The organism is Aciditerrimonas ferrireducens, from assembly GCF_023130475.1.
Classification (GTDB): domain Bacteria; phylum Actinomycetota; class Acidimicrobiia; order Acidimicrobiales; family UBA8190; genus Aciditerrimonas; species Aciditerrimonas ferrireducens.
The window spans coordinates 1-57,040 of the sequence record NZ_JAKHEX010000001.1 but is presented as its reverse complement, the minus strand read 5'-3'; the positions used below and the strand labels follow the sequence as shown (position 1 = coordinate 57,040).

Annotated in this window: 51 protein-coding genes, 2 tRNA genes, 2 pseudogenes and 1 riboswitch; of the genes and pseudogenes, 22 read left to right on the top strand and 33 right to left on the bottom strand. The window is 75.1% G+C overall.

Annotated elements, in window-relative coordinates:
• Positions 1–853: 853 nt before the first annotated feature.
• The 4 genes and pseudogenes from Acit_RS13765 to Acit_RS00275 all read left to right on the top strand — a co-directional run.
• Positions 854–1,999, top strand: a pseudogene (locus Acit_RS13765) (RNA-binding domain-containing protein); the annotation flags it as partial.
• Between the two features lie 158 nt (positions 2,000–2,157).
• Positions 2,158–2,538 carry a hypothetical protein gene (locus Acit_RS00285; RefSeq protein WP_248104948.1) on the top strand — a complete coding sequence of 127 codons (381 nt, stop codon included), beginning with the start codon at positions 2,158–2,160 and terminating at the stop codon, positions 2,536–2,538.
• A gap of 121 nt (positions 2,539–2,659) precedes the next feature.
• Entirely contained in the window at positions 2,660–3,163 is a 504-nt protein-coding gene (locus tag Acit_RS00280; protein ID WP_248104947.1) for a universal stress protein, read from the top strand.
• 85 nt (positions 3,164–3,248) lie between these two features.
• A complete protein-coding gene (locus tag Acit_RS00275; RefSeq protein WP_248104946.1) occupies positions 3,249–4,583 on the top strand; it encodes a M23 family metallopeptidase in 1,335 nt (444 codons plus the stop codon).
• A gap of 311 nt (positions 4,584–4,894) precedes the next feature.
• Here Acit_RS00275 and Acit_RS00270 read toward each other — a convergent pair whose 3' ends face one another.
• Complete coding sequence (locus tag Acit_RS00270) at positions 4,895–5,551, bottom strand: hypothetical protein (RefSeq protein WP_248104945.1); 657 nt, start codon at positions 5,549–5,551, stop codon at positions 4,895–4,897.
• Positions 5,552–6,192: 641 nt separating this feature from the next.
• On the opposite strand from Acit_RS00270, the gene Acit_RS00265 reads away from it, so the two are divergent.
• Both Acit_RS00265 and Acit_RS00260 read left to right on the top strand, forming a co-directional pair.
• Positions 6,193–6,390: a hypothetical protein gene (locus tag Acit_RS00265; protein WP_248104944.1), complete on the top strand. Its 198-nt coding sequence runs from the start codon at positions 6,193–6,195 to the stop codon at positions 6,388–6,390.
• 128 nt (positions 6,391–6,518) lie between these two features.
• Entirely contained in the window at positions 6,519–6,773 is a 255-nt protein-coding gene (locus Acit_RS00260; RefSeq protein WP_248104943.1) for a helix-turn-helix domain-containing protein, read from the top strand.
• On the opposite strand, the gene Acit_RS00255 is transcribed toward Acit_RS00260, so the two are convergent.
• The 3 genes from Acit_RS00255 to Acit_RS00240 are packed head-to-tail and all read right to left on the bottom strand — an operon-like array spanning position 6,668 to position 10,156.
• Positions 6,668–7,609, bottom strand: a complete 942-nt coding sequence (locus Acit_RS00255; RefSeq protein WP_248104942.1) for a formate dehydrogenase accessory sulfurtransferase FdhD — start codon at positions 7,607–7,609, stop codon at positions 6,668–6,670. The two genes, Acit_RS00260 and Acit_RS00255, sit on opposite strands and share 106 nt — an antisense overlap.
• Before the next feature lie 10 nt (positions 7,610–7,619).
• Complete coding sequence (locus Acit_RS12615; protein WP_282435889.1) at positions 7,620–8,666, bottom strand: alpha/beta hydrolase fold domain-containing protein; 1,047 nt, start codon at positions 8,664–8,666, stop codon at positions 7,620–7,622.
• Complete coding sequence (locus Acit_RS00240) at positions 8,663–10,156, bottom strand: flavin-containing monooxygenase (protein WP_248104941.1); 1,494 nt, start codon at positions 10,154–10,156, stop codon at positions 8,663–8,665. Before Acit_RS00240 ends, Acit_RS12615 begins: the two co-directional genes overlap by 4 nt.
• A gap of 114 nt (positions 10,157–10,270) precedes the next feature.
• Between Acit_RS00240 and Acit_RS12610 the strand changes: the two genes are divergently transcribed.
• From Acit_RS12610 to Acit_RS00225, 3 genes are read left to right on the top strand one after another with little or no spacing between them, the layout of a single operon-like run.
• Complete coding sequence (locus tag Acit_RS12610; RefSeq protein WP_282435888.1) at positions 10,271–12,271, top strand: hypothetical protein; 2,001 nt, start codon at positions 10,271–10,273, stop codon at positions 12,269–12,271.
• A gap of 10 nt (positions 12,272–12,281) precedes the next feature.
• Positions 12,282–12,794, top strand: a complete 513-nt coding sequence (locus tag Acit_RS00230) for a GNAT family N-acetyltransferase (protein ID WP_248105293.1) — start codon at positions 12,282–12,284, stop codon at positions 12,792–12,794.
• 8 nt (positions 12,795–12,802) lie between these two features.
• A complete protein-coding gene (locus Acit_RS00225; protein WP_248104940.1) occupies positions 12,803–14,158 on the top strand; it encodes an FAD-dependent oxidoreductase in 1,356 nt (451 codons plus the stop codon).
• Here Acit_RS00225 and larC read toward each other — a convergent pair.
• Positions 14,155–15,486, bottom strand: a complete 1,332-nt coding sequence (gene larC / locus Acit_RS00220; RefSeq protein WP_248104939.1) for a nickel pincer cofactor biosynthesis protein LarC — start codon at positions 15,484–15,486, stop codon at positions 14,155–14,157. The genes Acit_RS00225 and larC overlap by 4 nt on opposite strands.
• Positions 15,483–16,232, bottom strand: a complete 750-nt coding sequence (gene larB, locus Acit_RS00215; protein WP_248104938.1) for a nickel pincer cofactor biosynthesis protein LarB — start codon at positions 16,230–16,232, stop codon at positions 15,483–15,485. Before larB ends, larC begins: the two co-directional genes overlap by 4 nt.
• Positions 16,233–16,256: 24 nt before the next feature.
• Here larB and pheA point away from each other — a divergent pair, with 24 nt between their 5' ends.
• Positions 16,257–17,246: a prephenate dehydratase gene (pheA, locus tag Acit_RS00210; protein ID WP_248104937.1), complete on the top strand. Its 990-nt coding sequence runs from the start codon at positions 16,257–16,259 to the stop codon at positions 17,244–17,246.
• A gap of 79 nt (positions 17,247–17,325) precedes the next feature.
• Positions 17,326–17,410, top strand: a tRNA-Ser gene (locus Acit_RS00205).
• Positions 17,411–17,418: 8 nt separating this feature from the next.
• On the opposite strand, the gene Acit_RS00200 is transcribed toward Acit_RS00205, so the two are convergent.
• The 4 genes from Acit_RS00200 to Acit_RS00185 are packed head-to-tail and all read right to left on the bottom strand — an operon-like array spanning position 17,419 to position 21,134.
• Positions 17,419–19,044, bottom strand: a complete 1,626-nt coding sequence (locus tag Acit_RS00200) for a hypothetical protein (protein WP_248104936.1) — start codon at positions 19,042–19,044, stop codon at positions 17,419–17,421.
• 12 nt (positions 19,045–19,056) lie between these two features.
• On the bottom strand, positions 19,057–19,314 hold the full coding sequence (locus tag Acit_RS00195) for a hypothetical protein (protein ID WP_248104935.1): 258 nt from the start codon (positions 19,312–19,314) through the stop codon (positions 19,057–19,059).
• A 27-nt stretch (positions 19,315–19,341) separates the two neighbouring features.
• Positions 19,342–20,280, bottom strand: a complete 939-nt coding sequence (locus Acit_RS00190; protein WP_248104934.1) for a hypothetical protein — start codon at positions 20,278–20,280, stop codon at positions 19,342–19,344.
• Positions 20,262–21,134: a hypothetical protein gene (locus Acit_RS00185; protein WP_248105315.1), complete on the bottom strand. Its 873-nt coding sequence runs from the start codon at positions 21,132–21,134 to the stop codon at positions 20,262–20,264. The genes Acit_RS00190 and Acit_RS00185 overlap by 19 nt, the downstream gene beginning before the upstream one ends.
• A gap of 65 nt (positions 21,135–21,199) precedes the next feature.
• On the opposite strand from Acit_RS00185, the gene Acit_RS00180 reads away from it, so the two are divergent.
• The 3 genes from Acit_RS00180 to Acit_RS00170 all read left to right on the top strand — a co-directional run bounded on the left by Acit_RS00180 (position 21,200) and on the right by Acit_RS00170 (position 23,702).
• A complete protein-coding gene (locus tag Acit_RS00180; protein ID WP_248105314.1) occupies positions 21,200–21,649 on the top strand; it encodes a hypothetical protein in 450 nt (149 codons plus the stop codon).
• Between the two features lie 10 nt (positions 21,650–21,659).
• Positions 21,660–22,739, top strand: coding sequence for a patatin-like phospholipase family protein (locus Acit_RS00175; protein ID WP_248104933.1), 1,080 nt, complete (start codon positions 21,660–21,662; stop codon positions 22,737–22,739).
• Positions 22,740–22,886: 147 nt separating this feature from the next.
• The gene (locus Acit_RS00170) at positions 22,887–23,702 is read left to right on the top strand and encodes an NUDIX hydrolase N-terminal domain-containing protein (RefSeq protein WP_248104932.1); all 816 of its coding nucleotides are present in this window, start codon (positions 22,887–22,889) and stop codon (positions 23,700–23,702) included.
• Here the strand turns inward: Acit_RS00170 and Acit_RS00165 are convergent.
• The 6 genes from Acit_RS00165 to Acit_RS00140 all read right to left on the bottom strand — a co-directional run bounded on the left by Acit_RS00165 (position 23,699) and on the right by Acit_RS00140 (position 29,022).
• Positions 23,699–23,938, bottom strand: a complete 240-nt coding sequence (locus Acit_RS00165) for an NIL domain-containing protein (protein ID WP_248104931.1) — start codon at positions 23,936–23,938, stop codon at positions 23,699–23,701. The genes Acit_RS00170 and Acit_RS00165 overlap by 4 nt on opposite strands.
• On the bottom strand, positions 23,935–24,834 hold the full coding sequence (larE, locus tag Acit_RS00160; protein ID WP_248104930.1) for an ATP-dependent sacrificial sulfur transferase LarE: 900 nt from the start codon (positions 24,832–24,834) through the stop codon (positions 23,935–23,937). The genes Acit_RS00165 and larE overlap by 4 nt, the downstream gene beginning before the upstream one ends.
• Positions 24,831–25,625, bottom strand: a complete 795-nt coding sequence (locus Acit_RS00155; RefSeq protein ID WP_248104929.1) for a chlorite dismutase family protein — start codon at positions 25,623–25,625, stop codon at positions 24,831–24,833. Before Acit_RS00155 ends, larE begins: the two co-directional genes overlap by 4 nt.
• A gap of 96 nt (positions 25,626–25,721) precedes the next feature.
• A complete protein-coding gene (groL, locus tag Acit_RS00150) occupies positions 25,722–27,347 on the bottom strand; it encodes a chaperonin GroEL (protein ID WP_248104928.1) in 1,626 nt (541 codons plus the stop codon).
• Positions 27,348–27,493: 146 nt separating this feature from the next.
• On the bottom strand, positions 27,494–27,769 hold the full coding sequence (locus tag Acit_RS00145) for a ubiquitin-like small modifier protein 1 (RefSeq protein ID WP_248104927.1): 276 nt from the start codon (positions 27,767–27,769) through the stop codon (positions 27,494–27,496).
• The gene (locus Acit_RS00140; RefSeq protein ID WP_248104926.1) at positions 27,766–29,022 is read right to left on the bottom strand and encodes a threonine synthase; all 1,257 of its coding nucleotides are present in this window, start codon (positions 29,020–29,022) and stop codon (positions 27,766–27,768) included. Before Acit_RS00140 ends, Acit_RS00145 begins: the two co-directional genes overlap by 4 nt.
• A gap of 1 nt (position 29,023) precedes the next feature.
• Positions 29,024–29,134: riboswitch (SAM riboswitch) on the bottom strand.
• A gap of 109 nt (positions 29,135–29,243) precedes the next feature.
• Between Acit_RS00140 and Acit_RS00135 the strand changes: the two genes are divergently transcribed.
• Entirely contained in the window at positions 29,244–30,077 is an 834-nt protein-coding gene (locus Acit_RS00135) for a glucosyl-3-phosphoglycerate synthase (RefSeq protein ID WP_248104925.1), read from the top strand.
• 3 nt (positions 30,078–30,080) lie between these two features.
• Here Acit_RS00135 and Acit_RS00130 read toward each other — a convergent pair whose 3' ends face one another.
• A complete protein-coding gene (locus Acit_RS00130) occupies positions 30,081–31,184 on the bottom strand; it encodes a glycerate kinase (protein WP_248104924.1) in 1,104 nt (367 codons plus the stop codon).
• 35 nt (positions 31,185–31,219) lie between these two features.
• On the opposite strand from Acit_RS00130, the gene Acit_RS00125 reads away from it, so the two are divergent.
• The gene (locus Acit_RS00125) at positions 31,220–32,596 is read left to right on the top strand and encodes an alpha,alpha-trehalose-phosphate synthase (UDP-forming) (protein WP_248104923.1); all 1,377 of its coding nucleotides are present in this window, start codon (positions 31,220–31,222) and stop codon (positions 32,594–32,596) included.
• On the opposite strand, the gene otsB is transcribed toward Acit_RS00125, so the two are convergent.
• Both otsB and Acit_RS13325 read right to left on the bottom strand, forming a co-directional pair.
• Complete coding sequence (gene otsB, locus Acit_RS00120; protein ID WP_248104922.1) at positions 32,597–33,421, bottom strand: trehalose-phosphatase; 825 nt, start codon at positions 33,419–33,421, stop codon at positions 32,597–32,599.
• The gene (locus tag Acit_RS13325; RefSeq protein WP_248104921.1) at positions 33,418–34,110 is read right to left on the bottom strand and encodes a LytR C-terminal domain-containing protein; all 693 of its coding nucleotides are present in this window, start codon (positions 34,108–34,110) and stop codon (positions 33,418–33,420) included. The genes otsB and Acit_RS13325 overlap by 4 nt, the downstream gene beginning before the upstream one ends.
• A gap of 210 nt (positions 34,111–34,320) precedes the next feature.
• On the opposite strand from Acit_RS13325, the gene Acit_RS00110 reads away from it, so the two are divergent.
• A tRNA-Thr gene (locus Acit_RS00110) sits at positions 34,321–34,393 on the top strand.
• Positions 34,394–34,502: 109 nt separating this feature from the next.
• Here Acit_RS00110 and Acit_RS00105 read toward each other — a convergent pair.
• From Acit_RS00105 to Acit_RS00095, 3 genes are all read right to left on the bottom strand, one after another.
• The gene (locus Acit_RS00105) at positions 34,503–34,835 is read right to left on the bottom strand and encodes a HepT-like ribonuclease domain-containing protein (protein WP_248104920.1); all 333 of its coding nucleotides are present in this window, start codon (positions 34,833–34,835) and stop codon (positions 34,503–34,505) included.
• Positions 34,832–35,338 (bottom strand): helix-turn-helix domain-containing protein, encoded by a 507-nt coding sequence (locus Acit_RS00100; RefSeq protein ID WP_248104919.1) that lies wholly within the window; start codon positions 35,336–35,338, stop codon positions 34,832–34,834. The genes Acit_RS00105 and Acit_RS00100 overlap by 4 nt, the downstream gene beginning before the upstream one ends.
• Positions 35,339–35,597: 259 nt before the next feature.
• Positions 35,598–36,134 carry a hypothetical protein gene (locus Acit_RS00095; RefSeq protein WP_248104918.1) on the bottom strand — a complete coding sequence of 179 codons (537 nt, stop codon included), beginning with the start codon at positions 36,132–36,134 and terminating at the stop codon, positions 35,598–35,600.
• 496 nt (positions 36,135–36,630) lie between these two features.
• On the opposite strand from Acit_RS00095, the gene Acit_RS00090 reads away from it, so the two are divergent.
• Positions 36,631–37,020 carry a hypothetical protein gene (locus tag Acit_RS00090; RefSeq protein ID WP_248104917.1) on the top strand — a complete coding sequence of 130 codons (390 nt, stop codon included), beginning with the start codon at positions 36,631–36,633 and terminating at the stop codon, positions 37,018–37,020.
• Between the two features lie 23 nt (positions 37,021–37,043).
• On the opposite strand, the gene Acit_RS00085 is transcribed toward Acit_RS00090, so the two are convergent.
• A complete protein-coding gene (locus Acit_RS00085; RefSeq protein WP_248104916.1) occupies positions 37,044–37,937 on the bottom strand; it encodes an LLM class F420-dependent oxidoreductase in 894 nt (297 codons plus the stop codon).
• A 79-nt stretch (positions 37,938–38,016) separates the two neighbouring features.
• On the opposite strand from Acit_RS00085, the gene Acit_RS12600 reads away from it, so the two are divergent.
• Both Acit_RS12600 and Acit_RS00070 read left to right on the top strand, forming a co-directional pair.
• Positions 38,017–40,248, top strand: a complete 2,232-nt coding sequence (locus tag Acit_RS12600; RefSeq protein ID WP_312708788.1) for a chloride channel protein — start codon at positions 38,017–38,019, stop codon at positions 40,246–40,248.
• Between the two features lie 11 nt (positions 40,249–40,259).
• Entirely contained in the window at positions 40,260–41,885 is a 1,626-nt protein-coding gene (locus tag Acit_RS00070) for an LCP family protein (protein ID WP_248104915.1), read from the top strand.
• A gap of 21 nt (positions 41,886–41,906) precedes the next feature.
• Here the strand turns inward: Acit_RS00070 and Acit_RS00065 are convergent, their stop codons facing one another.
• The 6 genes and pseudogenes from Acit_RS00065 to Acit_RS13760 form a co-directional block, all read right to left on the bottom strand.
• Positions 41,907–42,647 (bottom strand): TrmH family RNA methyltransferase, encoded by a 741-nt coding sequence (locus Acit_RS00065; protein WP_248104914.1) that lies wholly within the window; start codon positions 42,645–42,647, stop codon positions 41,907–41,909.
• Positions 42,648–42,937: 290 nt separating this feature from the next.
• Complete coding sequence (ispF, locus tag Acit_RS00060; protein WP_248104913.1) at positions 42,938–44,095, bottom strand: 2-C-methyl-D-erythritol 2,4-cyclodiphosphate synthase; 1,158 nt, start codon at positions 44,093–44,095, stop codon at positions 42,938–42,940.
• Positions 44,096–44,172: 77 nt separating this feature from the next.
• Positions 44,173–44,649 (bottom strand): CarD family transcriptional regulator, encoded by a 477-nt coding sequence (locus Acit_RS00055; RefSeq protein WP_248104912.1) that lies wholly within the window; start codon positions 44,647–44,649, stop codon positions 44,173–44,175.
• A 95-nt stretch (positions 44,650–44,744) separates the two neighbouring features.
• Entirely contained in the window at positions 44,745–45,959 is a 1,215-nt protein-coding gene (gene disA / locus Acit_RS00050; protein ID WP_248104911.1) for a DNA integrity scanning diadenylate cyclase DisA, read from the bottom strand.
• A 72-nt stretch (positions 45,960–46,031) separates the two neighbouring features.
• The gene (gene radA / locus Acit_RS00045; protein WP_248104910.1) at positions 46,032–47,483 is read right to left on the bottom strand and encodes a DNA repair protein RadA; all 1,452 of its coding nucleotides are present in this window, start codon (positions 47,481–47,483) and stop codon (positions 46,032–46,034) included.
• Between the two features lie 368 nt (positions 47,484–47,851).
• A pseudogene (locus tag Acit_RS13760) lies at positions 47,852–50,303 on the bottom strand (ATP-dependent Clp protease ATP-binding subunit).
• Between the two features lie 303 nt (positions 50,304–50,606).
• On the opposite strand from Acit_RS13760, the gene Acit_RS00035 reads away from it, so the two are divergent.
• Together Acit_RS00035 and Acit_RS00030 are read left to right on the top strand one after the other, a co-directional pair.
• The gene (locus tag Acit_RS00035) at positions 50,607–51,632 is read left to right on the top strand and encodes a polyprenyl synthetase family protein (protein WP_248104909.1); all 1,026 of its coding nucleotides are present in this window, start codon (positions 50,607–50,609) and stop codon (positions 51,630–51,632) included.
• A gap of 136 nt (positions 51,633–51,768) precedes the next feature.
• A complete protein-coding gene (locus tag Acit_RS00030) occupies positions 51,769–53,094 on the top strand; it encodes a VTT domain-containing protein (RefSeq protein WP_248104908.1) in 1,326 nt (441 codons plus the stop codon).
• On the opposite strand, the gene Acit_RS00025 is transcribed toward Acit_RS00030, so the two are convergent.
• The 4 genes from Acit_RS00025 to Acit_RS00005 form a co-directional block, all read right to left on the bottom strand.
• Positions 53,091–53,693 (bottom strand): hypothetical protein, encoded by a 603-nt coding sequence (locus Acit_RS00025; protein ID WP_248104907.1) that lies wholly within the window; start codon positions 53,691–53,693, stop codon positions 53,091–53,093. The genes Acit_RS00030 and Acit_RS00025 overlap by 4 nt on opposite strands.
• Entirely contained in the window at positions 53,690–54,430 is a 741-nt protein-coding gene (locus Acit_RS00020) for a type III pantothenate kinase (protein WP_376745986.1), read from the bottom strand. The genes Acit_RS00025 and Acit_RS00020 overlap by 4 nt, the downstream gene beginning before the upstream one ends.
• A 291-nt stretch (positions 54,431–54,721) precedes the next feature.
• On the bottom strand, positions 54,722–55,624 hold the full coding sequence (gene nadC, locus Acit_RS00015; RefSeq protein WP_282435885.1) for a carboxylating nicotinate-nucleotide diphosphorylase: 903 nt from the start codon (positions 55,622–55,624) through the stop codon (positions 54,722–54,724).
• A partial coding sequence (locus Acit_RS00005; protein ID WP_282435884.1) for an L-aspartate oxidase occupies positions 55,621–57,040 on the bottom strand: 1,420 nt, incomplete at its 5' end. The genes nadC and Acit_RS00005, both read right to left, overlap by 4 nt.

The window sequence follows — 57,040 nt, the reverse complement described above, 5'->3', positions numbered from 1 at the left end:
CCACTGCGCCCGCCACCGAGCCGCCCGGTCCGACTGTTGACGAGGTCCAGCTCCTGGTGGAGGCGAAAGCGCCGCACGACCGACGCCTGGCAACCTTTGGCTCCGCGGCCGCCACCCCAGGCTTTCGTCGGGCGAGCCCTGCGGACGTCAGCAGTCCAACGTCGACTCCGACGCCGGGCAGCTCACGACCCCACGCTCGGTGGCCGACGTCCCGGTCCGGTTGGAGGTGCGGACGACCAAGACCATTCGCATGCGGCGTGTGGCCCTGGACAAGGGCACCCCCGGCATCCTGTGCCTGAGGTGTGCTCGTGCTCGTGCTCGGGCGACGCGCGGGGCGGCTTGCACCGTGCTCGGTGTCGACACCGATGTCTGTGCACACCAGACGGACCATGGCAGCTCCCGCGTCCAGCTCGGGGGACCGCCTCGATTCACGTTTGCCTATCGAGCCGACTCCCATATCCTCGACGCGAGCAAGCGGCTCGGCATGGAGAACAACGAGTCGAATGACCAGAAGAGCTCCAGGTGACGAGATCGGTGGTGGGCCAGCACCCTCCACCCAACGGCTCGCCCTGCCGGTGACGCCCCAACCGGTTTGTTCCGCCGGTGTTCCTGCGGCCTTGCCGCGCCGATCTCCTCCACCGAGGAGGTCGCTCCGTGACATCGACGTGGCGATGCTCGATCGTCTCGTCAGGCGCCTCGACCACGTCCGTCACCCGTCGCTCCTGCATGAACCGAGTCGGTCAACGGCAGGCTGGACGAGGGGTTCTTGAAGGCGGAGTCGTCGAGGTCTTCACGAGGCACAGCCACTCCTGCTGGCCCGACTCCGCCGGCGGGCACCCCCACCCGCCTTTTTATGCCAAACGTGTTCTTGCTGGTTCAGATGAAGACAAGTTTGTCATGTCCGCTGTTCCACCCCGAGCGCGTCGGGGACCTCCCTCGACAGCTCACCGAGCAAGCCTTCGCGAAAGCGTTCCCGGGCGAGGGGACCTACGTCGAGTTCAAGCAGAGCGTCTCGACGGAGAAGGTCCAGGAGGCCGCCGTGGCTTTCTCGAATGCCCAGGGGGGCGTGATCCTCGTTGGCGTGGACCCGTCGGGCGCTCCCAAGGGCCTGTCACAGCCCGGGGAGCAAGAGCGCAAGCAGCACCATGCGCTCCAGGGCGTGAGGAACTGCGGTCGCTACGAGACCCGACAGCTCACGGTCGGCACCGACACGATCCTCGTCGTCAGGATCGAACGCCGACACGAGGGGTTCGCCCAGACCTCTGACGGGAGAGTGCTCCTCCGTAGAGGAGCCGGCAACCAAGCACTCGTTGGTGCCGACCTGTCGCGCTTCGTCGCTGCCAACGCTTTCCAGGCCTTCGAGAGCACCCCGACCGCCATCCCTCTCCACGCCGTCGAAGCCGGTCCGCTCGATCGCCTGTGCCACGCCCGGAGTTGGCCAGCAGACGACCAGCTGTCGACCCGCCTCCGCGAAGAAGGCTTTGTCGCGGTGGTCGATGGGGCCGAGCGGTTGGCAGTCGCCAGCGCCCTCCTCCTCCTGAAGGATCCGGCAACCATCGGCTGCCGAGCGTATGTGGACATTCGACGCTTCGGGGCCGATCTACCCGAGCCGGACAAGACCTGGGAGGTCAGGGGCACGGTCCCGGATCAGATCGAGCAGGCCACCAAAGCCATCCTGGCCGAGCTGGGATCGACAACCGCGGTGCTCGGCCCTCGGCGGGTGGACATGCCCAGGCTTCCTCCCCTGGTCGTGCGTGAAGGTGTCGCCAACGCCATCGCCCACCGTTCGTACCAGCATGCCGGCTCAGCCGTCCGGGTCGAGATCCACCCTGACCACGTCCGGATCACTTCGCCAGGTGGACTCCCAGAACCAGTCACGGTGGAGAACATCCCCTTTCAACAGGCAGCCCGCAACAGCACCTTGCTGGGCGCTCTCCGCCGCATGGGACTGGCCGAAGACCTCGGCCTCGGTATCGACCGCATCGAAGAGCAAATGGCCTCGAACCTCTCGGAAGCACCCACGTTCGAGGACGACGGATCGTTCTTCAGCATCACCCTTCGCTTCAGCGGAACCGTGACCCAGCTGGAACGGGCCTCGATCCTCCAGCTGATCGACCAGCAGCACCTCGACCCCCGCTCCGGCCCGTGGTGGTTCAGGTGGCACGCCACGGGTCGATCACCAACGCCCAGGTCCGCAAGATCCTCGGTGTCGACAGCGTCGATGCACGCACCATCCTCCAACGCCTCGTCCGCGCCGGCATCCTCGAGCAGCGCGGCCAGCGCGGCGGCGCGCAGTACGTCCTCGCGCCGCGGGCAGCGGCGCCCGTCCGGGTCCGCCCCGCCCACGAGGAGCTCGAGAAGATCGTTCTCGACCTCGCACGTCGAGGGCCGGTCACCAACAGGCTCGTCCGAGAGCACGCCCACCTCGACCGCACCGAGGCACTCAACCTCCTCCGCAGTCTGGTCGCCAAGGGACGGCTGGTGCGAGAGGGCAGCCGCCGGGGCGCTCGCTACCGTCTGCCTCGCCGCCCCCGGTGACCGACCCCGACCAGCGACGCCGCCGCCGTCACCCTCGCACCGGTACGGGGGACGATGGCTCTGGTCTGGCCCGAGGCCCGGCTGACCTGGGTCGCCGACCCGGCGAGCTAGCCTGCGGCTCGTGACGGATCCCCTCGGGCCCGTCCCGGCGTCCTTGGTCGCCGGCGACCGTCGCCGGCCCTGGGTGGTCGTCGGCGTCGATCCTTCGCCCTCGGCCCACCTGGCCCTGCAGTGGGCCTGGCGCTACGTCCAGGCCCTCCAAGGCACCCTCCTCGCCTGCACCGCCGTCCCCGGGACCGCGCCCAGCTTCGACGAGCGCCCCGAGCGCCTCGCTGCCCTTGAGCAGAAGGCCAAGGAGGAGCTGGCCCAGGCCACCGCCCGGACCCGCCAGGTGCTCCAGGACGCCCTCGGGGAGGCCGAGGCCGCCCAGGTCGTCCTCGTGGTCCGCCTGGGCGGGGTGGCCGACGTCCTCGTCGGCGCAGCCAAGGACGCCGACCTCCTCGTCGTCGGCACGACCCCCCGCGGACGCCTCGGCCGCGCCCTGCTCGGCACCATCCGACCGGGTCTCCTCGGGGCCACCCGCTGCCCCGTCGTCCTTGTCCCCGCGCTCGACCAGGCCACCTGACGCCCCCTGAGCCCCGCGCCACTGAGCTGGGCAAACACCCGAAGCGCTTGCCTGGTCCCCCAGGCTTCGTTAGGGTGCCCGCCCCGTGGACCTCGCCCGGCGCTCCCGGGGGCCCCTCCGGGCCCTCCCGGCCCGCCCCGGATCGTCTGCCCCAGCCGGCAGCGCGACTGGCCCGGTCGGCAACCAGCGTCCCGCCCGCCATCGCCGGGCTCTCGGCCTCCTCCTGGCCTTCTGGGTGCTGCTGGCCGCCACCCTTGGCGTCGGCGCCGCCTTCGCCGCCGGCCCGGCCTTCGCAGGCCTGGCCGCCGAGCGAGCCCAGGCCAGCCAGCTCGCCCAGGAGATCGCCCAGCAAGGCCAGGTGGTCCAGGCCCTCGTCGCCCGATCCGACGCCGCCCAGGCGCACCTCGACGCCGTCACCGCCCAGCTCCAGGCGGCCCGTCAGCGCCTGGCCCTCGCCCAGATGGCGGCGGCCCAGGCCACCCAGCACCTCCGAGCCGTGGCCATCGCCGCCTACATGACCGGGGCCGGCACCCAGACCAACCTCAGCCTCTTCGAAACCGGCTCGGCCAGCGCCCTGCTCGCCCAGCAGGAGTACACGGCCATCGCCGGCAACAGCCTCCAGACCGCCATCGAGCACTACCAGCTCGCCCGCCACCAGGCCGCAGCCGACGCCAGCCAGCTCGCCCAGGCCCAGCAAGCCGCCCAGCAGGCCGCCACGACCCTCGCCCAGGAACGCCAGGCCGCCCAAAGCGCCCTCGCCCAGGAGACCGCCCTCCTCCAGCAGGTCAAGGGGCGGATCGCCCAGCAGGTCGCCGCCCAGGTCGCCCAGCAGCTGGCCGCCGAGCAGCAGGCCCGCGAAGCCGCCCTGGCCGCCGCCGCCCAGGCGGCCGCCGCCCAGGGCCCACCTCCCACCGTCGCCGTCAACGCAGCGCCCGGTGCCTACGCCAACCCCCTCCGGGCCATCGCTGCCCTGAACCCCGAGCGGATCGACCAAGGGGTCGACTACAGCGGCTATGGGCCCATCTACGCCATCGGCGACGGCGTCGTCCTCAACACCGTGAACAGCGGCTGGCCCGGCGGCACCTTCATCGCCTACCGCCTCACCGACGGCCCGGCCGCAGGCCTCGTGGTCTACGCGGCCGAGGACATCCAGCCCGAGGTCAGCGTCGGCCAGACCGTGACCCCCAACACCGTCCTCGGCACCATGTACGAGGGACCCGACGGCATCGAGACCGGCTGGGCCGACCCCTCCGCCCTCGGCGAGACCATGGCCATGGCCTACGGCCAGTTCTCCGGGGCCAACTCCACCGCTTTCGGCGCCAACTTCTCCCAGCTCCTCGCGTCCCTCGGGGCGCCCCCCGGAATCCTCCAGAACAGCCCCCCGACCGGCTCCCTGCCCCCCGGCTGGCCGAGCTGGTAGGGGTGTCACTCACTCGTCTGCTCCCCTCACCGGTCCTCGTGCCGCCGCCTGCCGGGTGGGGATTCCTCGGCTCGTCTGGGGCTCGTCTGGCGAAGCGAGGGTCGTGCTCCCCGACCGGCGTTGATGTTCCGTTGATCGGTGTTGTTGATGTTCCGTTGATCAGTGGAGCGTGAGGGGCGGGACAACCAGCACAACCAGCGGGGCGTGGGGATCGAGCCAGACCGACCCGAGCCGGGCACCCGACCGTCCCACGCGACAAAGGGGCCGGGACCAACGGCCCCGGCCCCTCCCCACTCCAGGCAGGTCGTCGCTCAGGCGGTGGGCACTTCTTGGCGAGCCTGCTCCCGCCGACGTCGCCAGGTCACGATCCCGAGCCCACCAGCAGCCAGCGCCGTGACCCCGACGGCTCCAACGGCCCCGACCGGGATCGTGCTCTGGTGGAACTGGAACGGCGCGTCGCCGCTCCCGCTCCCGAACTGGTCCGTGACACCAATGGCCACATCTCCCCCGGTGGCGGTGCATGGTGCAGGGAAGGCGATCTCGACCCCGTCGTAGGTCTGCCCCGTCCCTGCCGCCAACGTCGTCCCGCTCTTGAACGCCGGGTTCCCCGAGCTCACGAACGTCACCTCGACGGGAGCACTTCCACGGGTCGGGTCGTACTTGGAGTACTCCGTGCTGTTGTTGATGGTGACGTCGGCGTAGACCTGCTGAAACGTCTCCGTCGTCTTCGACATGTTGTAGACGAAGACGTCCGCGGTCAGGGTAGCGTTGCAGTAGCCTGGCATACCCTTGATCGGCTGCTTGATGTACAGCGTGGCGTTCGTGACGTTCACGTTCATCGCCGCATCACTGCCCGCGAACGCCGGACCGGCGAGGCCAGCGACCAGTGCCCCGCCGAGGCCCCCGGCCGCCGCCACCATGCCGATCCGTCGGACCCGCCGTCGGGATGGGTGCCTCACCTTGCTCATGCGGTTCCTCCTCACCGCTCTGGCCAGCCCCCCGGGGGGACGCCGACCGCCTGTCCGCCGGCCCCGACCTCCTGCCGAGCCCTCCGGCGCTTTCCTTGCTGGCCTCACTGCACGGTGAGGGTGGGTTCGTGCTCGCTCCCCCCCGGCTCCACGACCACCTACCGCCGGGGCTTCCTCGCGTCGCTCACCGCTGGTGCCCTGTCCCCCGTCGGCCCGCTGAACCCGAGCCGACGGGGAGATCAAACAGAGCATAAACGGTCGCTACCCTTCGTGGCAAGCGTTGGGACGAATTTCGCACCGGCCTGCCCGTCCCGCGGCCGTCGCACCCCCTCGCTACGGTGCCCACGCAGCCCAGCCGCTGCCCTCGACGACCCGACCACCGCCACCTCCCGGCGGTGCCCTTCGGTACTCGTCCCCCTTCCCAGACCGCCGCGCCCGGTCGCGGCGAGCCCCATCCCCCGAGGTGCCCGGCCGTGCCCGACCTCCCCCGCCACCACGAGCCCGAGAGGACGCCTGCTCACCTGGTGCTCAGGGATCGCCATGGCGGCGCCTGCCTCGTCGCTCGGGCCACCGAACACCTCGTCGAGCTGCGCCTCGCTGCGCCGGTCGCCGGCCCTGTGTCTGGGAACCAGGTGGGCCCCTTGGGACCCACGAATCCGGACGCCCCGCGGGACGGGACTCCCGAGCTGGTGCTCGTCGCTGGCCGGGACCCCCAGCTCGGTGGCCTCCTGGCCCTGCAGGTCTGGGCCGGCGGATCCTGCCTCGGGGGCCTCGAGGCCACCGAGGACCCCGAGGGCCACTGGACCCTCCGGCTCCACGGTTTCGGCGCACCCAGCTGACGTCACCCCCCCGTACGCCATCCCTCCCCTACTGACTGGAAACAACACGGAACGTGACCATCGTCGGCCAGAATCTGCTACTGATCGATCTGTCGACAGAGCCGTAGCGAGACAGCAGCCTGGGGGCCGTGGAAGGCGAGCTGCAGCGGCGGCTGGGGCGTTCCCTGCGGGCCATTCGGGAAGCGGCCGGGCTGAGCCAGGAGGCCTTCGCCGAGCGGCTCGGGGTGCACCGGACCTACGTGGGGGGCCTCGAGCGAGGCGAGCGGAACCTGACCCTTCAGACCGTCGAACGCTTCGCCGCTACGCTCGGCGTCGATCCTCTCACGCTGCTCAGCGGGGATCTCGCTGAGGTTGCGACACGGACCCGGTCGGCACCGCAGTAGAGCGTGGCCTGACCCTGGCGGACGAAGCCGGCGATCGTCATCCCGGCCCGCGTTGCCAGGTCGACCGCGGCAGTGGTCGCCCCCGAGACGGCCGCCACCACCGGCACGCCGGCCCGCCAGGCCTTCTGGACGATCTCGAAGGAGACCCGGCCGCTCACCACCAGGGCGTGGCCACCCAGGGGCAGCCGGTCCTCGAGAAAGGCCCAGCCGACCACCTTGTCGACGGCGTTGTGCCGGCCCACGTCCTCCCGCACCGCGACCAGCTCCCCGCCCAGGGGGGCCAGCCCAGCGGCGTGGACCGCCCCGGTGGCAGCGAAGGCCTGCTGGTGGGCGCCCAGCGCGTCGGGCAGCCCGAGCAGCCAGTCGGCGCCGACCACCGCGGTGCCGGCCGGGGGCAGCGCCGGCGCGTCCGCCAAGAGGTCGGCCACCGGATCCCCCTTTGTGCCGCAGACCCCACACGCGCTCGAGACCGCCAGGGACCGGGGCCGCAACCGGCCCCAGACCGGGCACAGGAGATCGACCACCGCCGTCTCCCCGGCCTGGCCGCAGGCGTAGCCGATCCGGCGGAGCTCCCAGCGTTCGTGCACCAGACCCTCGGCCACCAGCAGGCCGGCGACCAGCTCCACGTCGTGCCCCGGGGTCCGCATGGTCACCCCGAGCTGGTCCGTCCCGTCCGGGGCCCGCAGCACTACCCGCAGGGGGGCCTCGACGGCCAACTGGTCCGGTCCTCGCCCCCGTCCCTCGGGCCCGAGCCGCTCCACCAGCACCGACCGGCCCTTCGGCGGTCGGCCGCCGACCACCGCGGACGCCCCCGGGTCGGCACGCCGCTCGGCCACGGGGGCCAGCCTAGGAGGTGCCCGGTGCCATCAGCGCGCCCGAAAGGAAGGCGGCAGCCTGCTTCGCCGCCCGGGTGCCGGCGGCCAGCAGGCCGGCCTGCATGCCGAAGTCGTGCCAGAGCCCCACGGCCACGCTCAGCTGGCACGGCACCCCGGCCTGCTCCGCGGCGACCGCCAGCCGCCGCCCGTCGGGGTGAAGCAGGTCGTCCCCCGCGACCTGCACCAGCAGGGGCGGCAGACCTCGCAGGTCGGCGTGGAGGGGCGAGACAGCGGGGTCGAGGGGGGAGCGGCCCCCGCAGTAGGCCTCGGCGCAGGTCGCCAGCCAGGCCGGGGACAGCACGACGTCCCGGGCCACCAGGGCCGGGTCCTCGTCCCGGCGCCCCCCGCCGGCCACCCCCAGGTCGGCGCCCAGGTCCAGCCACGGGCAGTGCAGGACCACCGCAGCCGGCAACGAGGCCCCGGCGTCCCGCCGGGCCAGGGTCGCGGCCAGGGCCAGCCCGGCCCCCGCCGAGTCTCCGCTCACCACCACCGGCCCCTGCTCCGCCACGGCGTCCAGGACCGCCAGGGCATCCTCCAGGGCAGCTGGGAAAGGCGCCTCGGGGGCCAGCCGGTAGGCGGGCAGCAGGGCCTCGACGGGCCGGCTCGCACCAAGCAGGACGTGTCCGACGAAGGCCCGGGCCACGAACGGCCCGCCCACGCAGTAGCCCCCGCCGTGGAAGTGCACCAAGGTGACCGCCGGGTCGGCCGCCCGGCGCCTGGTCAGCCAGAGGCGCTCGGTCGGCACCCCCCCGACGACCTCCCCCACCACGCCCAGGCCCCGGGGTCGAGGCAGGCTGCGGCCCGCCAGGGCCAGCCGGCGGCGCTGCGCCTCGAAGGGCACGGCCGGGTCGAAGGCCCAGCGCCCCACCAGGCCCATGAAGCCTCGCAGCAGCCCCCGGGGCACCCCCAGACCGAGACCCGGCGGGGCCAGCAGGCCCGGGCGACCCCTGGCCCCGGCCCGGGCCTCCTCGGCGAGGGCCAGCGGAGCGCTCGGCAGGCTGGTCGGATCCGCGCTCATGCCACCGGGGCCGGCACCCGGGGCAGCACCGCCCGGTAGGCCAGGGGGTCGAAGCGGTCGGCCTGGAGCCGATACAGGAAGGTGAACGACGGCCAGTTGTGCGTGTTGCGCCCCTCGGCCGTCGTGTACCAGCTCCGGCAGCCCGAGGTCCACGCCGTCCGCCGGCTCTGGGCCTCCACCCAGGCCATGAACTCGGCCTCGACCTCGGGCCGGACCTCCAGGGCCGGCAGCCCGGCCGCCTCCATGGTCGCCAGGGCCCCCAGCACGTGGGCGATCTGGCCCTCGAGCATGAAGAGGATCGAGTTCGACCCGAGGTTCGTGTTCGGCCCGTAGAGGAAGAAGAGGTTCGGGAACCCGCTGCTGGCCAGGCCCAGGTGGGTCCGGGGACCCGCCGCCCAGTGCTCGGCCAACCTCCGGCCTCCCCGGCCGCTCACCTCGATGGTCGACAGGAAGTCGGTCGTCTCGAACCCGGTGCCGAAGATCAGCGCGTCCAGGGCCACCTCCCGGCCGCTCGTGGTCCGGACCCCGCCGGGCAGCACCTCGGCCACCGCCTCGGTCACCAGCACCACGTCCTCCCGCCGCAGGGTCCGGTACCAGTCGTTCGAGAACAGGATCCGCTTGCAGCCCATGACGGAGTCCGGGGTGCACGCGTCCCGCAGGGCCGGGTCAGGCACCTGGGACCACATCCAGCGCCGCCACAGCCACGTCAGGACGGCCAGCCAGGCCCGGGAGCGGACCAGACCGAGACCCAGGCTCTCCCCGTAGAGGTAGACCCGGGCCCGGTCCAGCTGCCGCAGCACCGGCACCCGGCGCACCAGGGCCAGTTCGGCCGGCCGGTAGGCCCGGTCGACCTTCGGCACCACGTACGGGGCGCTCCGCTGGAACACCACCGTCTGGGCCGCCACCTTCGCCACCTCCGGCACGAACTGGATGGCGCTGGCGCCCGTGCCCACCACCCCGACCCGCAGGCCCCGCAGATCCACGTCGTGGCGCCAGCGGGCCGAGTGCCACGAAGGGCCGCTGAAGGACTCGAGGCCCGGGAGGGCGGGGACCCGGGGCCGCTGCAGCTGGCCGACCGCGCTCACCACCACCTTGGCCCGCAGCGTCTCCCCGCTCGCCAGGCCCACCTGCCACGTGCAGCTCGTCTCGTCGAAATCCAGCCGGACGACGTCCGCCCCGAGCCGGATCCGGGGCCAGAGGCCGTAGGCGTCGGCCAGGCGCCGCAGGTAGGCCAGGATCTCGGGCTGCCCGGCGAACCGCCTCGGCCACGTAGCCGGGAAGAACGAGTAGCTGTAGAGGTGGGAGGGCACGTCACAGGCCGCCCCCGGGTACGTGTTGTCCCGCCAGGTCCCCCCGATGTCCTGGCCGGCCTCCAGCACCACGAACCGTTCCCGACCGGCGTCCAGCAACCGGGCCGCCAGGCCCAGGCCCCCGAACCCCGCCCCGATGATGGCCACGTCCCACTCGGCCGACCCCAGTCCTTCGACCATGCCACCTCCCTGGGTCCCCGGGCCCGGGCCGGAACCCCGGGCCCACCTGGGTCCGGCTGCCCCCCAGCCGGCTCGGACCCTAGCCAGGACGCAGGGCTGTGCGACACTCCTGCCGTGGCCCTCCAGGCCCCCGCCCCCCCTCGTCCGTCGGTCGTGGCCCCCCGGTCGGCCGGCCGCGACCGCTGGTGGCTCGTGGCCCTCGGGGTGGCGACCCTCGGGATCTCCCTCCTGTGGTGGCGGGGCGTCTGGGGCGCCGACCCGGCCAGCACCGCCCTCTGCGCCTGCGGGGACCCGGGCCTCTACCTCTGGTTCTTCGCCGCCCCGGCCCACGCCCTGGCCGCCGGCCACCTCCCCTTCCTCGTCCACAGCGCCTGGGCCCCCGCAGGCATCAACCTGCTGGACAACGCCAGCACCCTGGCCCTGGCCGTCCTCTTCGCTCCCCTCACCCTCACCGCCGGCCCGGTGGCGGCCGTCAACACCTGCCTGCTCCTCACCCCCCCGGCGACGGCCCTCTGCACCTATCCGTTCCTCCGCCGCGTCGTCCGGCCCCTCCCCGCCGCCCTCGGCAGCCTCTTCTACGGCTGCTCCCCCCTGGTCTTCTCGGGCTCCAAGTACGTCCACCTCGACGTGGTCTTCCTCGCCTTGCCCCCCCTCGTCGGCCTCCTGCTCCTCCAGCTCCTCGCCGACCGGCACCGTTCCCCCTGGCGGGTCGGGGCCTGGCTCGGCCTGGTCCTCGTCGTCCAGTTCTTCGTCTCCACCGAGCAGCTCGCCCTCACCGTCCTCGCCGCGGCCCTCGGCCTCGGCCTGGCCGCCCTCGGGGCCTGGCGCCGCGCCCCGGCGCTCCTCGGGCCGGCCTGGCAGCGGGCCTGGCGGGGGTTTTGTGCCGCCGGCCTGCTTTCCGGCGCCCTCCTCGCCTACCCCCTCTGGTTCACCGTCGCCGGGCCCCGCCACGTGGTCGGCAAGCCCTGGTCCTTCATCGCCACCACCGGCAACCCCCTCCTCAGCCTCGTCGACCTCGGGCCCTCGGCCGGGCGGGTGGCCCTCGCCCCCGGCATCTTCGGCTACCTCGGCCCTGCCGGCCCCCCCAAGGCCTACCTCGGCCCGGTCCTCGTCCTGGCCCTCGTCCTCGTCGTCGTCTGGCTCCGCCGCGACCCCCTGGTCCAGTGGGCCGGGGCGCTCCTCCTCGCCCTCCTCGTCCTCTCCCTCGGCGGCCACCTCCTCCTCGCCCCCGGTCCCCCCCAAGGCTTCGCCACCAGCCGACCGGTCCCCCTCCAGCCCTTCTTGCCCTGGACCTGGCTCGCCCGCCTGCCGCTCCTCGGGGAGGCCAGCCCCGGCCGCCTGGTGGAGCTCTCCGACCTCCTCGTCGCCCTCCTCGGCGCGCTCGGCCTCGACCGCCTCGCCGCCCACCTGACCCTGCGCCCCTGGCACCTCGCCGGTCGGGCCCTCCGGCCCGGCCTGGTGCTCGGGGCCTGCGCCCTCTGCGCCCTCGGGCCCCTCGCCGCGGTCACCCCCAGCGCCTTCACCGTCGACCCGGTCAGCCCCCCGCCCTGGTTCCGCCTCCAAGCACCCCGGCTCCCAGCCCGGACCGTCGCCCTCGTCTTCCCCGTCGGCCTCAGCCAACCCGGCGCCTGGCAGGCCATGAGCGGCATGCCCATCCGCCTCGCCGTCGGCGCCGGGTTCGTCCCGGGCCCCGACGGCCGAGCTGACACCAACCCCCCGCCCGACTCGGCCCTCGGGTTCCTGGAGGCCATCTCCTTGGACCGCCGACCGCCCTGGCCGACCCCGGCCCTGGCCGAGCGGGTCCGGGCCGACCTGGCCCGCCACCGGGTCGGGGTCATCGTGGCCGACGGCGAGTTCCCCGACCAGCTGGCCGTCACCCTCGGGACCATGACCGCCGTCCTCGGCACCCCCCCAGAGCTCCAGGACTACGCCTACGTCTGGACACCCGCCCAGCTCCGGCACCTGCCCCGCCCCTGGGACCTCCCGGCGCAGGTCTTCGAACGCTGCCTACCCCCGAGCGACCCGGCGCTCAGCCCGGGTCCGGCCCTCGCCTGCCTCGGCGCCGCCCACCAGGCCAGCGCCGACCACCCGGGGCGGCCCGGAGGGGCTGGCTAGGGTGACGGCGATGGCCCAGCCGAGCGGAACCCAGCCGAGCGAACCCCGTCGAGCCCCCGAGGACCAACCGGTGCAGGTCGAGGAGGCCACCGAGGCCACCCCCGAGCTCCTCGGGGCCCTCCGGCGCCTCCTGCCCCAGCTCTCGGCCAGCGCCCCGCCCCTCACCGAGGACCGCCTGCGCGCCGTGCTCGCCCATCCCGGCGTCCACCTCTTCGTCGCCCGGGTCGGCGACCAGGTCCGCGGCACCTTGACCCTCACCGCTCTCCCCCTGGCCAGCGGCCTGCGGGCCACCATCGAGGACGTCGTGGTCGACGAGGTGGCTCGGGGCCAGGGCCTCGGCCGGGCCCTCACCGAGGCCGCCCTCACCAAGGCCGCCACCCTGGGCGCCCGGACCGTGGACCTGACCTCCCGGCCCTCCCGGGAGGCCGCCAACCGCCTCTACCAGCGCCTGGGCTTCCAGCAGCGCCAGACCAACGTCTACCGCTTCGACCTGGCCGTCCAGGCGGCCCGGGCCGAGGGCTGAGGGCAGCCGTGCACTTCGTCATCATCGGGGCCGGGCCGGCCGGCAGCCAGGCGGCGACCGACGCCGCTCGCCTCGGGGTCGAGGTGACCCTGATCGAGCGGGAGGTGGTCGGCGGGGCCGCCAACCTCTGGGACTGCGTGCCCTCCAAGACCATGATCGCCACCGGCGGGGCCATGACCGACGTGGGCCGTCTCGAGCAGATGGGCCTCGGGCGCCTCGAGCCCTCCTTGGACCTCCCGGCCCTCAAGCGCCGCATCACCGGCATCGCCGAGCACCTCGAGCGGGCCACCACCGAGGTCCTGCGCCGCCAAGGGGTCCGTCTCCTGCGGGGCACCGGCCGGCTCACCGGGCCGAGGACGGTCCTCGTCGAGGGCCCCGAGGGGACCGAGACCCTCGAGGCCGACGCCATCCTGCTCGCCACCGGCAGCCGGCCCCGGGTGCCGGCCTGGGCCGAACCCGACGGCCAGCGGGTCCTCGTCACCCGCGACGCCTACCCCCCGCCGGAGCTGCCCGAGCACCTCGTGGTGGTCGGCTCGGGGGTCACCGGGGTCGAGTTCGTCCACATGTTCACCTCCCTCGGCGCCCAGGTGAGCCTCGTGGTCAGCCGCCAGCAGGTCCTGCCCGGCAAGGACCCCGAGGTGGCCGCGGCCCTGGAGGAGGAGTTCCTCCGCCGGGGGGTCCAGCTCTTGAAGGGGGCCCGGGCGGTCGGCCTGGACCGTCACGAGGACGGGGTCACGGTGCACTGCCACGACGGCCGGGCGGTCCGGGGCAGCCACGTCCTGCTCGCCGTCGGTTCCATCCCCAACAGCGCGGGCCTCGGCCTCGAGGCCGCCGGGGTCGAGGTCAGCGAGTCCGGCCACGTGCCCATCAACCACCACTGCCAGACCAACGTCCCCCACATCTACGCCGCCGGGGACCTCTCCGGGAAGCTGCCGCTCTCCTCGGTGGCCACCATGCAGGGCCGCAAGATCGCCGAGCACGTCGTCATGGGCCACACCGCCGCCCACCGCCACCTGAACTACGACAAGGCCCCCTCGGCCATCTTCACCGATCCCGAGATCGCCGACGTCGGCCTGGCCGAGGCCGAGGCCTTCGCCTCGGGCCGCAAGATCCGGGTCACCAAGGTGCCCTTCTCGGCCTCCCCCCGGGCCCTGATCTCGGGCGACACCCGGGGGTTCGTGAAGATCGTCTCCGACCCGGCCACCGGAGTGGTCCTCGGCGGCTCCATCGTGGGCCGCAACGCCTCCGAGCTCATCGCCGTCCTCGCCGTCGCGGTCACCGCCGGCCTCCGGGTCCAGGACATCGTGGACTCCATGCCCGTCCACCCGGCCCTCGCCGAGGCCCTGGCCGAAGCCGCCGACTAGTCCCCGCCCGGGCCGACCGGGGCTGGGGACCCCGGGCCGCCCGCCTGGGCCCGCCAGGCGTCCTCGGCCATGGCCGCCACCGTGTGCAGCGGCAACCCGAGCTCCTTCGCCACCCGGGCCACGTCCCGGTGCTCGGCCTTCACCCGAAAGGGCCCCACCTTCACCCGCACCGGCTGCCCGGCCACGATCACCTGGGCCTCGGCCCGGGCCAAGGCCAGGCGCTCGACCGGCCAGCTCCGGGCCCCCAGGCTGCCGGTCTCCGCCAGCAGGCGGGCCCGCAGCGCCCCGAGGTCGGCGGCCCGGCACAGGCAGGTCAGGACCTGGCCGGGCCGGCCCGCCTTGCCGACCATCGGCACCGCCCAACAGTCCAGCGCCCCGGCCGCCCGCAGCTCCTCGAGCAGCCAGCCGAGGACCTCGCCGGTCACGTCGTCCAGGGTGGTCTCGAGCAGCCAGAGCTGCTCCACGCCCGCCCCGGCTCCGGCCCCAGGCCCGCTCGGCTGGTCGTTGCCAGCAGGCGGTGCCGGGGAGGTGAGCGGCTCGCCGAGGAGGACCTGGAGGCAGTTCGGGGCGGGCTCCTCGGCCCGGCCGGCGCCGTAGCCGGCGGCGAGGAGCCGCATGGGGGGCGGGGGCCCGTGATCGGCCACCCAGGCGGCGATCACGGCCGCGCCGGTCGGGGTGGTCAGCTCCCGGGGGGTGTCCCGCCCGGTGACCGGCCGTCCGGCCAGCAGGGCCAGCGTGGCCGGCGCCGGGTTCGGCAGCGGCCCGTGCCGGCTCTCGAGCAGCCCGGTCCCGAGGGCCACCGGGGAGGCGGAGAGCCGGCTGACCCCCAAGGCGGCGAGGGCGGCGGCGGAGCCGACCAGGTCCACGAGGGTGTCGTGGCCCCCCAGCTCGTGCAGGTGGACCTCGGCGGGGGGGCAGCCGTGGCGCCGACCCTCGGCCTCGGCCAGGGCCCAGAGGGCCGCCTGGGCCCGCTCGGCCACCGGCGGGGGCAGGTCGGCCCCCTCGAGCAGGTCCCGGAGCTCCCCGGCCCGCCGGACCTGGTCCGGGGGGTCCTCGACGAGGACCTCCACGGCGGTGGCTGCCAGCCCGCCCCGCTCGACCCGCCGGACCACCAGCTGCCAGCCCCGCAGGGGCAGCTGGCCGAGGACCGCCTCCACCTCGTCTTGGGGCGCGCCGGCGTCGAGCAGCGCGGCGAGGAGCATGTCCCCGGCGATCCCCGAGAAGCAGTGCAGCCAGGCCACCCGGCCCCCGGCGGCGCTCGGGACGCCCGTCCCGGTGGTGGCCGGGGCGCCCGGAGCGGCTGGGCCCGCTGGGGCCCTCGGGCTCACCGCAGCAGCCGGCCGACGGCGCAGGCCGCGCCGAAGCCGTTGTCGATGCCGACCACGCTCACCCCGGCGGCACAGGAGGACAGCATGGCCAAGAGCGCGGTCAGGCCGGCGAAGGAGGAGCCGTAGCCGACGGAGGTCGGCACCGCGATGACCGGGGCGGGCGTCAGGCCCCCGACGACGCTGGCCAGGGCGCCTTCCATGCCGGCGACCACCACGCAGCAGTCCGCCTCGAGGACCTCGTCGAGGTCGGCCAGCAGCCGGTGCAGGCCGGCCACCCCGCAGTCCACCAGCCGCCGGGGCGCGAAGCCCAGGGCCCTGAGGACGGCCAGGCACTCGTCGGCCACCGGCAGGTCGGCCGTGCCGGCCGTCACCACCAGCACCCGGCCGGCCCGGGGCGGGGCGGGGCGCCAGACCACCGTGGCCAGCTCGCCGCTCGCCGTCACCTGGCCGCCGGGGTTCGCGGCCAGGGCCGCCTCCACCTGGTCGGCCCGGGCCCGGGTCAGGACCACCGGCAGGCCCGCCGGCTCGGCCAGCAGCTCCGCGACGATCCGCCGGCACTGGTCGGGGGTCTTGCCCGGGCCGTAGACCGCCTCGGCCTGGCGCTGGCGGAGGGCCCGGTGGTGGTCGACCCGGGCGTCCCCCAGGTCCGCGAAGGGCAGCCGCCGGAGCCGCTCGACGGCCTCGTCGACCTCGAGCAGGCCCCCGCGGAGGTCCTCGAGGAGCTGGCGCAGGGCGGGCTGGTCCATGGCGAGCCACTATCCTGCCCGGCCGTGCCGGCCGATGCGACCCCAGGTGGCGCCGCGCCCGGGGGCGACGGCCCCCTCATCGCCTACCTCGGCCCCCCCGGGACCTTCACCGAGGAGGCCCTGGCCAGCGACCCGGACCTCGGCCCCCTCCCGGCCCTGCCCCTGGCAACCATCGGCGAGGTGCTCGAGGCGGTGGTCGAGGGCCGGGTGCCCCTCGGGTTCGTGCCCATCGAGAACGCCATCGAGGGTTCTGTCCACCAGACCGTGGACCGCCTGGTCTTCGACGTCGACCTGCTGGTCCAGCGGGAGGTGGTCCTCGACGTCCACCTCCACCTCATGGCCCGGCCCGGCACCCGCCTGGAGGACCTCGAGGAGATCGTCTCCTTCCCGGTGGCCATCGCCCAGTGCCAGGGGTTCTTGGCCTCCCGGCTGCCCCGGGCCCGGGTGGTGCCGGCCAGCTCGACCGCCGAGGCGGCCCGCCGGGTCGGGGCCAGCCGGCGGGGCTCGGTCGGGGCCATCGCCCCGAAGGTCGCCGCCCGGCTCTACGGCCTGGAGATCCTGGCCTCGGCCATCGAGGACCACCCCGACAACCAGACCCGCTTCGTCTGCGTGGCCCGCCAGGGGGTCCCGGCCCCGACCGGCCACGACAAGACCAGCCTGGTCTGCTTCCAGCGCACCGACCGCCCCGGCAGCCTCCACGCCATCCTCTCCGAGTTCGCCGCCCGGGACCTCAACCTCACGAAGCTCGAGTCCCGCCCCACCAAGCGCCAGCTGGGCCGCTACTGCTTCCTCATCGACCTGGAGGGCCACATCGCCGACGAGGTCGTCGCCGACTGCCTCCGGGTCCTGCACGCCGAGCTGGCCGAGGTGAAGTTCCTCGGCTCCTACCCCCAGGCGGGGGCCGACGCTGGCCAGCGCCGGGCCCGGGCCCGCACCGCCTGGCGCCGGGCCGAGCGCTGGATGGCCGAGATCCGGGCCCAGGTCCGCGCCCCGGGGTCGCCCCTCTGGGGCTGAGGCCCCCGCCGTCGACTACCGTCCAGGACCGGCGTCCGGCACTCGACCCCGGGGCGGGTCGGGTCGGGCACGCCACCTGGGAGGGATGGCAGAGCGGACGAATGCGCGGCTCTTGAAAAGCCGTGAGGCTCCGGCCTCCGTGGGTTCGAATCCCACTCCCTCCGCGGCCCGTTCAGCGACCCGAGAGGATCCACACCTCGAGGCCGCCCTCCGTCCGGGGCCGCCCCAGGGCCGCCGTCAGGAGGGCCTGGGCCGCCCCGGAGTTCTGCCCGAAACCGACTTGCAGGAGCACGGCGTCCACGTGGTAGGTGCGGACGAACCGCCGGACGGCTGACGGGGTGGCCGGCTGGCCCCCGGCCAGGAACTGGCTGACCGGCTGGCCGAGGGCATCGGCCAGCAAGGTGGCGGGCACGGCCCGCTGGGTGGGGGGAAGCGGGTTCAAGCTGGCCTGCCCGTTTTGCCCTCGGGTCAGAGCGTAGGCACCCATGAGCCGGTAGCGCATGCCGGCGGCCGCCTGCCAGAGCATGGGCTGGGGACTGAGGTCGGAGGGGTACGGGTAGGTGAGGACCACGCCGCCCCGGGGGATCTGGCGGACCGCCGACGAGGTGGCGTAGGGCGGCACGGTGACCGGGTAGATCGGGTTCGGCCAGGCGGGCACGAGGAGGACCAGGCAGGCCCCGAACCCCGCCAGCAGCAGGGCCCCCGAGCCCCAGCGCCGCCTGCGCGACACCTTGGAATCCAGGCGGCGGGATCGCCGGGTCCGCCACCAGCTGTGGGCCTGGTCGACCGCCAGGGCCAGGAGCCAGGCCGCGGCGAGGTCGGCGTAGAGGGCGAAGCGGTCGTAGACGAAGTCCTGGAACAGCGGAAGATGAAAGACCAGGTCGACGGGGAGGGGGATGCCGGTGGCGTGCCCCGCCACCTCGAGGTGGGGGCCCCAGGACACCACCGTGGCCGCCACGAACAGGGCGGCTGCCAGGCGCACCTCGCCTCGCCGCCAGTGCGTCAGGACGAAGCCAGCCAGGACGAAGAGCAGGGGCAGCCCGAGGTAGCTGCCGACCTCGGAGGGGTCGCCGCCGGCGAAGCGGGCACTCAACCGGGTCAACGCAGCAGGGGCCAGGAGCTGGAGCTTCGTGGGCACCACCGTCCCGAGCAGGTCGGCAGTGAAGACGAGCTGCTGGGGCGGGCCGTGGAAGGCGTGCGGCCCGGCGAACTCCACCCAGGCCGGGTAGACGATGAGCACGCCGGTCAGCAGGCCACAGGCCAGCAGGCCCGGCCAGGCTCGCCGCAGCCGGTCCCGCACCTGGCGGAGCCGGACCAGAACGAGCAGGAGCAGGCCGACCAGGGCCATGAGGATCGTGCTGGCGAAGAGCTCCGGGGAGACCAGGAACTCGGCGGCCAGCACGACGCCCAGCAGCAGACCCCGGGCGAGGGGTCGGCCGCGGCGCCGCACCAGCAGGTCGTCGAGGAGCAGCAGGACCAGGGGCGGGAAGGGAACGACGAGCAGGTTCAGGTGGCCGAGCCCCTGGGCCACCATGAAGGGAGAGAAGCCGTAGAGCAGCCCGCCCACGAAGGCGGCGACCGGCCAGCGCACCCAGCGCCGCAGCAGCACGAAGCAGGCCAGGGCCGAGACCGGGTAGGCCAGCCACATGAAGAGGTTGAACGTCACGATGGGACCGAACGCCCAGGTGACCGGGAGGCCCAGGAGCCCGAGGAGGGGCATCGAGGTGTTCTCGGCCAGGTTCACCCCCTGGGGGTAGTGCAGATAGGTCGTCAGCCAGGGGTTGTGACCGTGGAGCACGGCGAAGGCCGTTCAGGCCAAGAACCACACCTGCTGCTCGGGGTCGCCCCCGTACCCGGCCACGAAGCGGCTGTCCCCCAGCAGGATCGGCCAGTAGGCGGCCAGGGCGACGCCGCAGTAGACGAGGAAGACCCCGAGGGTCAGCCAGGGCACTGACCAGCCAGGCCCCGCGGCTCGCCGGTGGGCGCCGCGTCGTCTGGTAGACAATGGCACCGGCACCGGCCCGACCGGCTCGTGCCCACCCACCAGGCGGGAGCCGGTCTCGAGCACGGCGGCGGAGCGTAGCAAACCGTGTCCTCAGCACCCGGGGGCGCCTCCCCGAGCCCCTCGACCCACCCGGCGGTGCCCGCTCGTCGCCCGGTCCGTCTCGGTCAGCAGCCGAGCCACCCCCTGGCCCACGGCGCGGGCGCAGGCCACCAGCTGCGCCTCGTCCACCGTCACCACCCGGAGCTGCCCGGCCTCCGGCCACCAGCCCACGACCCAAGCCGGGACGTCCCCTGGCTCGCCGGCCAAGGCCGCCACCAGCGCCGGGGCCCCCAGCCGTGTCGCCCAGGCCTCGGGGGCTGCCCCGGGCTGGGCCACGAGCAGGCCCACGCCCCCCTCGCCCTGCACCCGCAGGTCGGCACGGGCCCGCAGGGTCAGGCTCACCGGCCCCTGCCCCCGCCAGCGCTGCCCCCGGGTCACGACGCGGACCCGCCCGGCCAGTTCGTCCCACCGGATCCCCTCCCACAGGGTGCTGGTCCAGGTCGTGGCCGCCGCCAGGGCCGCTGCCGCCTCACCCGGGGCGGCTCGACGCAGCCAGCCCGCCCACCACGGGCTGCCCTCGGGGTCCTCGCCCGCCTGAGCCGCGGCCCGCGCCGCCACCACCCGGACCGCCTCGAGCGGGCTGGCCCACGTGCCCTCGACCAACGCCGCCAGGGCCTCCCGAGCGATCGGCTGGCGAAGACCACGACCCCCGGGGGACCCCTGGCGCCCGCCCGACGCGCCCCCGGCGAGCCAGCTGGCGTCGCCCTGGAGCGCGGGGCCCGAGCCGCTGCCCCCGGGGTGGCGCCAGGTGGCGGACCGGCCGGCGAGGACCGGGTCGATCGCCTCCCACAGGGCTGCCTCGACCGCGACCCGGGTGCTCGGGCCCAGGTCGGCTCGCCCGTAGGGGCCGAGCAGCAGCCGGGTCAGGCGGCTCGGCCCGTCCGCCTCCACCGGCACCCTCGGCAGGACCGTCAGGCGGCCCGCGTCCATGCCACCTCCCCCACCGCCGCTGGGCCCCCGAGCCGGGCCAGCCGGCGCCGTCGGGCCCTGAGCTCCGCGACGAGCTCGGCGAGGGCCCGCCCGAGCAGGACCCGGTCGACCGGCCACGCCCACGCCTCCCGGCTCGCCAGGGCGATCCCCACGACCTGGAACGGTGCCGCCCCGCTCCGCAGCGCCTCGAGGAGCGCAGCGCGCCGGAGCGACCGAGCCGCCTGGGCCGTCGGCCCAAAGGCCCCGACCGTCACCAGGCAGCGGCTCGCCCGGGTCCGCGCCGGCCGGCCCAGCCCGAGGTCGATCTCGCTCACCACCAGCACCCGCCCACCGCCCAGTGCCCCCACCAGCCGCTCCCCCGGATGGGGGTCCCACCGGGGATCCACGGTGCCGAGCCGGGCCAGCGTCGCCGCCGAGGCCGCCACCGCGGCTCGCGCCCGGGCCGCTGCCCCGCCCCGCAGCGCCCGGAGCGTCTCGGCCGCCCGCCCCTCGCCGCTGGCGACCAGCCCCGCCAGGCCCTCCTCCCAGGGATCGGCCGGCGGGCCGGCCACGACCCACTGCCGCCAGAGCACCCCCAGCAGGGCATCGAGCGGGGCGCGTTCCCCGGCCAGCACCCATGGCCCCCTCGGGTCGCCGACCCCTGGGAAAGCCTCGGTCGCCACCACGTCCTCCAGCCGCTCCCGGAGCCCGAGGGTCCAGGACCGGTCGACCAGCGGCCGGCGACCCGACCCACCCCTCAGGAGGCGAGCCAGGTCCTCGGGACCGTGCCCCAGGTCGGACCAGCGGGTCCCCGCCGGCTCGCCAGGGGTCCGAGCGTCGTGCCGTCGGCGTGGATGGCTCTCGGGGTGCGCCATGGACCGCATGGTGCCCGGCGGCTGTGACAGCAGCTCGCTCCAAGGCCAGCCGCAGGGTCGGCCCCTTGGGCCAGCCCCAAGGGTCGGCCCTGGGGGCCGCAGTACCCTGGCGGGGTGGGTTCGTCGAGCGGACGCTGGCCGGGACCGCCGAGGCGGCGGGCGGCGACCCGGCGGGCGCCAGGGTGGGGTCCGGGCCGGTGAGCGCCCTGTTCGACGCGGTCTTCGGCGTCTTCGTGGTGGCCATCGTGCTGGCCAGCGTCCTGATCGTCCGGGGCGCGGTCCGCCGGGACCGGGCGGCCCGAGCCCGGTTCGTCGAGGAGACGCGACAGCAGGACCGGGCGGAGGCTCGCCCAGAGGCCCAGGAGCTCGCCCGCCCCCGCCCGCAGCGGGCCGTGGCGGCGCACCGACCGAGCGGCAGCTCGCCATCCCGAGGGTCCCGGCCGAGCGGGTCCCGGAGCCAAGGGGGACGGCGCCGTGGTGGTGGCGGTGGTTCGGGATCGAAGCGCCGACGCTGAAGGGCACGGCGTGCCGGCCCGGCGAGACGAGCCCGAGGGGGGGGCGGCCGCCGGGACCCGGCGTCCGGGGCTCCTGGCCGCCACCCAGCGACCAGGCCTGGTCCTGCCGAGCCGGCGGCGCTTCAGTGGCCTGCGGCCCGGGCGGGCCTCGACGGCCTTCGTGCTGGCCGGCGGCGGGGCCCGGGGGGCGGTGCAGGTGGGCATGCTCCAGGCCCTCGTGGCCCGGGGGATCCGGGCCGACCGCGTCTACGGGGCCTCGGTCGGGGCCATCAACGGCGCCGGCTACGCCGGGCTGCCGACCGCCACGGGGATGGCCCAGCTGGAGGCGGTCTGGCGGGAGCTGCGGGGGGAGGACGTCTTCCCGCCCGGCCGGGTGCCGGCCCCCCTGCGGTTCTTCCAGGCCCGGGCGGCGGTGCACGGCAACGAGGGGCTGCGGCGGGTGATCGACAGCGCCCTGGTCTTCCGGCGCCTGGAGGACGCCACGGTCCCGCTGGCCGTGGTGGCCACCTCGCTGCGAGACGGCCAGGCCCGCTGGCTGGAGCGGGGCCCGGCCGTGGAGGCCTTGCTGGCCTCGGCGGCCATCCCGGCCCTGCTGCCCCCGGTGACCATCGACGGCGAGCCCCTGGTGGACGGGGGCGTGGTGGACAACGTCCCGATCGGCCGGGCGGTGGCCGACGGCTGCCGGCGGATCGTCGTGCTGCTCTGTGGCCCCATGGAGTTCGGCCCGCCGTCGCTGCGCCGGCCGGTCGACGCCGTGCTCACCGGGTTCTTCATCGCCGTCCACGCCCGGTTCCTGCGGGAGCTGGAGCTGGTCCCGCCCGAGGTCGAGCTGCTGCTCTGCACCGTCGACCTCCAGCCGCCGGCTCGCTACGACGACTTCTCCCACACCGAGGAGCTCCTGGCCGTCGGCCGGCGGAACGCAGAGGCCCTGCTGGACTTCTGGGAGGCCGGCGGGGTGGGGCCGGCGCCACCGCTCTCGCCCCCGGCGCTGCTCAGTCCTGCCCCGGATCCTCCGGTTGGGGAGCCACGTGCCAGCCGGCCTGGGAGACCCGACGGGGCTCGTAGAAGAGGCAGCCCTCCGGGCAGCTGAACGGCAGCTGCCCGTTGGCCTCCACCCGGCACCGCTCCAGCTTCTCGCCCCGCCCGGTGGTCTGCATGACGTAGTGCCGACAGTCGGCGAGCACGGCCATCGTCCCATTCTGGCTCAGCGGACCGATCGGTACGGTAGCGTCGGGTCGTGGACCAGCCAGGTGGCCTGCCGGCTGGGGCGGCCGAGCCGGAGGAGGGCCGGCCAGCCCGGGTGCCCGCCGAGCCCGACGGGCGGCCCCCGGTCAGCACCCGCCAGCTCTTGCGCTGGAGCCAGACCCTCGCCGGGATCGCCCGCACCGGGCTGGGGTTCACCCGGAGCCTCTACGAGCGGGAACGCTTCGAGGAGGTCCTGCGGGTCGCCGCCGACATCCGGGTGGCGGCCGAGACCGGGGCCGCGGGGGCCGAGGACGCCGAGGGCGTGGTCGAGGAGTGGCTGGACTCGGTCGGCGAGGGCATCCCGGGCTACGTCACCCCGAAGGTGGCCGTGGGGGCCGCGGTGGGCAACGAGCGGGGCGAGCTGCTGCTCATCAAGCGGGCCGACTCGGGTGTCTGGCTCTACCCGACCGGCTGGTGCGACGTGGGCTACTCCCCTGCCGAGGTGGTCGTGAAGGAGGTCCTGGAGGAGACCGGCATCGAGGTCGAGCCACTCCGCCTCATCGCCCTGCTCGACGGGCTCCGGCTGGGGTTCACCCGCATGGCCTTCTACTCCCTGGTCTTCCACTGCCGGGCCGTCGGGGGCGAGCTGCGGCCCCACCCCCTGGAGGTCGCCGACCTGGGCTGGTTCAGCCCCGACCGGCTGCCCTCGCCCCTGGCCGGGGCCGAACGCTGGGGGCCCCACGTCTTCCGGGCCCTGCGGGGGGAACCGGTCGAGGTCCTCTTCGACCGGCCCCGACGGCCGATCTGGCGGGGCGACCCCGAGGCGGAGGCGGGCTCGGGGCCCGGGCGGCCAGGTTCCCCCGGCTAGCTCTCGACCAGGTCGCCGAGCGGGTCGACCCGCACCCCCTGGTCCTTCAGCCAGGCCACGGCGGCCTCCAGGTCGGCCGGCTCGCCGGAGAGCTCGCAGACGATCCAGCCCTCGTGCTCGTCGACGTTGGCTCGCCGGATGTTGGCCAGGACCCCGTGGTCCCGGGCCAAGAGGGCCACGATGGGCTGGCGGACCAGCTCCTCGGGGAAGGTGAGGCGAAGGCGGAGCACGATCACCGGCCGCCCCTCCCCTCGAGGCGGAGGGCCGCGTTCAGGTTGCCCGACCGCAGGCCCTGGAGGTCCAAGGTGACGTCCCGGAACCCGGCGGCCTGCACCGCGGCCACCACCGCGGCCCGCTCGGCCAGGGCCCGGGGCAGGTCGGCCTCGGGGAGCTCGAGGCGGGCCAGGGTCCCGTGGTGGCGGACCCGGACCTCCCGGAAGCCGAGGTGCCGCAGGCCCCGCTCGGCGTCCTCGACGGCCCGCAGGCGCCCCAGGGTGACCGGGGTGCCGTAGGGCAGGCGGGAGGCCAGGCAGGGAGCGGCCGGCTTGTCCCAGACCTCCAGGTCAAGGGCACGGGCCAGGGCCCGGACCTCAGCCTTGTGGAACCCGGCCTCCAAGAGGGGGAAGCGCGCACCCCGCTCGGCCGCCGCCTGTTGGCCGGGCCGGTAGTCGCCGAGGTCGTCCCGAGTGACCCCGAGGGCCACCGTGGCCCCCCGGGCCCGGGCCAGGGGTGCGAGGCCCCGCAGCAGGGCGGTCTTGCAGCGGTAGCAACGGTCGGCCTGGTTCTCCTGGTAGCGGGGGTCCTCGAGCTCGAAGGTCGCCACCTGGCACCAGGCCAGGTCGTGGCGGGCGGCCAGGCGGGCGGCGGCGAGGAGCTCCTCGAAGGCCAGGGACGGGGAGACCGCGGTGGCGGCCAGCACCGCGTCCCGGCCCAGGACCTGCCGGGCAGCCACCGCCAACAGCGCCGAGTCCACCCCGCCGCTCAGGGCCACCACCAAGGGGCCCGTGGCCCGGAGCACTTCCTCGAGGTTCGCCCAGGCTCGCCCGAGCGGCGCCGGGACCTCCGGGGCGCCGGGGCCGTGCCGCGGGGACTGCCCGGTCGCGAGCAGGCCGGGACCGGCCAGGGGGTTCACGAGCCCTGCGGGGAGCCGACGGGGAGGTCGGTCAGCGTGGCGTCCCCGGCCGCCCCGGCCTCGGCCGCCGGCAGGTCCAGGGGCACGCTGCCCTCGCCGGCGCAGAGGGCCAGCACCTCGGGCAGGCTGCCCACCATGCCGGTCCAGAAGGGACCGAACTCGGCGTAGTGGGCCGAGGCCGGGTCGAAGCGCATCTCGTAGACACAGGCCTTCAGGTCGTCGGGCCGCTCGGCAAACAGGGTCACCCCCCACTCCCAGTCGTCCAGGCCGGTCGAACCGGTGATGAGCTGGAGGACCCGGCCGTGGAACCGGCGGCCGACCCGGCCGTGGCCGTACATGAGGGCCCGGCGCTCCTCGTACTCCAGGGCGTACCAGTTCCGGGACTCCCCCCGGCGCTTCGACATGGGGTAGAAGCAGAACGCCGGCTTGCCGGCCGGGGGCAGCTGGGGATAGAGCCGGGCCTGCCGCATCGCCGCGGGGATCCCGGCCGCGTACTCGCTGACCTCGGTCAACGAGACGTAGGAGCCCTGGACGTCGAAGCCGGCCCGCTCGACCCGGCCCTGGAGCCAGCGGAGCCGCCGGAGGTCCCGGCTGATGGCCATGAGGCCCAGGTCGGCCTTGTGGCCGAGGAGGGCCACGGGCACCACCTGGTCGCCGGCCTCCTCCAGGGCCGCCGTGGCCTGCTGGAGGGCGTCGGGGTCGGCCGCGGCACCGAGCCGACAGAACAGGTGCAGGACCCCCAGGCCCTCGGCCGGGGTCAGCGGGCCGATCGCAGCCGTCTCGTCTGCCATGCCCGGCAGTCTACGGACGCGCCGGAGGGGCGCCCTCGCGGACGCCCCTCCAGTCGAACCAGCCAGCCCGGAGACCCGGGCCGCCCGATGGTCGGCTCAGAAGTCCTCCATGCCGCCGCCGGGCATCGCCGGGGCCTGCTCCTTCTCGGGCTTGTCCACGATGACCGCCTCGGTGGTCAGGAACAGCGCCGCGATGGAGGCCGCGTTCTGCAGCGCCGAGCGGGTGACCTTCGCCGCGTCGATGACCCCGGCGGCGAAGAGGTCCTCGTACTGCCCGGTGGCCGCGTTCAGGCCCTCGGCCGGGTTGCTCAGCGAGCGCACCCGCTCGACCACCACGCCGCCCTCCAGGCCGGCGTTCACGGCGATCTGCTTCAGCGGCTCCTCCACCGCCCGGGCGACCATCCGGCAGCCGGTGGCCTCGTCGCCCTCGAGCTTCTCGGCCCGCTCCAAGATGGCCTGCTGGGCCCGCAGCAGGGCCACCCCGCCGCCGGGCACCACGCCCTCCTCGATGGCCGCCTTCGTGGTCGACACGGCGTCCTCGATGCGGTGCTTCTTCTCCTTCAGCTCCACCTCGGTGGCCGCACCGACCTTGATGACCGCCACGCCACCGGAGAGCTTGGCCAGCCGCTCCTGGAGCTTCTCCCGGTCGTAGTCCGAGTCGGTGTTCTCGATCTCGGCCTTGATCTGGTTGATCCGGCCCTTGATGTCCGCCTCGGAGCCCGCACCCTCCACGATGGTGGTCTCGTCCTTCGTCACCACCACCTTCCGGGCCCGGCCCAGCAGGTCCAGCCCGACGTTCTCGAGCTTGAGGCCGACCTCCTCGGTGACCACCTGGCCGCCGGTCAGGATGGCCATGTCCTGGAGCATGGCCTTGCGCCGCTCCCCGAAGCCCGGGGCCTTCACGGCCACGCTCTTGAAGGTGCCCCGGATCTTGTTCACCACCAGGGTGGCCAGGGCCTCGCCCTCGACGTCCTCGGCGATGATGGCCAGGGGCTTGCCGGTCTGCATGACCTTCTCCAGGACCGGGACCAGGTCCCGGACCGCCGAGATCTTCGAGCCCACCAACAGGATGTAGGGGTCCTCGAGGACGGCCTCCATCCGCTCGGGGTCGGTCACGAAGTACGGCGAGATGTAGCCCTTGTCGAAGCGCATGCCCTCGACCAGCTCCATCTCCATCCCGAAGGTCTGGGACTCCTCGACCGTGATGACCCCGTCCTTGCCCACCTTGTCGATGGCCTCGGCGATCATCTGGCCGATCTCGGTGTCCGCGGCCGAGATGGCCGCCACCTGGGCGATCTGCTCCTTGGCCTCGGTCTCCTTGGCCTGGGAGCGCAGCGACTCGATGGCCGCCTCGACCGCCGCCTCGATGCCCCGCTTCAGGGACATCGGGTTGGCCCCGGCCGCCACGTTCCGCAGGCCCTCCCGGACCATGGCCCAGGCCAGGACGGTGGCGGTCGTCGTGCCGTCACCGGCGACGTCGTCGGTCTTCTTCGCCACCTCCTTCACGAGCTCGGCCCCGACCTTCTCCCAGGGGTCCTCCAGCTCGATCTCCTTGGCAATGGAGACGCCGTCGTTCGTGATGGTCGGCGCGCCCCACTTCTTCTCCAGCACGACGTTGCGTCCCTTGGGCCCGAGGGTCACCCGGACGGCGTCGGCCAGCTTGTTCATGCCGCTCTCGAGGGCCCGACGGGCCTCCTCGTCGAAGGCGATCAGCTTCGGCATTCCCAGCTCCTCCGTCGCTCCCGAAGTCCGACGGCCGCCGGCAGCGCCGCCTCTCGACGGTGCTCCCGCACGGCGTTTAGCACTCTACCTACCTGAGTGCTAACAGCAAACCACCTTCGGGGCGCGAGCGCAACACCCTGGGACGATCAGCCCCCGGCGACCGCCGGCACCACCGAGAGGACCTGCCCGTCGGCCACGGGGGTCTGGAGGCCCTGGAGGAACCGGACGTCCTCCTCGGCCAGGAACACGTTCACGAAGCGCCGCAGCTCCCCGGCCTCGTCGAAGAGGCGCTCGCCGATCCCCGGGTGGGCGGCGTCCAGGGCCTTCAAGGCCTCGCCGACCGTGCTGCCCTCGACGGTGACCTCGCCGGCACCGCCGGTCAGGCTGCGCAGCTGGGTGGGGATGCGGACGGTCACGCTCATCGGGTCCTCCGGTCGGCGTCGAGCTCGGCCCCGACGGCCTCCTCGAAGGCCTCCAGGGTCGGGGCGATGGTAGCGGTCGGCCCGACCACCCCGGTCAGGGCCTCCACGGTCTTCAGGCCGTGGCCCGTCACGAAGCAGACCACCCGCTCGTCAGGGCGCACGACTCCCTGCTGGACCAGCCGGACCAGGCTGGCGATGGTCACCCCCCCGGCGGTCTCGGCGAAGATCCCCTCGGTCCGGGCCAGCAGGCGGATGCCCTCGAGGACCTCCTCGTCGCTCACCGCGGCCAGGGCCCCCCCGGTCTCCCGGACGGCCCGCAGCGCGTACCAGCCGTCCGCCGGGTTGCCGATGGCCAGGGACTTGGCGATGGTCTGGGGCCGCACCGGCCGGATGGCGTCGGTGCCGTCGGCGAAGGCCTGGGCCACCGGGCTGCAGCCTGCCGCCTGGGCCCCCGAGACCCGCACGGCGGGCGGCTCGGGCAGCAGGCCGACCTGGTGGAGCTCGGCGAATCCCTTGCGGACCTTCGTGAGCTGGCTGCCCGAGGCCACCGGCACCACGACGTGGTCCGGGGCCTGCCAGCCGAGCTGCTCGGCCACCTCGAAGGCCAGGGTCTTGGACCCCTCGGCGTAGTAGGTCCGGACGTTCACGTTCACGAACGCCCAGTCGGGCCGCTCGCTGGTCAGCTCGGCGCAGAGCCGGTTCACGTCGTCGTAGGTGCCCCGGACGGCCACCACCGTGCCGCCGTAGACCGCGGTGGTCACCACCTTGGCCCGCTCGAGGTCCTCGGGGATGAACACCACCGACGCCATGCCCGCCCGGGCGGCATGCGCCGCCACCGAGTTGGCCAGGTTGCCGGTCGAGGCGCAGGCCGCCACCTTGAAGCCCAGCTGGCGGGCCTTGGTCAGGGCCACCGAGACCACCCGGTCCTTGAACGAGCCCGTCGGGTTGGCCGTGTCGTTCTTGATCCACAGCTCCCGCAGGCCCAGCTCGGCGGCCAGCCGGTCGGCCCGCACCAGGGGCGTCCAGCCGGCCCCCAGGTCGATGGGGTTCGGGTCGTCGACCGGGAGGAGGGGCCGGTAGCGCCACATGGAGGCCGGCCCGGCGGCGATGGCCTCCTTGCTCACCGCCGCGGCGAGGCGCTCGTAGTCGTAGGCCACCTCCAGGGGCCCGAAGCAGAAGTCGCAGACGTGCAGGGCCTCTGCGGGGTAGCTCCGGCCGCACTCCCGGCAGCGGAGCCCGGTGACGAAGTCCACGGGATCCTCCTCATCGATCGGGCATTGGCACCTGGTGGGACCGCCCGTGGGCGGTTGGCCACTGGTTGCCGCGGCGTCGTCGGGCCCGTCCCTCGGCCGCTCTGGATGATCCCCACCATCCTGGACGCGCCGGCGCCCGCGAGCAAACCGGGGCTCGACCGGCGGGCTGGCCGGGGCGGCGAGCTTGCGGTCGGGACCGACCGGCGGGGGAAGATCGTGCGGTGACCGCCCTGCCCGAGCGGCCCGAGGTCGCCCCCTCGCCCCCCGGACCCCGGCGCTACCCCCCGCCCCGCCACCCCCTGGAGCTCGAGCGCCTGGCCCTCGCCAAGGCCGGCCGGCGGGTCTCGGTGGTCGTCCCGGCCCGGGACGAGGCCCCGACGGTCGGCCAGGTGGTCCGGGCCCTCGAGGGTCTCCGGCGGGGGAGCCGCTCGGTGCCGGCCCTGGTCGACGAGGTCCTGGTGGTCGACGACGGCTCCCAGGACGCCACCGCCCGGGCGGCCGAGGAGGCCGGGGCCCAGGTGGTCCGCAGCCCCCGCCCCCAGGGCAAGGGCGGCGCCATGCGCCTCGGGGTGGCCGCCTCGAGCGGGGACCTCTGCGTCTTCCTCGACGCGGATCTCCGCGAGTTCGACCCCCTCGTCGTCGCCGGCCTCCTCCGGCCCCTCCTCGAGGACCGGGGGGTCTGGCTGGTCAAGCCCCGCTACGACCGCACCCTGGGGGGCCGCTCCGGGGAGGGCGGCCGGGTCACCGAGCTCACCGCCAAGCCCCTCTTCGCGCTCCTGTTCCCCGAGCTCCTCGCCGTCGACCAGCCCCTCGCCGGGGAGACCGCGGCCCCTCGGGCGGTCCTCGAGACCCTGGGCCTCGCCGAGGGCTACGCCGTCGAGGTGGCCCTGCTCATCGACGTGGCCAGCCGGGCCGGCCTCGGGGCCCTGGCCGAGGTCGACCTGGGACGCCGGGTCCACCGCAACCGGCCACTCGCCGAGCTGCGCCCCCAGGCCGAGGAGGTGGCCCGGACCATCCTCCAGCGGGCCGCCCTGGCCGGCCGCCCCCTGGGCTGAGGGTCAGGGCCGAGCCAGGAGGTCGGCCAGGAGCCCAGGGAGCACCTGGGCGAGGGAACCGGTCGGGTCGGCCAGGGCTGCCTCCTCGCCGACCAGGTCGCTCAGGGCCCAGCAGGCCCGAACGGTGCCCCGGAGCCCCGGGGGCACGAGCTCCTCGGCCGGGCCGGCCAGGGAACCGGCGAGGACGGCGAGGGGCACGGCCCGGCGAGCGGCCAGGCGGGCCAGCTCCCCCACCACCTTGCCGAGCCAGCTCGTGCCGTCCAGGCGGCCCTCGCCGCTCAGGACCAGCCGGGCGCGGCGCAGCCGGCCGGGCAGGCCGAGAAGGCGGCCCACGAGGGGGGCCCCGGGGACCAGCCGGGCCCCGAGGGCCGCGAGGCCCCCGGCGAGACCGCCCCCGGCCCCGCTGCCGGGCAGCTGGTCGATCGGCCGACCGGCTCGCGTCGCGTAGCCGGCGGCCAGCTGGTCCAGGCGGGCGGCCAGGGCCGCAAGCTCGGTGGGGCCAGCGCCCTTCTGCGGCCCGAAGCGCCAGGCGGCGTCCCGGAAGGGGACCCGGACGTCGCAGGCCACCCAGACCCGCCCGGCGACCTGGTCGGCGAGGCCGGCTGCGTCCAAAGCGGCCACGGCCCCCTGGCCCCCGTCGGTCGACGCCGTGCCCCCGACCCCCACGAGCACCCGGGGAGCCCCGGCCGCCAAGGCGGCGGCCAGCAGCTCGCCCACCCCGGCGCTCGTCGCCCCGAGGGGGTCGTTCCCCTCGGGTCCACCGGCCAGGGGCAGGCCGACCGCCCGGGCCGACTCCACCAGGGCCAGGCGGGGCCCGCTCGCCCAGGGTGCGCGGACCGGCTGGCCGAGGGGCCCGCTGACCTCGAGCCAGTGCCAGGTCGGGGCGCAGGGGGCCAGGGCCTCCAGGAAGCCCTCGCCGCCGTCGGACAGCGGGCAGGGATCCGCCCGGAGGCCGAAGCCCCCGAGCAGCTCGGCCGTGGAGTGTTCGGCTGCGGCGACCAGCTGGCTGGCCCCGGCAGAGCCCTTGAAGCTGTCGAAGGCCAGCACCACCCGGTCCCGAACCCCCTGGTCCTCAGCGTCCGGGGCGCTTCGCGCGAGCTCTTTCACCGTGGGTCCTCGAGGGGAGCCGGTAGGGTCCTGGCATGGTGGACCTGGCTGACGTGGTGGTGGCGTCCAACCGGGGCCCCCTGGCCTTTCGCCGCGACGAGGCCGGGGCGCTCGAACCGGCCCCGCCGGGCGGCGGCCTGGCCGGCAGCCTCCGGGACCTGCTGGAGGGCAGCGGGGCCACCTGGGTCTCCTGCGCCCTCTCCGAGGCCGACCGGGCCGCCCAAGCGGCGGGCCTGCTCAGCCTGCCGGACCTCCGCCTGCGCACGGTGGCGCCCGACGAGACGACCTACGAGCTGGCCTACGACCTGGTCTCCAACGCCACCCTCTGGTTCTGCCACCATCACCTCTTCGATCTCACCCGCCGGCCCCGCTTCGACCAGCGCTGGCCCGAGGCCTGGGCCGCCTACCGTCGGCTCAACCAGCTGATCGCCGACGAGGTGGCGGCCAGCGCCCCGGGGGACGGCGTCGTCCTCGTCCAGGACTACCACCTGGCCCTCGCGCCCCGCCTGGTCCGCCAGGCCCGACCGGACCTCCGGGTCGTCCACTTCTCCCACACCCCCTTCGCCGACCCCGGGGTCCTGCGGGTCCTGCCGGCCGACTGCCGAGGAGAGCTGCTCGCCGGCATGGCCGGGGGGACCTGCGGCTTCCACACCCGTCGCTGGGCCCAGGCCTTCGAGGCCTGCTGCCGCGACCAGGGCCTGGACCCGCCCCGGACCTTCGCCTCGCCGCTCGCCCCCGATCCGGAGAAGCTCCTGGCCCGGGCCCGCTCGGCCGCCTGCCAGGAGGCCGGGGAACGCCTGCTGGCCCGCACCGGGGAGCGGGCCCTCGTGGTCCGCACCGACCGGGTCGAGCTCTCGAAGAACGTGATCCGCGGGTTCTGGGCCGTCGACCTGCTCCTCGAGCTCCACCCCGAGCTCCGGGACCGCTTCGTGCACTTGGCCTTCGTCTACCCCTCCCGCCAGCGCCTCCCCGAGTACCTCGCCTACCGGGCCGAGCTCGAGCAGACCGCGGCCGCGGTGAACGAGCGCTGGGCGACGGGGGACTGGCAGCCCATCGTGGTGGACGTCCGGGACGACCCCGACCGGTCCCTCGCCGCCTTGCGCCTGGCCGACGTGGTCCTCGTGAACCCGGTCCGCGACGGCCTGAACCTGGTGGCGAAAGAGGCGCCCCTGGTGAGCGAGCGCCACGCCAGCCTGGTCCTCTCGGCGGAGGCCGGGGCGGCCGAGGAGCTGGCCGAGGCCGCCTTCGTGGTCAACCCCTTCGACGTCCTCCAGACCGCGACCGCCCTGGCCGACGCCCTCACCCTGTCCCCGGCCGAGCGCCAGCGGCGGGCCGAGCAGCTCCGGGCGCTGGTCCTCGCCCACCCGCCCCGGGCCTGGCTGGACGCCCAGCTGGCGGCCGCCGAGGGCTGATCAGCCGGGCGGCTCGCCCAGGGCCCGGGCCAGGTGGCGCAGGCAGGCCAGCCAGGCCGGGGGGCCGGGCAGGGCGAGGTCGGCCCGCTCGAGCAGGGCCGGGGGGGTCTCCTGGTCCACCACCGCCACCCGCAGCACCCGGCGGCCTGCCTGGGCCAGCTCGCCGAGGGCCTCGAAGGCGGCCAGGTCGCCGAGGTCGTCCCCGGCGTAGGCCACGGCGGGCAGGTCCCCGGCCAGGCTCCGCACCACGCTGCCCTTGTCGACCGCCAGGGGGGGTCGGAGCTCGACCGCCTGGCGGCCCTCCTGGAGGACCAGGCCCCGAGTCCCGGCCAGCTCCTCGGCCAACCGGCGGGCGGCCCCCTCCTGGTCGGGGGCCCGCCGCCAGTGGAGGGTCAGGCTCGCGCCCTTGGGCTCCACCAGCACCCCGGCCGGTGCCCGGCGGGTCGCCTCGAGGGTGGCCTGGCGGACCGGGCCGAGCCAGGGTTGGCAGGCCGGGGCCAGCCGGACCACGCCCCCCCGGGCCTCCTCCAGGCCGTAGAGCCCGACCAGCCGCACCCGGGGTCCGACACCCCCGAGGCGTTCCAGCAGGAAGCCGGCCGGCCGGCCAGAGATCACGGCCACCAGGCCGAGCCGCTTCGCCAGGGCCCCGAGGGTGGCCACCACCCCCGGCAGGGCCTGGGCCTCGGCCGGGTCGGCCACGATGCTGGCCAGGGTCCCGTCGAAGTCCGTCAGGAGCCCGGCCCGGGCCGGTTCGGCCCCGAGCAGCCCGACCAGCGCCTCCTCGGCCGCCCCGACGGCCGGCTCGGGCCCCGGCGACCCGCTCACGTGGACCCCGGGCTGGCCGGCAGGGCGAGACCCGGACCGCAGACCACCACGAGGTCGGCGCCGGTGGCGCTCTGGACCGGCGGGGGCCCGTCGGCAGCCGTCCGCACCGCCCCCTGGCCAAGCCCCAGGGCCGCCAGCACCTCCCCGAGGGCCGCCTGGCCCGTGGGGTCCAGGGGGTAGACCAGGGTCGAGGGGACGGTGGTCAAGGCGGTGACCGGCGTGAGCACCCCGTAGCCCTTGGCCTGCAGGTAGGAGCCGACCTGGGCCGCCAGCCCGTTCTGGTTGCTGCCGTTGGCCACCAGCAGGTGCACGCTGGCCGGGGCCGGACCGCCGGTGGTGGCGGTCGAGCCCGACGAGGCGCTGCTCGCCGACGTCGTGCCGCTCCTGCTGCTCGACGAGGCCCCCGAGGAGCGACGCTCGGGCGCGTGGGAGCGCCGGGTCGTGGACCGCCGGTGGGCGGTGATCGCCTGGAACGCCGTCGTCAGCCGGGGGCCGTGCAGCGAACCCTGGGGGCCCCGGCTGGCGCTCGGCAGCAGGAGGGCCACGAGGAGGACCCCGAAGGCCAGGAGGACCAGGCCCCGCAGGCTGACCAGGGGGGTCGGTGCCTGAGGATCACCTGCTGCGCCATGGGGGACGGCTGGCTGCCGCGCCGGTGTCGCCCGCCTCGACCCGGTCCGACCCCCGCTCACGATCCCTCGCCGGCCGACCGGCGAGGGGTCTCGGCCCCACGGGGAGGATCCGGCCTGCGAGGGACCCGGCGGGCCTGTTCGGCTCCCCGGTCCACGTCCGTCAGCCTGCCAAGGGGCCCGGTCCGAGGCAAGCGTCCGAGCCCAGGGCGGCGGCGGGGGACGGCACGGCGCCGAGCCGGCCGGCGGTTCGGCGCTAACGTCCGGCTGACGGCCGGTGTGGCGCAGCTGGTAGCGCAGGCGACTTGTAATCGTCAGGTCGTGGGTTCGAGTCCCACCACCGGCTCGGAAACTCGCGAGTCCGAGGGCCGGGCTATCCCTGAGGCGTCCACTCGGGTCGTCGTGAGCCTGGAACCGCAGTCCGCTGGTCCTGTGTCCCGGCTGACCCGGTTCTGTCAGTCGTCCACGATCCGGAGGAGCCGGCGCACCGCCGCCTCGAGCTCGGGGAGATCCTCGTCCACCGTGGCGGCAACGATGGCGTGCGAGGCGTCGAAGTAGCGGTGAGCGAGACGGTCCCGCATCCCGGCGATCTGCGCCCAGGGGAGAGTGGGCTCATGGGCGAGCAGCTCCTGGGAGAGGGCCTTGACCGCTTCGCCGACCTCAATGAGCCGGACGCGCACCGCGTCGAAGACGAGCCCGTCGTGCAGGTCGCCGCGCTCGAGATGGGAGCGGATGGCGTCGATGGCGACCACGATGTCCTCGAGGCGTTGACGGTCCCGGCGGCTCAAAGCGGCACGGCCTCGCCGAGCACCTCAGCAGCCACCGCCGCCTTGAGGTCGCCAGCGGGCACCAGGTCGACCCGGGCACCGAGCAGCTGCTCGAGCTCCGCCTGGCAGCGTGCGAGGGTCACCAGGCCTACCCCTTCGGGCACCTCGACGAGAAGATCCACGTCGCTCCCCGGGCCCTCCTCACCGCGGGCCACGCTCCCGAACAGACGGGGGTTGCCCAGCCCATAGCGGGCCAGGATCCCCTGCAGCTCGACGCGCCGATCCCGGACCCGCTCCGCAAGCTCGCCGAGGGGCGCTCGGGCCGTTGCCGCTTCGGACAGCCCCAGGTCCAGCTCGAAGCCGGCGGCGGCAACCAGACGAGCCAGCATCGGCACCGACGGCTGGCGCGCGCCGGACTCGTACGCGCTGACCACGCTCTGGGCCACCCCGGCACGACGGCCCAGCTCCGCCTGGGACAACCCGGCACGCCGGCGGGCCTCCCTCACCAACCCCCCAGCACGCACCACACCAAGACGATAGCGGATCGTCGATGCCTCTGCGGTCGTGGACCAGCCGACCCGAGCATGCAACACGAGGCGAGGCGCGCTCCGCCCGCACCGCAATGGGTGTCGGATGCGACCTTGCCCGAAACTGGACCCGGTCTGCCACCCCCGTTCAAGGGGCGAGCGTGCCGGTGGAGCGAAGACGGGCCCGGGCCGCCGGTGCGACCCGCTCTTCGATGTCGTTTTCCCACCATCCGAGGGACGCCCGCCGTGGCCGGTCTCAGCCCCACACGCTCAGCACCCGCACGGCCGAGAACGGGCTGCCCTCCTGCTCCTGGGCCTGGCAGTCGGCCTGCCACCAGGGGATGCCACCTTCCGGCGGGTGGCAGTCGGCGACGGTCGTGCCGCTCCCACCCGAGGCGGCCGATGGTGGGGGCGAACAGCTGAAGGGGCCGAGGCCGCCCCAGGCGGCGTTCACGAAGACGCAGGCCTGCTGGTCGGCCAGCTCCATCGCCCACACCCGGGCGGGCTCCGCCGTCGGTGGCGGCAGGGTCGACGCCTCGAGCTCGATCGCCGTGTCCCGCACGGGGTTCGTCGGGCACAGGAGCACCCGCGGGGAGCCCGGGCCGGGGGCGGCGAAGCAGGGATCGAACACGAAGGACGGCCCTCCGGGACTGACCCGGCCGGTGAAGCACCGGTAGGAGTCTCCGCCGGCCACCCCGTCGGTCAGGCACTCCTGCGCCACCGCATGGTTCGTCACGGTGACGCCCGGCGCCACCTGCCCACCGGTGGTGAAGAGGGTCAGAACCGAGTGCACCACGGTGCCCGACGCGCTCGCGCTGCTCGCCGGTGCTGGACTCGTACTCCCCGGCGGCTCCGGGCTCGCGCTCTGCGGGCCGGTACTCGCCGGCATGCTGCTCGTCGCGCCAGCCGACGAGCTCGCGGCAGCACTTCCCGCACCGACCGATCGGCTGCGGGCCGCCGTCGAGGTCGTGCCGGCGGACGACGTCGTCACGCAGGCAGCGAGGAGGAGGGCCACGCCCCCGAGGCCCACCCAGAGGAAGCCAGTTCGTCGGCGCATACCCCTCCCTCCCCGAGAAGCCCCGCCAGCAGGGACCCTCCGGGGCCGCTCCCCGGCATGGTGCCTCCAGCCTGTCCCTCGGACAAGGGCGGCCGCAGGCCCCCAGCCCGTCGCCGCAGGGGTGACCGGACCTGGACCCCGGCCGGGGCCTAGGGTGCTCATCGGGCGGGACCGGCCACGCGCCACCCCGCGCACCGCGGGGGTGGCCCGCGGCTCAGGGAAGGAGAGCCTCATGGTGGGCGAGAAGGTGCTGCACTTCCAAGGCAAGGGCACCGACCTGGGCAACCTGCAGTCCCAGATCGAGTCCTACTTGAAGAACGACGGGTTCACCGTCCAGAGCTCGAAGCCCAGCGACCACGGGGTGGTCATCCAGGCCAAGAAGGGCGGCTTCCTCCGGGGGGTGGTGGACGCCGACCGAGCCATGACCACCATGCTGAGCGGCAGCCCGGCCGACTTCACCGTGCGGATCGGCGTGGGCAAGTGGCTCGAGCACCTGGCGGTGGCCGCGGTGGAGACCCTCTTGATCTCCAACCTCTTCCTCGTGGTCGACGTGGCCGAGAGCGCCTGGAACCTCGAGGTCGAGGACAAGCTCGTCAAGGCCATCGACTCCTTCGTCGGCTGAGCCGACCCGAGGTCCCCTCGGCGTCAGCCGGCCCGGTCGGCGAAGGGCCGGGCCACCTCCTCGAAGAACTCGGCCAGGGCGTCCCGCCGGCGACTACCCCGACCGAGGTTCCAGTCGGGCAGGACGAACTCCCCCACCCCCGCCGCCTGGTACCCGGCCAGGAGGTCCTGGAGCTCGCTCGCCGAGCCCGTCACCGTCGGCATGCGGCCGTCGCTCGGGGAGCGGCCCCCGAGGTCCACGAGCACCTGGGCGCTGCGCCGGATGCTCGCCGGGTCCCGCCCGACGGCCTCGCAGTGGGCGTCCAGCACCGCCCCCTTCGCAGCCAGGACCTCGGGGGTGCCCCAGGTGTTCCACTCGTCGGCCCATCGGGCCACGATGCGAAGCGTCCGGCGTTCCCCGCCGCCCCCGACCAGCAGCGGCAGGTGGGCCTGGCGGGGCTTGGGTTCCGACGGGGCGTCCACCAGCCGGTAGTGCCGACCGCGGAAGTCGGCCCGGGGTTGGTCCGCGAGGAGCCGCAGCACCTGGCAGGCCTCCTCCAGACGGTCCAGGCGCTCTCGGGCGTCGGGGAAGTCGATCCCGTAGGCCCGGTGCTCGTTCTCCTGCCAGCCGGCCCCGATCCCCAGCACCAGCCGGCCGCCGCTCAGCTGGTCCACGCTGGCTGCCTGGTTGGCCAGCACAGCCGGGTGCCGGTAGGTGACCGAGCAGACCAGCGACCCCAGCCGGACTCGGGGCACGGCCACGGCCAGGCCGGCCAGGACCGCCCAGCACTCCAGGGTCGGGCGCGCCAGGTCCCCGCCCGCCGGCATGAAGTGGTCCGCCACCCAGACCCCCTGGTAGCCGAGCTCCTCGGCGTCCTGGGCGCAGGCCAGCAGGTCCTCCCAGGACTGGCCCGTCGTGGGCCACACGCTGAACCGCACAGGCCGACCCTAGCCAACAGCGGGCCCCTCGCCCTGAACGGCGGAGCAGGAGCCGGAAAGCGGGGACCATACTGCGTGGGTGACCACGCCGGCCGGAGCTCCGAAGGACCGCCTCGGGGCCGGCCGGTCCAGCGGGTCCGGATCGGCCCTCTCGGAGCTCGGGCCCCGGGGTCGGGCTCTTGCGGCCTCCCTGGGCGCCGCCCTGAAGGACGCCCCCTACGTGGTCCGCTGGCTGGTCCTCGGGGCCATCGTCGGGGCCTCGGCCGGCCTCGTCGTGGTGGCCTTCGTCCGAACCATCGGGGTGGCCGACCAGCACCTCCTGGCGCCCCTGGCCGGCTACCACGCCCCGAGCACCTACGCGAACGGGGGCCAGCCCGGTTCGCTCCACCTGGTGCGCCCCTGGGCCCTGCCCCTCGTGGTCGGCCTCGGCGGCCTCTTGGGCGGGGTCATCGGCCTGGTCGTCCCCGAGGTCCGCGGCTCGGGCACCGACGAGGCCCTCCGGGCGGTCCACGAGAACCCCCGGGCCCTTCGCCTGCGGAGCATCCCTGCCAAGATCCTCGCCTCGGCCTGCACCATCGGCTCGGGCGGCTCCGGTGGCCCCGAGGGCCCAAGCGCCCAGGTGGCCGCCGCCGTGGGCTCCTGGCTGACCCGCCTGCTGGACCTGGCCCAGACCGACGGCCGGGTGGCGGTGGCCATCGGCCTCGGCTCGGGCATCGGCTGCGTCTTCCGGGCGCCCCTCGGCGGCGCCCTGCTCTCCGCCGAGATCCTCTACCGCCAGGACGCCGAGATGGAGCTCGTCGTGCCCTCGGCCATCGCCTCCATCGTCGGCTACACCGTCTTCGGGGCCTTCCAGGGCTTCGGGCCCCTCCTGGGCTTTCCCGGCCAGTCCTACGTCTTCCGCCACCCCCTCAACCTGCTCTGGTTCGCCGTCATCGGGGTCCTGGCCGCCGCGCTCGGCACGGCCTACATCGCCTCGTTGTCCCTGGTCCGCCGCCTCGCCGCCCGTCTCGGCCCGAGCCGCGTCGCCCGGGTCCTCGGCCCGACCCTCGGGGCGGCGGCCACCGGGGCCCTGGCGGTCGGCATGCCGGGGGTCCTCGGGGCGGGCGACGGCTGGGCCCAGCGGGCCCTCGGCATCGGGGTCCTGGCCCTGCCCCTCTGGTTCGTCCTCCTCATGCCCCTCGCCAAGGTGGCCGCCACCGCCTTGACCGTCGGCTCGGGCGGCTCCGGCGGCCTGTTCAGCCCCGGCATGGTCATCGGGGCCTTCACCGGGGCGGCCACCTGGCGCCTCCTGCGCCACCTGGCCCCCGGCCTGGCCCACGACCCGGCCCCCTTCGTCATCGTCGGCATGATGTGCTGCCTCGGGGCCGCCGCCCGGGTGCCCCTGGCCATCACCGTCATGGTCGCCGAGATGACCTCCTCGGTCGGGGTCGTGGCCCCAGCCCTCTTGGCCGTCGGCCTCGCCACCTTGCTCATCCGCCAGCTCGACCTCAGCCTCATCGACGCCCAGCTCGGCTCCCGCGACGACCTCCCGGCCCGCCGGCTGGCCACCGCGCTGCCCCTGCTCGAGACCCAGCGGGTCGACGACTGCCTCCAGCCCCCCAGCCTGGTCCTCCCCGGCAGCACCACCGCCACCCAGGCACGGGCGGCCCTCGCCGACCAGCACCTCCCCGGCGCCCCGGTCGTCGACGAGCAGGGCCGCTTCGTCGGCGTCCTCGACCTCGCCCAGCTCGAGGAGGCCGAGCCCGAGACCCCCGTCGGCCGGCTCTGCGACCGCCAAGCCGTCACCACCGCCCCCGAGACCCGGGCTGCCCTGGCCGCCGCCTCCTTGGTCAACGCCGGCCGGGGCTGGCTGCCCGTCCTCGACCGCCACCGCCGGGTCCAGGGCATCCTGACCGCCGGCGACCTCGTCCGGGCCTCCCGCCACGTCGTCCTCCAGAGCCTCCGCCGCGCTGCCAGCGCCGGGCCGGCCGCCGCCACCCTGGATGCCGAGATCCACCCCCACTCGCCCCTCTGCGACCGTCGGCTCGCCGACGCCGGCCTGCCCCCCGGCGTGGTCCTCGTGGCCGTCAGCCGCGGCCCCGAAGTCGTCGTCCCCGACGGCCAGACCGTCCTGCGAGCCGGCGACCTGGTCAGCCTGCTGGTCCCCCAGGCGGCCCGCCAGCAGGTCCAGGCCCTCCTCGACCCGCCCGAGCCCGAGGAGCCGGCGGGGCCGTCCGAGGACGGCCGGGGTCCTGGCCCCGAGCCGGCCGCGTCGGCCGAGGGCGCCAGCGCCCCGGGGCCCTGCCACGGCAACGGCCGCCCCGGGGGGTAGCCTGGCCGGCCGTGCCGGATCCCGACGCACCTTTCTCCGCGCCCAACGCCAACCAGTCCACCCGTCCCGCCCGGGGCCGCGCCATGCCGGGCCGCGCCGCTCCGGGCCGCCCCGGGCAGCCCCCCTCCCGGACCGCCCGCCGCCGCTCGGCCCGCCGTCGCCGGCGCCTCCGGCGGACCATCGTGGCGGCCACCGTCCTCGTCGGCATCGTCGTGCTGCTCGCCGGCGGCGGCTACCTCTACGCCCTCTACCGCTACCACCAGATCCACAAGGACAAGGTCGGCAACCTCGTCTCCGAGGCCGACACCAAGGGCGTCAACATCCTGCTCATCGGCGAGAACTGCCGCGCCTGCCTGAACGGCAAGCAGGCCAACGCCTTCGGCACCGGCTCCGAGGTCGGCGGCAACCGCTCGGACGTCACCATGCTCCTGCACCTCGACCCGGCCACCCACACCGCCTCGGTCGTCTCCATCCCCCGGGACTCCTTCGTGCCCATCCCCGGCACCGACAAGGCCAACCGGGTCGACGACGCCTTGAACACCGGGCCGAGCGAGCTGGTGAAGACCATCGAGGACGACTACGGCATCCCCATCAACCACTTCGTGGGCCTCAACTTCGACACCTTCCAGGGGGTGGTCAACAGCCTGGGGGGCATCAAGATGTACTTCCCCGACCCCGTGAAGGACGCCTACTCGGGGCTCAACATCCCGAACCCCGGCTGCCATCTCCTCAACGGCTTCCAGGCCCTCGCCGTCGTCCGGGCCCGCCACATGTACTACGAGGTCAACGGCCAGTGGTACTACGACCCCACCGGCGACATCTCCCGGATCCACCGGGACCACGAGTTCTTGAAGGTCCTCGCCGCCGAGGTCAAGCCCCGCCTCCACAACCCCTTGACGGTCAACTCCCTCCTCGGCTCCATCGCCCCTGACCTCCAGGTCGACTCGGGCTTCGGCCTGAACGAGATGATCTCGCTGGTTCTGGCCTTCCGGAACGTCGACCCCGCCACCGTCCCGACCGCCACCGAGCCGGTCTTCGAGGTGCCCGGCGACTTCACCTACGACGGCGTCCCCGGCTACGGCTCGGTGGTCTTCCCGGTCAGCCCCACCGACTACACCCTCCTCTGGCAGCGTTTCGACATCAAGACCCCGGCCATCGCCCCCGGCACCACCGTCAGCGTCCTCAACGGCTCGGGCATCGCCGGGCAGGCCGCCGCCGTCGGCCAGGCCCTCACCAGCCTCGGCGAGCACGTCGTCAACGTCGGCAACGCCACCGCCTCCTCCGACCCCGCCGAAACCATCGTCTACTACCGCCCGGGGTACGAGAAGCAGGCCATGGCCCTCCTGCCCCACCTGAGCGGCAACGCCGTCATGGGCGAGCGGAACCTCCCGAGCGGCCTCGACCTGCAGGTCGTCACCGGCACCTACCTCTCGGTCACCGGCACCCCCGCCAGCACCAGCGCCACCGGCAGCTCGGCGGCCAGCAGCTCGGCCAGCGGGACCGGGACCAGCAGCGCCACGAGCGGGGTCCAGGGGCAGCCGGTGCCCTCGGTCGACGTCACCCCGGCCACCGAGCCCCTCCCGTCCTACGACCCCCGGGCCTGCCCCGCCGGCATGCCCGTCACGCCCGTCAGCTGACCCGGCGAGCCGCCCGGCGGTTCAGGCCACCGGGCGGCGCCCCGTCCCTCGCCGGCGGGCCACCTCGGCCAGGGCCACCGCCCCGGCCACCGCCACGTTCAGGGCCGGCAGCCTCCCGGCGAGGGGGATCCGGACGAGCTCGTGGCAGCGGGCCGCCGAGAGCCGCCGCAGGCCGCTGCCCTCGGCCCCGAGCACCAGGGCTACCGGCCCCTGGAGCACCTCGTCCTCGAGGTCGTAGAGGGACCGGTCGGCCCGCTCCGAGAGCCCCAGCGTGCGGCACCCCAGCTGCTCCAGCCGGGCCAGGGCGGCCGGCACCCCCGGCACCCGGCACACCGCCAGGTGCTCCAGCCCCCCGGCCGCCACCTTCATCACGCTCGGGGTCAGCTCGCCGCTCCGGTGCCGGGGCAGGACCAGCCCGCTCGCCCCCAGGCACGCGGCGCTCCGGGCCAGGGAGCCCACGTTCTGCGGGTCGGTGACCCCGTCGAGCACCACCAGCAGGGCCCGCTCGTCGGCCACCAGCTCGTCCAGGTCCACCTCGGGGACCGCCTCGGCGTAGGCCAGGACCCCCTGGGGCTGCTGGGTGCTGGCCAGCTGGGCCAGCCGGCCGGCCGAGACCAGCTCCACCGGCACCCGCCGCTGCCGGCACCACCGCTCGATCTCGTCCAGGATCGGGGCCGGCTCTTGCTGCTCGGCCAGCAGGACCCGCTGCACCCGCCGCCGACCCGCCTGCAGCAGCGCCAAGACCGCCTGCCGGCCCTCCACCTGCCGGCCCCGCTCCGTCCGGCCCGATGCCGAGCGGCCCGATATCGGCCGGCCCGGTGCCGACCGGATCGGCGTTGGCCGACCCTCGACAGCCCGGGCCCCTCGCCGGAGGTTCGCCGGGCTCTGGTGCCGCCCACCCGTCCCTCGGCCCGGGGCGTCCCGCCGGCTGTGGGCGGCCTTCGGGGGCCGAGGAGGCGTGCCCCCTGCTGTCCGCCCTGCCCGGGGGCCGCCCGCCCGATCGACCCCGGGCCGAGACGGCCGACCCCCCGCTCGCCTCGGGGGTCGGGGGCTCACCCGAGCCCCCCGCCGGGGCCCTCGGCCAGGAGCAAGCAGACGGCGAAGCAGGCCATCCCCTCCCGGCGGCCCAAGGAGCCGAGCCCCTCGGCCCGCTTGGCCGTCACCTGCACCGGGGCACCCAGCACCCCGCCGAGGCGCTCGCCCATGGCGCCCAGGTAGCCGGCCAGGGCTGGCCGCTCGGCCACCACCGTGCAGTGCCCGTTCCCGACCCGCCAGCCCGCCGCCTTCGCCATGGCCACGCTCCGGGCCAGCAGGTCCAACGAGTCCGCCCCCGCCCACGCCGGCTCGCTCGCCGGGAAGTGCTGCCCGATGTCGCCCAGGCCGGCCGCCCCCAGGACCGCGTCGGCCAGGGCGTGAGCCACCACGTCCGCGTCCGAGTGCCCCGCCAGGCCCGGCGCCCCCGGCACCTCCACCCCGCCCAGGACCAGCCGCCGGCCGTCGCTCGGCTCGGCGAAGGGGTGCACGTCGAACCCCTGGCCGACCCGGAACCCCCCGACCGGCCCCCCCAGGGTCGCCGCCATCAGCGCCAGGTCCTCCTTCGTCGTCACCTTCCGGTTGGCCGCTTCCCCCGGCACGCACCGCACCGCCAAGCCCAGCGCCTCCAGCAGGCCAGCGTCGTCCGTGGCCTCGCCCCCGCCCCGGTGCGCGGCCCGCAGCGCCTCGGCCCGGAAGGCCTGGGGGGTCTGGACCGCCACCAGCCGCTCCCGGGGAACCGTCCGGGTGACCACCGCACCCGTCGACGCCCCGGCGTCCAGGGGTTCGGGCAGCTCCTTCAGCGTGTCGCTCACCGCCAGGCCCGGCACGCAGCCGGCCGGGCCGCCGGGCCGGCGGACCTCGGCCAGGACCCGCTCGAAGAGCGCCGGGGTGGCCAGGGGCCGGGCCGCGTCGTGGACCACCACCCACCCGGCCTCCTCGGGCACCGCCGCCAGGCCCGAACGCACCGACGCCGACCGGCTCGGGCCGGCCTCGGCCACCCGGTCCGCCCCGGCCCCCACCACCGCCGGGTCCTCGGCGCTGCCCGCCGGCACTACCAGCACCACGCCCTCGCACACCGACCGGCACGCCTCGACCGCCCAGGCCACCAGGGGCCGCCCGGCCAGCTCGGCGAACTGCTTGGGGCCCCCGAAGCGCTGGCCCTGGCCCCCCGCCACCACCACCCCCCACACCGGGGCCCCGGGCCCCGCCGGCTCGGGCCTGGGTCCCTCCGAGCCGGGCTCCTGGGGGACGCTCAGGGCAGGACCTCGTCCAGGCGCCGCTCGGCCTCGGCCTCGTCGACGTCCAGGGCGAAGGTCAGCTCGGAGACCAAGATGGTCCGGGCCTTCTGCAGCATCCGCTTCTCGCCGGTCGAGAGGCCCTTGTCCTTGTTCCGGATCGACAGGTTCCGGACCACCTCGGCCACCTGGTAGATGTCGCCCGACTTCAGCTTCTCCGAGTGGTTCTTGTACCGCCGGGACCAGTTGGTCGGCATCCGGGCTTCCTTCTTCCGGAGGACGGCGAAGACCTCCTCGACCTCCTCGTCGTTGATGACCTCCCGGAGGCCCACGCCCTCGGTGTTGTCCGCCGGCACCATCAGGGTCAGGTCCCCGTAGGCCAGCTTCAGCACCAGGTACTCCCGCTGCTGCCCGAAGACCTCCCGCACCTCCCGGCGCTCGACGATCGCCGCGCCGTGGTGGGGGTAGACCACCTTGTCACCGATGTCGAACACGTCCGCTCTCCTGCCCTGCTGACCAGGCCGGCCCCCCAAGGCCCCGCGGGCCGGCGCTCAAGGATACCGGTCCCCGCTGCGCCCCCGAGCCGAGCTCAGGAGTAGCGGCCCAAGATGTTCGCCTCCACCAGCCGGGCCAGCCCGTCCTTCACCGTCTTCGCCCGGGCCTGGCCCACCCCGCCGACCTCCTCCAGCTCCTCGACCGACGCCCGCATGATCCGCTGCAGCCCGGCGAAGTGCTCCACGATCCGGTCCGCGATGGGCTCCGGGAACCGGGGCAGCCGGTGCAGCAAGCGGTAGCCCCGGGGCTCCAGCGACGCGTCCAGGTCCCCGTGGTCCAGCTCCAGGCCCAGGGCCTCGGCCACCGCCCGGGGGTCCAACAGCTCGTCCAGGCCCAGCCGCTCCAGCTTCGCCAGGCTGGCCTCCGGCGTGCCCGGTGGGCCCCCCACCGAGCCCCGGCCGTCGTCCTGGCCGGCTCCCCGGCCGGCCCGCCGGCGCGCCTCCCGGGGCCCCTCCGGGCGGCGTCCCCCACCGACCTGCTCGTGGCCGTCCATCCCCGCCGCCGAGGCGGCCTCGGTCCGCTTCTCCTGCAGGTAGTCCCGGACCACCAGCCGCCGGACCTCCTCCACCCCCTCGGTCAGCTCGTCCAGCTGCAGCCGGAACAGCCGGCCCTCGGCCCCCAGCTCCAGCAACGACGCCTCGATCTCCTCGGCGATCCGCCGCACCAGCTCGGCTGGCTGCAGCACCGCAGCCACGCCCCGCACCGTCACCGTGTCCTCGACCTCCAGGGCCGAGAGGGCGGCGACCGCCACGTCGAAGCGGTGCCGGAACCGCTCCAGGGTCTGCAGGGCCTGGCTCACCCGCTCGTGCAGCCGGCCCGCCGGCACCAGGGCGTGGCGGTCCGCGCCCCGGTAGACGGTCACGACCCCCATGGCCTGGGACACCGAGATCACCGGCACCTCGAGCGACCGGGCCACCCGCTCGGCGGTCCGGTGCCGGGTACCGGTCTCGGTCGTCGGGATGGTCGGGCTCGGCATCAGGTGCACGTTCGCCCGGGCGATCCGACCGGCGTCGGCCGACAGGATGATCGCCCCGTCCATCTTCGCCAACTCGGCCAGACGCTGGGGGCTGAACTCGGCGTCCAGCAAGAACCCCCCTGTGCAGATCCCGAGGACCTTCGGGTCGTCGCCGATCACCACCAGCGCCCCCCGCTTGGCCTGCAGGATCCGCTCCAGCCCCTCCCGCAGGGGCTTCCCCGGGGCCACCAGCGCCAGGGCCTCGGCCATCGCCGAGCTCGGGCGGACCACCACGCCCGCATGGTAGCCGGGGCCACCCCGGTCCCTCGGTCCCCCCGAGGGGCCTGGGCCTTCGCCGGCGCCGGCTCAGCGCTGCCCGAGCGCCACCGCCAACGCCTCGGCCACGCTCCGCACCGGCACCGCCCGGCAGCTGCCACTCGTCGTCTCCTCGCTGCGTCGGCTGCCCGCCCCGCCCGGCACGAGCAGCCGCGAGAAGCCGGCGGCGCCCGCCGCCGCCACCCGCTGGGCCACCCCCGGCACCCGCCGCACCTCCCCGCCCAGGCCCACCTCCCCGCAGGCCGCCAGGTCGGCTGGCACCGGCCGGTCCCACGCGGCCGAGGCCACCGCCAGGGCCACCCCCAGGTCCGCCGCCGGTTCGCTCAGCCGCAGGCCGCCCACCACCGAGACGAACACGTCCAGCGAGCCCCGCAGCGCCCCCGCCCGCCGATCCAGCACGGCCAGCAGCTGGGCCAGCCGGCCCGGGTCCAGCCCCTGGGCCCGCCGCTGCGCCGGGGCCACCGGGCTCCCCGGAGCCACCAGGGCCTGCACCTCGCAGACCACCGCCCGCCGCCCGTCCAGGGCCGCCACCACCGCGCTCCCCGGGCACCCCACCGCCCGGTCCCCGAGCAGCAGCGCCGAGGGGTCGAGCACCCCCTGGAGGCCCCGCTCGCCCATCTCGAACAGCCCCAGCTGCCCCGCCGGGCCGAACCGGTGCTTCACCGTCCGCACCACCCGCAGCGCCTGGTGCCGGTCCCCCTCCACCGTGACGACCGTGTCCACCAGGTGCTCCAGGACCCGAGGGCCGGCCAGGCTGCCGTCCTTCGTCACGTGCCCCACCAGCACCACCGCCACGCCCTCGCTCTTCGCCAAGGCCACGGCCCGCTCGGCCACCGCCCGCACCTGGGCCACGGTGCCCGGACCGCCCGCCACCTCCCGGTCGGCCATCGTCTGCACCGAGTCCACCACGACCAGCGCCGGCGCGAGCGGGGCGAGCTCGTCGAGGAGGCTGGCGTCGGTCGACGCCACCACGAGCAGCGCCTCGGGGATCGGGCCGAGGCGCTCGGCCCGCCGACGCACCTGGGTCACCGACTCCTCGGCCGACACCAGCACCGCCCGACGCCCCTCCCGGGCCACCGCCGTGGCCACCTGGAGCAGCAGCGTCGACTTGCCCACCCCCGGCTCCCCGCCCAGCAAGGTCACCGAACCCGGCACGATGCCCCCGGCCAGGACCTCGTCGAGCTCGGTGACCCCGGTCGGCACCGCCTCGGCGGCCTCCCCGTCGACCTCGGCGAGGGGCACCAGCGCCCCGCTGTCCGACCCCTCGGCCGCTCCCGACCGGGACCGCCAGGTGGGGTGCCGCCGCTGCGACGCCGCCAGGGCCTCGGCGGCGGCCCCCAGGCCGTCCCAGCGCAGCCCCGCGTCCCTCACCGGCTGCTCGACCAAGCTGTTCCAGGTCCCGCAACGCCCGCAGCGTCCCGCCCAGCGGGCGGCCTTGGCGCCACAGGTGGCGCACGAGAAGCGCAACACGGTCGTCCCCATCGCCCGGACCGTAGCGCCGGGGTGGGTCAGGGCCTCGGCCGGCCCGCCGCGCTCGGGGGTGCTCGGGCGAGGCGCCCCGATGGATGGTCGTCGGCGGAACTCAAAACACAACATGTCACACAAACTCCACAACGGCCATCGAGAGACCCCAGGTCCCCGCGTCCCCGTCTTCGGCCCGCACGACCTCCCGGGCCCCCGATGGCGGTGGGCCCACGGCGGCCACGGCCACGGACCTCCTTCCGCGCCACTGCCCGGCCCCAGGGGCCGGGCAGTGGTTGGTGTCCTTCGCCGGGGCCAGCAGGGGCGGGACTGCTCGGGCCGCCGGCGACGGGCAGGGCGGCCGAGGGTGGGGCCGCCCGTCGAGGGGCTCAGGAACCGGGGCTCGGCCCGGCCCCGGCCAGGGCCACGGGGGGTGGCTCCAGCCCCTCGACCGCCCGGAAGACGATCTCGCCGTTCTCGACGTCGACCACGACGGTCTCGCCGACCCGGAACTCCTTCCAGAGGATCCGCTCGGAGAGCGGGTCCTCGACGAGCTGCTGGATAGCCCGCCGCAGCGGCCGAGCCCCGAGGGTGGGGTCGTAGCCCTTCTCGGCGAGGAGGGCCTTGGCCGCCGGGGTGATCTCGAGCCCCATGCCCTGGGCCTCGAGCTGCTGGGCGGTGCGCTTCATCATGAGGTCGACGATCTGCTCGACCTCCTGCTTGGACAGCTCGTGGAAGACCACGACCTCGTCGATCCGGTTGAGGAACTCGGGCCGGAAGTGGGCCTTGAGGGCCTCGTGGACCTTGGCCTTCATGCGCTCGTAGGTCACGGCCTCCGAGGACTTGGCGAAGCCGACCGAGGCCTTGCGCAGGTCGGCGGTGCCGAGGTTGGAGGTCATGATGAGCACGGTGTTCTTGAAGTCCACCGTCCGACCCTGGGCGTCGGTCAACCGGCCGTCCTCGAGGATCTGGAGGAGGGTGTTGAAGACGTCCGGGTGGGCCTTTTCGACCTCGTCGAAGAGGACCACCGAGAACGGCTTGCGGCGGACGGCCTCGGTGAGCTGGCCGCCCTCCTCGTAGCCGACGTAGCCCGGCGGGGAGCCGACGAGGCGGGAGACGGTGTGCTTCTCCATGTACTCGCTCATGTCGAGCTGCACGAGGGCGTCCTCGTCGTCGAAGAGGAACTCGGCGAGGGTCTTGGCCAGCTCGGTCTTGCCCACGCCGGTGGGGCCGAGGAAGATGAAGGAGCCCGAGGGCCGCTTGGGGTCCTTCAGACCGGCCCGGGTCCGGCGGATGGCCCGGGCGAGGGCCTTGATGGCCTCCTCCTGGCCGACCACCCGCTTGTGGAGCTCCTCCTCCATCCGCAGGAGCTTGGCCGTCTCCTCCTCGGTGAGGCGGTAGACGGGGATGCCGGTCCAGTTGGCCAGGACCTCGGCGATGACCTCCTCGTCGACCACGTCGAAGAGGTCCATGCCCTCGGCCCGCCACTGGGCCTCCATGGCCGCCTTGCGCTCGAGGCGCTCCTTCTCCTGCTCGGCCAGCTTCTTGGCCTGGTCGAAGGCCTGGCGCTCGATGGCCGCTTCCTTCTCCTTGCGGATGCGGCCGATCTCGGCCTCCAGCTTCCGGTAGTCCGGCGGGGTGGACATCCGGCGGATCCGGAGCCGGCTGCCGGCCTCGTCGATGAGGTCGATGGCCTTGTCGGGCAGGTAGCGATCCGAGAGGTAGCGGTCGGCGAGGTTGGCCGCCGCCACGAGGGCCTGGTCGGTGATGGTCACCGCGTGGTGGGACTCGTAGCGGTCCCGGAGGCCCTTCAGGATCTCGATGGTGTGGGCCACCGAGGGCTGGTCGACCTTGATGGGTTGGAAGCGCCGCTCGAGGGCCGCGTCCTTCTCGAGGTGCTTGCGGTACTCGTCGAGGGTGGTCGCCCCGATGGTCTGGAGCTCACCCCGGGCGAGCATGGGCTTCAGGATCGAGGCGGCGTCGATGGCCCCCTCGGCGGCCCCGGCCCCGACGAGGGTGTGGAGCTCGTCGATGAAGAGGATGATGTCGCCCCGGGTCCGGATCTCCTTCGCGGCTGCCGGCCACGAGGGCCCCGAGGTCCAGGGTGTAGAGCTGCTTGCCCCGCAGCGTCTCGGGGACCTCGTCGGCCACGATCCGCTGGGCCAGGCCCTCGACGATGGCGGTCTTGCCGACCCCGGGCTCCCCGATGAGGACCGGGTTGTTCTTGGTCCGCCGGGAGAGGACCTGCATGACCCGCTCGATCTCCTTGTCCCGGCCGATGACCGGGTCGAGCTTCTTGTCCCGGGCCAGCTGGGTGAGGTTGCGGCCGAACTGGTCGAGGACGGGCGAGCCCGAGGGGGTCTCCGAAGAGCTCCCCGGGCCGGCCCCGACGGTCTCCTTGCCCTGGTAGCCCGAGAGGAGCTGGATGACGGTCTGGCGGACCCGGCCGAGGTCGGCCCCCAGGCTGACCAGGACCTGGGCCGCCACCCCCTCGCCCTCCCGGACGAGGCCCAGGAGCATGTGCTCGGTCCCGATGTAGTTGTGGCCCAGCTGCAGGGCCTCCCGCAGCGAGAGCTCGAGGACCTTCTTCGCCCGCGGGGTGAAGGGCGGGGAGCCCGTGGGCGCGGAGCCCGACAGCCCGATCGTCTCCTCGACCTTCTCCCGGACGGCTTCCAGGGTGATGCCGAGTTGCTCCAGGGCCTTGGCAGCGACGCCCTCGCCCTCGTGGATCAGGCCCAGCAGGATGTGCTCGGTCCCGATGAAGCTGTGGTTCAGCAGCCGGGCCTCTTCCTGCGCGAGCACCAGGACTCGACGGGCTCGATCCGTGAAGCGTTCGAACACCAGACCGCCTCCCTCGACGGTTGTCTGACGGCACCGAGTGTACCGGCACCCCCTTGGTCTCCGACACCACCCGCCGCCCCGGATGACCGGGGGCGGCTGACGGGGTCAGTTGGTCCAACATCGGCAGCCGGCCCATCCTTCCTGACCCCTCCCTACCTTCCGACGTGGTTTGACCACTACTCGTGAGATTCTGGGGGTGAGCGGGGACGGGGCGTCGGGGTCGTTGCCCTCGGCGGGCCCGCCGAGGGGGTGCGGCAGACTCGATGGGCCAAGGGTCGCTCCGGTCGCCTATCGTCGGGGGCGGTGGACCTCGCCCCCCTCCTCGAGCTGCCCAGCCTCGGGGACGGCCTCTCGAGGCTGGAGCCGGTCCTCCGGGAGGCCGTGGGCTCGGGGGATCCTTTCCTCGACGAGGTCGTCACCCACCTCATCGCGGCCGGCGGCAAGCGCATCCGTCCCTCCCTGGCCCTGGCGGCCGCCACGAGCCGGGGCCGGCGGGCCACCCGGGAGGACCTCCTCGGGGGGGTGACGGTCGAACTGGTCCACCTGGCCTCGCTCTACCACGACGACGTCATGGACGAGGCCACCATGCGGCGGAAGGTCGAGAGCGTGAACGCCCGCTGGGGGAACCTGGTGGCCATCGTGGCCGGCGACTACCTCCTGGCCCGCTCGGCCGAGATCGCCGCCAGCCTGGGCGCCGAGATCGCCGGCCTCCTGGCTCGCACCCTGGCCGCCCTCTGCCAGGGCCAGGTGGCCGAGGTCCAGGCGGCGTTCCGGACGGACCGCTCGGAGGACCACTACCTGGAGACCATCGCCGGCAAGACGGCCGCCTTGATGGCCACCTCCTGTCGCATCGGGGGCCTGACCGCCGGGCTGCCGAGCGGCGAGGTCGAGGCCCTGACGGCCTTCGGGGAGCGCTTCGGCATGCTCTTCCAGCTCCGGGACGACGTCCTGGACGTCATGGCGGATGCCGAGACCCTTGGGAAGCCGCCGGGCCAGGACCTGGCGGAGGGCGTCTACACCTTGCCGGCCCTCCGGGCCCTGGCCGACCCCCACGTGGGCCAGGAGCTCGGCCGACTCCTCGGCCGGCCCCTGGACGTGGCCCAGCGCGAGACGGCCCGGCGGCTGGTGGCCCACTCCCCGGGCCTCCGGGAGGCCCTGGCCGTGGGCCGGCGCTTCGCCGAGGAGGCGGCCGAGGCCACCGCGGGCCTCGCGGACCGGGCCCTCGGCCGGGCCCTGCAGGGCCTGACCGACGACCTCGTGCAGGACATGGAGGAGGCTTCGGCCTGTCCCTTGGCGCCCCTGCCCCAGGCCGGTGAGGCCGCCAGCTGAGCCCTGCCACCATCGGAGCCCTGCCACCCCCCGAGCTCGGTCTTCAGCTACGCTTCAGCTTGGGTTCACCAAAGGTTCACTTGGCTGGGAGGGGTCTGACCCGGAGCCTGGTGGGGCCACCGGGTAGGCTCTTTTTGTGCTCGCCCTCTTGAACCCGACCTCGCTGGTCGCCTCGTCGGGCTACGCGGCCATCTTCTTGCTCTGCGTGGCCCAGTCCTGCTGCGTGCCGACCTCCTCGGAGCTGACCATGGGGTTCGCCGGGGTCCTGGCGGCCGAGGGTCGGCTGGGCCTGCCCCAGGTGATCGTGGTGGGGGCCGTCGGGGAGCTGCTCGGGGCGTACGTGGCCTGGTTCATCGGCCGGATGGCCGGGCGGGCCGTCGTCGACCGCTACGGCAAGTACCTGCTGCTCAGCCACCGGGACCTGGACCGGGCCGAGGCCTGGTACGACCGGCACCCCCGTTTCGGGGTCCTCGGCAGCCGGCTCCTGCCGGTCATCCGGAACTTCGTGGCCCTGCCGGCGGGCATCGCCGAGGTGCCCCTGGCCCGCTTCGGCATCCTGACCTTCATCGGTTCGCTCATCTGGGACGCCGCCATGGCACTCATCGGCTACTCGGTCGGCCAGCGCTGGCAGGAGGTCATGAAGGGCTTCAACGACGCCGGCTACGTCCTGGCCGTCCTGGTCGTGGCGGCCGTCGCCGTCTTCATCTGGCACCGCTGGCACGCCTACCGGGCCGCCACGGCCGCCGAGGGAGCCGGGGCCCACGGCGCCCCGACCTCCGGGACGGGGACCGAGCAGCTGGATGCCGACGGGTCCGTCATGGCCCGCAGCCGCCCCCGGGGCCGGCACCTGGCGGGCACCAGCCGTCCCGACCGGCCCGCCCCGTCGGGCCTCCAGCTCCCCAAGGGCGTGCTGCGGGTCCGGCAGCCCTCGAAGGGCCCAGCCCCCCTGCCCCGCCGATCGGCCCCAGCGCCCGAGCGGCCCCCGGCCCCTCGGCCCGAGACCTCGACCCGGCCCCTGGCCGACGCCTGGTCCGAGCCCCTCCCCACCGGCCAGGTCGCCCCGGTCGGCCCGCACCACGCCGACCGCCCGCCGGCCGAACCCCCCGAGGCGCACGAGCGGGCCGCCGTCGACCGGGCCCCCTTCGACTGGGCGGCCAGCGGCGACGAGCCCACCCGGATCCAGCCGGCCCTGGCGGCCGAGGCTCCCCGGCACCCGGCGGACCAGCACCTGACGGACCGGCGCCTGACGAACCGGCACCCGGCGGAGGAGCCCACCACCGTCCACTCGGCCCTGGGCCGTCTCCAGCCGGCCCCGAAGGCGCCGGCAGAGGCGCCCCGCAGCCCCCACCCCCCGGCGCCCACGGAGGCCCCGTCGACCGCCCCGTCGGGACGGCCCGGGGGGGCCGAGCCGGCGGCCACCCACGTCCGGATCCTCGGACCCGAGGAGTCCCGGGACTCCTAGTCGTCGTCGGCGGCCTTCAGCACCTCCCCCAGGGGAGCCGGCAGGCTCCAGCGGTCCTTCGGCAGGTGGTGCTCCCGGGCCCAGCGCACGGTCCACGGCGCCGCGCCGGCGGCGGCCAGGAGGGCCGAGCCGAGCTGGTCGTGGCGGAGGTAGCGCTCGGCCCGGGCCCGCCACCCCCGACCGGCCGCCCCGCTCCCCTCGAGGAGCCGCTCCCGTCCCTGGAGGACCGCCAGGGCGGTCACGGCGCTCCGCCCCAGGGGCCCGAGGTCGGCCAGCAGCTTGCCGCAGTCGTGGAGCAGGGCCCCCGCCAGCAGGGCCCGCCGGGCCTCGGGGTCGGGCACCAGCCCGGGCTGGCGCGCCTCGAGCGCCTCGAGCCCCTCGAGGGCCCGCCGGGCCACCGCCAGGCCGTGGCGCCGGTCCGGCCCGGGCAGGAGCTGCCACAGGGCCAGCTCGCCTGGCCGCAGCAGGCTCGCCACCCAAGCCTCCCCGGCTGCGCTCGGTCCCCCGGGCCAGAGCGACCCCAGGAACCGTCGGGCCAGGTGGCTGAGGGACCCGAACCCTTCGGCGGCCACCCGGCTCCCCGGCCCGTCTCCCTTCACCCGCTCACCCCGCCCTCGTGGTTCCGGTGGAAGGCGATCCGCAGTCCGTGCAGGGTCAGCCAGGGCTCCCGGACCTCCACGCAGCGGGTGAAGGGGGCGATGAGCTCGGAGAGGCCCCCGGTGGCCACCACGGTCGCCGGGCCCAGTTCGTCCTGGATCCGTTCGCAGAGCCCATCCACCTGGGCGGCGAACCCGTAGAGGACTCCGGACTGGATCGACTCGGCGGTCGACCGCCCAATGGCGCTCCGGGGCTCCACCAGCTCGACCCGCCGCAGGGCGGCCGCCTCGTGGAACAGGGCGTCCAGGGAGATCCCGACCCCTGGGGCGATGGCCCCGCCCAGGTACTCCCCGGCGGCCGAGATGGCATCGAAGGTCGTGGCCGTGCCCAGGTCCACGACGATGCTCGGGCCCCCGTAGAGGTCGTAGCAGCCGATGGCGTTCGCCACCCGGTCCGGCCCGACCTCCCGGGGCGAGTCGTAGAGGATCGGCATGCCCGAGCGCACCCCCGGGCCCAGGGCCACCAGCGGCACCCTGAACCACCGGGCTGCCATCTCCCGCAGGGCCGCCGTCGCCGCCGGCACCGAGGAGGCCACGGCGATGCCCCCCACCGCCTCCGGCCCCAGGCCCTCCAGGTCCAACAGCTGCCGCAGCAGCAAGGCGTGCTCGTCGGGGGTCCGGGCATCCACCGTCGAGAGCCGCCAGTGCCGGACCAGGTCCACCGGCTCCCCGACCGGCACCGGCCGTCGACCCCGCGGCCCCCCACTGCCCGGCCCCCCACTGCCCGGCTCCAAGCTGGCCCGCCCCCCACTGCCCGGCTCCCTGGGGCCTGGCCCTGCACCCTCGACCGGGACCCCGGCGCCCGCGCCCCGGCGGCCGGCCCGCTCGGGGACCCCCCCGCCGGGTCCCGTCCCGTTCCCGGGCTCGGCGAAGAGCCCCACGACGGTCTCGGTGTTGCCCACGTCGATGGCCAGCAGCACGCCCCGTTCCCCTCCGGCTCGTCCTCGTCCCGTCCCGGCCCGGGATGCCCCTCAGGAGCCGGCCGGCTCGACCACCGTCAGGTCCAGGCCCAGGTCCAGGGCCGGGGCCGAGTGGGTCAGCTGGCCCACCGACAGCAGGTCGCAGCCGGCCGCCGCCAGGGCGGGGGCCCGTTCCAGGGTCACCCCACCCGAGACCTCCAGCAGGGGCCGCCCCGGGCCCTGGCCCACCAGCTGGTCGACCAGGGCCACGGCCTGGCGGACCTCCTCGGGCCCCATGTTGTCCAGCAGCACCATGCTGGCCCCGGCCCGCACCGCCTCCTCGACCTGGTCCAGCCGGTCGCACTCGACTTCGACCATCCGACCCGGCCAGGCTGCCCTGGCCCGCCGGACGGCCTCGCCGATCCCGAGGCCCCCGAGGTGGTTGTCCTTCACCAGGACCCCTTCGCTCAAGCTGCCCCGGTGGTTCCGCCCACCCCCGGCCCGCACCGCCGCCTTCTCCAGGGCCCGCAGCCCCGGCGTGGTCTTCCGGGTGTCCAGCACCGCCGTCGCCGGGTTGGCCGCGGCCACCGCCTCGACGAACCGCCGGGTCAGGCTGGCCACCCCGGAAAGGTGGCAGAGGAAGTTCAGCGCGGTCCGCTCGGCCTGCAGGACGCTCCGCAGCTCCCCTTCCAGCCAGCCGCAGACCGTCCCCGGGGCCAGGCTCGCCCCGTCCCGCAGCTCGAATCGGGCCACCAGCCCCGGGTCGACCTGCCGGCAGGTCTCCTCGGCGCAGGCCACCCCGGCCAGCACCCCGGCCTGCCGGCTCACCACCGCCGCCCGGGCCCGAAGCCCGGCGGGCACCAGGGCCGCGGTCACGTCCCCCATGGGCAGCAGGTCCTCGGCCAGGGCCCGGGCCACGGCCTCCCGGACCGCCTGGGCCGGGGGCTCCACCGGCACGAGCGGCTCCCCGCTCATCCCGCTCCCCCGGCCGCCTGGCCGTTCTCGTCCCCGGTGGGACCCTGGACCAGCCGCAGCCGCCAGGCCGGGTCGGTCGCCGGGAACTCCCGCCGGGTCTGGCTGCCCCGGGTCTCCTCCCGGGCCAGCGCCCCCCGGACCACCGCCCAGCCGACCGCCAGGAGGTTCCGCAGCTCCAGGGCCTCCCGGGGCAGCGTCCCCGGCGCCCAGGCCCGTTCGAGGGCCCCTGCCACCTCGGCCAGGCCCTCCGCTGCCCGGGCCAGGGACCCCGCCGAGCGCACCACCCCCGCCCCCTGGGTCATGGCCCGCTGCAGCTCCACCCGCAGTTTCGCCAGCTCCCCGCTTGCGACCGGCCCAGGCTCGACCGGTCCCGCCCCGACGCCAGCCCCAACACCGCCAGCCTCAGCACCGGCACCCCCGACGCCAATCCCCCCGGAGGGGACCCGCTCGGAGGGGGCCCACCCGGGGAGGTCCTGCGAGCGGAGGAGCCGGAGGGGCAGGTGCTCCTCGTCGGCCTCGTCTGCGGCCCGGCCCCGGCCGGTCAGCCAGGGGGCGAGGGCCCCGCTGGCCTGCGGCCCGTCCCGGCCGGCCAGGATGGCCTCGGCGGCCCGGGCGCCGAAGACCATGCCTTCGAGCAGGGAGTTCGAGGCCAGGCGGTTCGCCCCGTGGACCCCCGAGCAGGCGCACTCCCCGACGGCGAAGAGGCCCGGGAGGGCGCTCGCCCCGTCGAGGTCGGTCAGGATGCCCCCGGCCAGGTGGTGGGCGGCCGGGGCGACCGGCAGCCAGTCCCGGCTGGGGTCGAGGCCGATCTCCCGCACGCTGGCCGCCAGGGTCGGGAAGCGCTGGTCGAAGCGGTCCAGGCCGGTGGCGTCGAGCCAGACGTGCTCCCCGCCGTCGCGCTCCAAGCGGTCGGCGATGGCCCGGCTCACCACGTCCCGGGGGGCCAGCTCGTCGACGAACCGCTCCCCCTGGGCGTCCCGGAGCAGGGCCCCGTGGCCCCGCAGGGCCTCGGAGAGCAGCGGCCGGGGCATCTTCGGGTGGTGGAGGGCCGTGGGGTGGAACTGCACGAACTCCAGGTCCGCGAGCGGCACCCCGGCCCGCAGGGCCATGGCCAGGCCGTCCCCGGTGACCTCGGCCGGGTTCGTCGTCACCGCGTAGAGCTGGCCCAGCCCGCCGCTCGCCAGCAGGACCCGCTCGGCGCTGACCGCCTGGAGCCGACCGGCCGGGTCCAGGGCCAGGACCCCTCGGCAGCGGCCCCCCTCGACGAGCAGCTCCAGGGCGAACCAGCCTTCCAGGAGGGCCGCGGCGCTGTCCTGGACCGCGGCCACCAGGGCCCGCTCCACCTCGGCGCCGGTGGCTGCCCCGCCGGCGTGGACCACCCGGGGCCGCGAGTGGCCTCCTTCCCGGGCCAGCTCC

Excerpts from the sequence above, each read along its gene's own strand:
- Acit_RS00270 (WP_248104945.1), bottom strand. The coding sequence starts at position 5,551 with ATGAGCAAGGTGAGGCACCCATCCCGACGGCGGGTCCGACGGATCGGC.
- Acit_RS12615 (WP_282435889.1), bottom strand. The coding sequence starts at position 8,666 with ATGAGCGCGGATCCGACCAGCCTGCCGAGCGCTCCGCTGGCCCTCGCC.
- Acit_RS00240 (WP_248104941.1), bottom strand. The coding sequence starts at position 10,156 with ATGGTCGAAGGACTGGGGTCGGCCGAGTGGGACGTGGCCATCATCGGG.
- Acit_RS00230 (WP_248105293.1), top strand. The coding sequence starts at position 12,282 with ATGGCCCAGCCGAGCGGAACCCAGCCGAGCGAACCCCGTCGAGCCCCC.
- larB (WP_248104938.1), bottom strand. The coding sequence starts at position 16,232 with ATGGACCAGCCCGCCCTGCGCCAGCTCCTCGAGGACCTCCGCGGGGGC.
- Acit_RS00190 (WP_248104934.1), bottom strand. The coding sequence starts at position 20,280 with ATGGACGCGGGCCGCCTGACGGTCCTGCCGAGGGTGCCGGTGGAGGCG.
- Acit_RS00185 (WP_248105315.1), bottom strand. The coding sequence starts at position 21,134 with ATGGCGCACCCCGAGAGCCATCCACGCCGACGGCACGACGCTCGGACC.
- Acit_RS00155 (WP_248104929.1), bottom strand. The coding sequence starts at position 25,625 with ATGGCAGACGAGACGGCTGCGATCGGCCCGCTGACCCCGGCCGAGGGC.
- groL (WP_248104928.1), bottom strand. The coding sequence starts at position 27,347 with ATGCCGAAGCTGATCGCCTTCGACGAGGAGGCCCGTCGGGCCCTCGAG.
- Acit_RS00145 (WP_248104927.1), bottom strand. The coding sequence starts at position 27,769 with ATGAGCGTGACCGTCCGCATCCCCACCCAGCTGCGCAGCCTGACCGGC.
- Acit_RS00125 (WP_248104923.1), top strand. The coding sequence starts at position 31,220 with ATGGTGGACCTGGCTGACGTGGTGGTGGCGTCCAACCGGGGCCCCCTG.
- Acit_RS00090 (WP_248104917.1), top strand. The coding sequence starts at position 36,631 with ATGGTGGGCGAGAAGGTGCTGCACTTCCAAGGCAAGGGCACCGACCTG.
- radA (WP_248104910.1), bottom strand. The coding sequence starts at position 47,483 with ATGGGGACGACCGTGTTGCGCTTCTCGTGCGCCACCTGTGGCGCCAAG.
- nadC (WP_282435885.1), bottom strand. The coding sequence starts at position 55,624 with ATGAGCGGGGAGCCGCTCGTGCCGGTGGAGCCCCCGGCCCAGGCGGTC.